We start from the raw sequence: 56,944 nt of genomic DNA on the forward strand, positions 1-56,944 counted from the left end.
ACGTGATCGAAGGCCCGCTGATGGACGGCATGAACGTGGTCGGCGACCTGTTCGGCTCTGGCAAGATGTTCCTGCCGCAGGTGGTGAAGTCGGCTCGCGTGATGAAGCAGGCTGTGGCCTATCTGATGCCGTTCATGGAGGAGGAGAAGGCCGCCAACGACAAGGGCCAGAGCAATTCCGCCGGCAAGGTGCTGCTCGCCACCGTCAAGGGCGACGTGCACGATATCGGCAAGAACATCGTCGGCGTCGTGCTCCAGTGCAACAACTACGAAGTGATCGACCTTGGCGTCATGGTGCCGGCCGCGAAGATTCTCGAAACCGCGCGGCGGGAACAGGTCGATATCATCGGCCTGTCCGGGCTGATCACGCCGTCGCTCGACGAAATGTGCCATGTGGCGGCGGAGATGGAACGGCAGAATTTCGACCTGCCGCTTTTGATCGGCGGCGCCACCACCAGCCGCGTCCATACCGCGGTGAAGATCCATCCGAATTACCGCAAGGGCCAGACTGTCTATGTCACCGACGCCAGCCGCGCGGTCGGCGTTGCGCAGGCACTGATGTCGAAGGACGGGCGTGCTGCCTATGTCGAGAATACGCGCACGGAATATGCGCAGATCGCTGCCGCCCATGCGCGCGGGCAGGACGACAAGAAGCGGCTGTCGCTCGCGGAAGCGCGCGCCAACGGCCTGGTGCTCGACCCGAAACAGGCGCTTGCACCGCGACCCCAATTTCTCGGCACACGCGTTTTCGAAAACTATCCGCTGTCGAAGCTGGTCGATTACATCGACTGGACGCCGTTCTTCCAGACATGGGAATTGACCGGACGTTACCCGGCGATCCTGCACGACGAGAAATACGGCGAGGCGGCGCGCTCGCTGTTCGCGGATGCGCAGGCGATGCTGAAGCAGATCGTGGACGAAAAGTGGATCCAGGCCTCGGCCGTGATCGGCTTCTGGCCTGCGGCACGCGACGGCGACGATGTCCGTGTTTTCGATGATGCCGGGACCAGTCAGATCGCCACGCTGCATGGGCTGCGCCAGCAGATCGCGCGCCGTGACGGACGGCCGAATGTCTCGATTGCCGATTTCGTTGCGCCGCAGGCGGACGGCGTGACCGATCATGTCGGCGCGTTTGCGGTGACGGCTGGCATCGGCGAAGACGTGATTGCCGAGCGCTTCAAGCGCGCCAACGACGATTATTCGGCCATCATGATGTCGGCGCTCGCGGACCGCCTGGCGGAGGCCTTCGCCGAGCATCTGCATCAGCGCGTGCGCAAGGAATTCTGGGGCTATGCACCGGACGAGACCTTCACGCCGGCCGAACTGATCGCCGAGAGCTACCAAGGCATCCGGCCGGCACCCGGCTATCCGGCGCAACCCGACCATACCGAGAAGGAGACGCTGTTCCGGCTGATCGAGGGCGAGCGCATTGGCATCACGCTCACGGAGAGCTTCGCGATGTGGCCGGGCGCCTCGGTCTGCGGGCTCTATTTCAGCCATCCGCAAAGCCAGTATTTCGGTGTCGGCAAAATCGAGCGCGACCAGGTTTCGGACTATGCGCGCCGCAAGGGTTGGAGCATCGCCGAATGCGAGCGCTGGCTGGCGCCGGTGCTGAACTACAATCCGGCGACCGTGGAGAAGGCGCAGGCGGCTTAGTCTGCCCTTTCTGTCAGCGAAGCTGGAAACGTAACACCGGACAGCAAAACACCGGAGGGCTCATCGCCGCTCCGGTGTTTCGAAACTCAAAGCCGCCCCATACGCCGCGGCGATTGTTGGTCTTACAGCCAAAGTCCGAGAATCTCAGAACGCTCCGAGCAGAACCGCGCTCACGAAAGCGAACACGGCAAAGACAGCGAGGACGTTGAGTTTCAGGGAAAGTTCCATAAGGCCTCCCTTCGCTGACATGAAGTAATGTTAACAGATCGGGCAACCCGCTCGAAGGCCTCAATGCCGCACTTCGCAAAAAGTGCCCGCGGAACGGGGAAAAAGGTGTCCAGTTCGCGACCAAGTCACTGACAATTCAGTACAATTTAATTTTTCAGGGTGCGGTGCGGCGGCCATAAGCCATTGATTTCATTGGGCTGGCTTTGCGCGTTCTGGGGCGATCGGGGCAAGATTCTACCGAATTATCCCTGCAAGCCGACCATCCGCTCCGCGATCCGGCGCGCGCTGGGCAGCACGAAGAAGGCCGTAATCGCCGCGATCGGCCAGGCCACCACAAAGGCTTTCGACCATTGCTTGACGAATGTCGGGTCAAATCCGACGGCCAGCCAGGTCGCGACAAAGGTCACGATCACACAGATCACAAGGGTCATCAGCGCGCCAGTCAGCGCGCGCACCCGCCAGTCCATTCCGTATCCTCCCCGGCATTCCTGGTCGTGCCCGCGTCTTGCCTGTTTTTCGGCTGCGGGAACCGAAGGCCTTATACCCAGCACCGGCCCCGGTCACCATCCGGTAACGATAACGAATACCGCCGCGCTCAGGTGAATGACCCGTTAACATTGTCCTTCGCATTGTCCGCATCATGCTGCGGACCTTGTGTCACCACTGGCGCAGATGCGTCACCGGATTGAGCCTCGTGCTGCTGGCCGGTTGCGCCGGGCATTATCTCGTCCAGCGCGAGCCGTGGCGGAAGGATGCCGAACTCGCCTGCCTGCAATCCGGCGCGGTGAGGGAGAGCGGCACCATCGTGCGCGTCGAGCCGATCAACGGCCCCGGCATGTGCGGTGCGGATTTTCCGCTGAAGGTCGCGGCTCTGGGCGATCAGCCACTGCTTGGTTATTCGGACATTCGTCCGCCGGGCGAGGTGCCGAATGCCGGTCCGCAACGCTGGCCGGTGACGACGGTGCCGACCGCGCGCGCCGCTGCGCCAGTGCGCTCCGATCCCGAACCGGTGCGCTCCTATCCCGACGACGAGCCCCGCTTTGCCAATCCGGCTCGGCCGTCCGCCGTGCAGCGTCAGCCTCTGACGCCGGCGGCGTCGAGACAGAATGCCGGCGCGCCGCTGCAGATCGTGCCCCAAACATCCGGTGTCGGCTCCGGTGACCGCGGCATCGCGCGGCCGTCATCCGAGCCATCGATCGATGACGCAGATATCGCTGCGCCGCGCAGCGAGTCGCGATCGCCCTATCCGATGCCGCCGAAACCGCAGACCTATCAGCCGCCGATGCGGACCGCGGCGCAGTCGCGCTCTGCTCCGTCGCAATCCACCGTACCCTTGGGAAGCAGCGCGATTTCGGCATTGGGCCCGGTTGAAATAAAGCCCGCAGCCACGCTCGCCTGTCCGATGGTGTCGGCGCTCGATCGCTGGATCATCGATTCGGTGCAGCCGGCGGCCCGGCGCTGGTTCCGCCAGCCGGTGGTCGAGATCAGACAGATCTCGGCCTATTCCTGCCGGGGAATGAACGGCCAGCGCGGGGCGCGCATTTCCGAACATGCTTTCGGCAATGCGCTCGACATATCGTCGTTCACGCTTGCCGACGGGCGGCGCATTACCGTGAAGGATGGCTGGCGGGGGGCTCCGGAGGAGCAGGGCTTTCTTCGCGACGTGCAGGGGGCGGCCTGCGAGCAATTCAACACGGTGCTGGCGCCGGGCTCGAACCGCTTCCACTACGACCATTTCCATTTTGACCTGATGCGGCGCCGCAGCGCCAATCGCATCTGCAATCCAGATCAGGTTTCGGGTGATGCGATTGCGGCGAAAGTCGCGCGCGAGCGTGGCCAGGCGTGGCGACCCGTGCCGGCCGCCACCGGTTCGTTCGGCAGAGCCGGTGAAAATTCTCGCAGTGCGCTCAACGGTCGGCCGAAGACCGCGGCCAAGGCGAGGTCAAAGCGTAACATTCTCGACGACGACGACTGGATCGAGGACGACGGGCCACGGCCGTTGGAATGATGTGTCTTGAGTCCGCGCGAGCCAGAAACTCCGTTCATCACCGCACAAGCGGGAAGCCGGGTTTGTGAATCTGGGGCCCGCTTTCGTGGGGACGAGCGGACAACCAGATAGAGCTGCGATGCAGGACGATTCCCACGATCGCGCCGGCCATGCGCATGCTGGCCATTCGCACGCCCACGCACCGAAGGATTTCGGCCGCGCCTTCGCGATTGGCGTGGCGCTCAATCTCGGCTTCGTCGCGGTCGAGGCGATTTTCGGAATTCTCGCCAATTCCACCGCGCTCCTGGCTGATGCCGGGCATAACCTCGGCGACGTGATCGGCCTCTTGATCGCTTGGGGCGCGGCCAGCCTGGCGAAGCGTCCGCCGAGCGAGCGCTTCACTTACGGCCTGCGCGCCTCGTCGATTCTTGCGGCACTCGGCAACGCGCTGCTGCTGATCTTCGCCTGCGGCGCGATCGCCTGGGAGGCGGTGTGGCGCTTCACCGATCCGCAGCCGGTTGCAAGCGTGACTGTCATGATCGTGGCCGGGATCGGCATCCTTATCAACGGCTTCACGGCCTGGCTGTTCATGAGCGGGCGCGAGGGTGATCTCAATATCCGCGGCGCCTATCTGCATATGGTGGCAGATGCCGGTGTGTCGTTCGGCGTCGTGCTCGCGGGCGCCGCGATCATGCTGACCGGCTGGCTCTGGCTCGATCCGGTGACCAGTCTGGCGATCGTTGCAATCATTCTCTGGAGCACATGGGGGCTGCTGCGCGACTCGATCACGCTCGCGCTGGCCGCGGTACCGCGGCACATCGAGCTTGCGAAAGTCAAAGCCTGTCTCGAAGAACTGCCCGGCGTCGCGCGGGCGCATCACGTGCATGTCTGGGGCATGAGCACCAGCGAAGTTGCGCTCACCGCGCATCTCGTCATGCCGGGCGGACATCCGGGCGACGATTTCCTGACGGCGGCCGCGCATGAACTGCGTGAGCGGTTCGGTATCGCGCATCCGACATTGCAGATCGAGACCGGCGACCAAGCCGCAGACGTCGCGGATTAGACTGCATCGTTCTGCCGCAGGCGCATTTAGCCCGCATTCATCAATGCCAAGGCAAATGCGCCTCGCATGGGGGCAAACGAAAGCAAGGAACGAGGAACCGAAACGAACATGAAAAAGACCCTGCTTGCCATGGCTGCGCTGACGGCGTTCGCCGCAGCGGCGCCGGTTGGATTTAACGGCGTTGCCGAAGCGCGCGACGGTTGCGGCCGCGGCTTCTATTTCAACGGTTTCCGCTGCGTGCCGATGCGCGCCGGGCCTCCCGTGGTTGTGGTTCCACCGCCGGTTTATGTCCCGCCACCGCCGCCGCGCTATGTGGCACCGCGCGGCTTCGTGTTTGCCGGTGCCGATCGCTGGGGCAAGCCGCAATATTATCCCGGCCCGCGCGGACAATGCCCGCGTGGTTTCACTCTGCAAGCGGGACTCTGCAAGCCGTATCGCGGCTTCTGATCGCCGTGCGCGACGCGACGCGATCGGGACAACCCGATCGCGTCCAGTCACGCGGGCGGTTTGCCATAGCCGCCAGCGGTGGGCACCTGGATGATGATCGCTTCATCCGCGTCGATCATGGTGGCGTCGCAGCCTTGCAGATTTTCGATCGTGCCGTCCCTGCGCCGCACTGCGTTCTGGCCGGTCTGACCGGCCTCACCGCCCGCCAGTCCGAACGGGCGCACACGGCGATGGCCGGTGAGCAGCGTGCATTCCATCTTCTCCAGAAAGCGGATGGTGCGGCGGATGCCGTCGCCCGCATGCCATTTCCCCTGGCCGCCCGAGCCCTTGCGGATGTGGAAATCCTCCAGCACCACCGGATAGCGGAATTCCAGTATTTCCGGGTCGGTGAGACGGGTGTTGGTCATATGGGTATGCACGGCATCGGTGCCGTTGAAACCGGGACCGGCCGGTGAGCCCGAGCAGATCGTTTCGTAATATTGATAGCGCGTGTTGCCGAAATTGAGATTGTTCATCGTGCCCTGCGCGGCGGCGAGCGCGCCGAGCGCGCCGAACAGGCAATTGGTCACCGCCTGCGAGACTTCGACATTGCCGGCGACGACGGCGGTCGGAAATTCCGGCGTCAGCATTGTCTGTTTCGGAATGACAATATTGATTGGGCGCAAGCAACCGGCATTCATCGGAATGTCGTCGTCCACCATCACGCGAAACACATAGAGCACGGCGGCGCGGGTTACCGGCTCGGGCGCATTGAAGTTGCTCGGCTGCTGCGGCGAGGTGCCGGTGAAATCGACGGTCGCTTCGCGCTTCGTCTTGTCGACCGTGATCCTCACCTTGATGACGGTGCCCTGATCCATCTCGTATGAAAATTCGGAATTGTGCAGGCGGTCGATCACGCGCCGCACGCTTTCGGCGGCGTTGTCCTGCACATGCTTCATGTAGGCCTGCACCACCGGCAACGAGAATTGCGTGACCATTTTGCGCAATTCCTGCACGCCCTTTTCGTTGGCGGCGATCTGCGCCTTCAGGTCGTTGACGTTCTGGACCGGATTGCGTGCGGGATATTTCGCGCCGGTGAGCGCAGCGTAGATCTCTCGCTCGCGGAAGCGGCCGCGATCCACCAGCTTGAAATTATCGAGATAGACGCCTTCCTCCTCGATATTGGTTGCGTTCGGCGACATCGAACCCGGCGAAATGCCGCCGACATCGGCATGGTGGCCGCGCGACGCCACCCAGAACAGGATCTTGCGCTCGGCGCCGTCGAACACCGGCGTGCAGACCGTGATGTCCGGCAGATGGGTGCCGCCGTTATAGGGTGCGTTGATCGCATAGACATCGCCCGGCCGGATGCGGCCCTTGTTCTCGCGGATGATGGTTTCGACCGCGCGATCCATCGATCCGAGATGCACCGGCATGTGAGGGGCGTTGGCCACAAGCGCGCCGTCGCCCGAAAACACCGCGCAGGAGAAGTCCAGACGTTCCTTGATATTCACGGAATAGGCGGTGTTCTGCAGAGCAACACCCATCTGCTCGGCGATCGACATGAACAGATTGTTGAACACCTCCAGCATCACCGGGTCGGCCCTGGTGCCAACCGCCGCGACGCGCTTGAGTTTCTTAAAGCGCGTCAACACCAGATGGTTTTTCGCCGTCAGCGCCGCCTGCCAGCCGGGCTCGACAACGATGGTCTGGTGCGGCTCGATAATAATCGCCGGGCCCTTCACCTTTTGCCCGGGTTTGAGCTGTTCGCGCGTGTAGACCGCGGCCCTGTGCCACGCGCCTTGGGAGAAAAACCGGGTGCGGCGGGCAGGCGAGGGCAGCTTGCCCCGCGTCGTCTTCAGTTTGCGTTCGCGGAATTTTGCGCCGCCGCCGATCGCCTCGACCGAAACCGCTTCCAGCACCAGCTCCTTGTCGCGATCGATGAAGCCGAACTGCGCCTTATGCGCCTTCTCGAAGGCGCGAGTCATCGCGGCAAGGCTGCCGGCCGTCACCACCAGCGCCGTGTCGGTGCCCGCGTAACGGATATGCGCGCGTGCGATGACCTTGATCGCCTTTGCCGGCACGCCCTGGCTCGCGACTTCATCCTTCACAGCCTTGCCCAGCGCCTTGCTGAGCCGGCTCAGCGTCTTCAGCGCCTTGCCGCCGAGCGGTTCCTCGATCGCCTGCTGGCGTGTCGCGCGGATGTCGGCCAAACCCATCCCGTAGGCGGACAAGAGCGACGAGAACGGATGGATCAGCACGCTGGTCATTCCGAGCGCATCCGCGACCAGACAGGCATGCTGGCCGCCGGCGCCGCCGAAGCAGTTGAGCGCATAGCGGGTCACGTCGTAGCCGCGTTGCACGGAAATCTTCTTGATCGCGTTCGCCATGTTCTCGACCGCGATCCGGATGAAGCCGTCGGCAATGTCCTCGGGCTTGCGCCCGCCGCCGACGTCTGCGGCAAGAGCCGCGAACGCGTCGCGCACGGCACCGTCGTCGAGCGGCTGGTCCTGTGCGGGGCCGAAAATTTTCGGGAAGAAATCCGGGATCAGCTTTCCGGCCATCACATTGGCGTCGGTCACGGCGAGGGGGCCGCCGCGCCGGTAGCATGCCGGCCCCGGATTTGCGCCCGCGGAATCCGGGCCGACCCTAAAGCGCGCGCCGTCGAAATGCAGGATCGAGCCGCCGCCCGCAGCGACGGTGTGGATGCGCATCATCGGCGCGCGCATGCGCACGCCCGCGACCTCGGTCTCGAAGGCACGTTCGTATTCGCCGTCATAATGCGACACGTCTGTCGAGGTGCCGCCCATGTCGAAGCCGATGACGCGGGCGAAGCCGGCTTCGCGCGCGGTTTCCGCCATCGACACCACGCCGCCCGCCGGGCCGGACAGGATCGCATCCTTGCCCTGGAATAGGTCGGCCGCGGTGAGCCCGCCGGACGACATCATGAACATGAGCTTGGCGCTGGAGCGCCGTGCGTCGAGCTCCGTCGCCACCCGCTCCACATAGCGCCGCAGGATTGGCGACAGATACGCATCGACAACAGTGGTATCGCCGCGGCCGACAAACTTGATCAGCGGCGAGACCTCGTGGCTGACCGAGACCTGCGGAAAGATGCGGCGCGCAAGCTCGGCGACCTGCTTCTCGTGCTCCGGATAGCGGTAGGCATGCATGAACACGATCGCGGCGGCGCGGATGCCGTCGTCATGGGCGCGCCGCAACTCGGGCTCGATCGCCGCGAGGTCGGGCGTCTGCTCGACTGCGCCATCCGCCCGCACGCGCTCGTCGATCTCGATGACCCGCTCGAACAGCATGTCCGGCTTGATGATTTCCTTCGCGAAAATCTTGGGCCGCGCCTGGTAGCCGATGCGCAAAGCGTCGCGAAAACCGCGCGTGGTGATCAGCAGCGTGCGGTCGCCCTTGCGCTCCAGCAGCGCATTGGTCGCGACCGTGGTACCCATTTTCACCGCGCCGATGCGCCCCGGGAGGATCGCTTCGCCCCGCTTCAGACCCAGCAACTCGCGGATGCCCTGCACCGCTGCGTCGGGATAGGCCTCGGGATTCTCGGACAGAAGCTTGTGTGCGACCAGATGACCGTCCGGCTTGCGTCCGACGACGTCAGTGAAGGTGCCGCCGCGATCGATCCAGAAATCCCAGGATGCGGAGGGGAGACGGGTGGTTTTGCGGGTCATGAGCAGGGTGTCGCCGGGAGGGAAGGGGTCGCGGCATCATGGTCTTATGATTGCGTCATCGCCGCAACCCGATCCGGCCGGACTCGCTCATGCGGGGTTTGACGCCTGCCGCAAACTGGCGCAATGCATGTTTTGCGCAGGGAGACGACCACATTGGCGCTGACGCGACGCATCGGAGAATGGATCGACATGCGGCTGGGCCGCAACGGGATCGAGCCTGCGCTGCAGGCCGGCGCCGTTCCCTACACCATTGTCCGTGGAACACCGGTTTTCCTCCTCATCACCTCACGCGGCACCGGCCGCTGGATTTTTCCCAAGGGCGCTCCGATGAAGGGCTACGAGCTCTGGCAGGTGGCGGCGCGCGAGGCGTTCGAGGAGGCCGGGGTTGAGGGCGAAGTGGAGACCACGCCGATCGGGCATTATCGCGGCTTCAAGGGCAGCCTTCGCAGCGCGCCGATCGAGGTCCAGATGTTTCCGCTGCGGGTCGTCCGGCAACTCGAGGACTGGCCGGAGAAGGAAAGCCGGCACCGGCACTGGGTGATCCTGGCCGAAGCCCGGCGGCTCTTGTCGGATCCGCAATTGGTGGACATGGCCTCGCTTGTTCACAAGCGCGCGCTGCAATCTGCTCAGCCGGCGAAGGCTGCCATCACCGCATAGAAGACGGCGGCCAGCAAGGCGGTGGCCGGGACGCTGACAATCCAGGCAGCCGCAATGCCGAGGACATGCTGGCGACGGACCAGCTTGCGCCTCTCCCGCTTCTGGAAATTGGTCAGCGCCTTTTCGGGCGTGTTGTTGAGCTGCGACGGCTCGAGGAACAGCGAGCGCGGCCGCACCGCCGGATTGGGGACGCCCTTGTTGGTCAGGAACTCACGCAGATAGCCGACGCCGAAAATCGCCCCGATCGCGGTATGGGTCGAGGAAATAGGCATGCCGAAGGCGGATGCGACGAGGACGGTTATCGCGGCTGCAAGCGCGACGCAAAAGGCGCGGATGGCGTCCATCTTGGTGATTTTTTCGCCGACGGTACGGATCAGCTTCGGCCCGAACAGGGCCAGTCCAAGCGCGATGCCTGCGGCTCCGATCAAGAGCACCCAGAACGGCAGAAACACCCGGTCCGGCGAGGTCTCTCCGGTTGCTGCGGTGGATACGATGGCGGCCAGCGGACCCACCGCATTGGCCACGTCGTTGGCGCCATGCGCGAACGACAGAAGCGCCGCGGAGCAGATCAGCGGCAGGGTGAACAGCGCGCTCACGTCCTTGCGGCGGTTTTCCATGCGGAGCGCGCGTTGCCGCACCCAGGGGCGCGCGGCGAAATAGCCCAGGGCAAAGGCAGCGATGCCCAGCGCGGCGGTGGCGAAGAGCGGCGGCTCCCAGACCCGGCTCAGGCCCTTGGTGATCAGATACATCGCAAACACGCCGGTCATCAGCGCCACCATCACCGGCACCCAGCGGCGCGCCGCCGCGATCTTGTCGGCGCGGAACAGGACGCTCCATTTGATGAAGCCAAGCAATCCGGCTGCAATCAGGCCGCCCATGATGGGGGAGATGACCCAGCTTGCGGCGATGGCGCCCATCACCGGCCAGACCACCATGTTGATGCCGGCTGCTGCAACGCCTGCGCCCATCACCGCCCCGATCACCGAATGGGTGGTCGAGACCGGCGCGCCCAGGAAGGTGGCCAGGTGAATCCAGGCGGCAGCGGCCAGCAGCGCGGACGACATCACCAGCACGAAATTGATAGCCGGAAGATTGGCGTCCGGCTGCAGCAGGTCGCGGGAGATCGTGCGCACCACGTCGCCGCCGGCAATCAGCGCTCCGGCAGCCTCGCAAACCGCCGCGATCAGGAGCGCGCTGCCCATGGTCAGGGCGCGGCTGCCGACCGCCGGCCCCATATTGTTGGCTACGTCGTTGGCGCCGATGCTGAGCGCCATATAGGCCGCGATCAGCGCCGCGATCACGACCAGATAGCTGAGCGGGCCCTCGGCGACCGACAGGCTCGCCAGCGCCACCGAGCCCATCAGAAACAGGATCAGCAGACCCGGCTTGGTCAGCGAGCGGGTAAGATCCTGCGTCGCGTGTTCGATCCGGACGACCTTTTTCAGGTCCTTGTCGAGTACGCTTTTGGCCAAAGGAATCCGCAATCCTTCCGGACGATGAGGGCACGCCGTTAGCATGTCCGGGGCGGAAAGACATGCCGCACTGCACTGAACCTGTTGAAATGTCCCGGGGCTCTCGGCGCGGGGCAGCCTCCAGGGCGCGCCCGCTTTGTCACGAGTCTTGCATTGTCGCCGTGTTGCCCATCATCATCGACGGGCGCGGGGGGTGAGTATGGTCAGATTGTTCCTGGACCGTCTTTATCTGCTGTCCGGTTACCTGGCCGGGCTTTTCCTCATCGCCATTTTCGTCCTGATGATGCTGCTATCCGCCGGGCGGCCGCTCGGGCTTAACATCCCGGCGGGGGACGATTTTGTGTCCTGGTGCATGGCGGCGACCGCGTTTCTTGGGCTCGCTCATACGTTTCGCCACGGCGAGATGATCCGCGTCGGTCTGCTGATCGACCGGTTGGAGGGGCGGATCAAGCAGGTCGTAGAAATTGGGGTGCTGCTGATCGGCAGCGGCTTCACCGGTTTCTTTGCCTGGCACGCCGCCGTGATGACGTGGCAGTCATACCTGTTCAATGACATGTCGCAGGGCGTCATTGCCGTGCCGCTATGGATTCCGCAACTCGGCTATAGTGGCGGACTTGCGATCCTGCTGATCGCTCTCGTGGACGAGTTGATCCACGTGATGCGCGGCTATCCGCCGCGCTACGAGAAGCCGAAGCCTAAAACGGCGGAGGAGATCGTGGAACAGGCCGTCCAGAGCGCGGTCTGACATGGAGCTTCTCACCGCAGCGGCGATCCTGTTCGGCTTTCTGATTTTTCTGCTCACTTTCGGCGTCTGGATCGGAATTGCGCTCCTCGCGACCGGCTGGGCCGGGATGCAATTCGCGGGCGGTGCCATCCCAGCAGGCTCCGTGCTCGCGACGACGGTCTGGGGGAACTCTGCATCCTGGTCTCTCGCTGCGTTGCCGCTGTTCATCTGGATGGGCGAGATCCTGTATCGCACACGGCTGTCGGAAGAAATGTTCCGCGGCTTCGCGCCTTGGCTGAACTGGCTGCCGGGACGCCTGATGCATGTGAATGTGCTGGCTTGCGGCGTCTTCGGATCGGTGTCCGGTTCATCGGCCGCAACTTGCGCCACCGTTGCCAAGATCGCATTGCCGGAACTGAACAAGCGCGGCTACGACGAAAAGCTCGCCCTCGGGTCGCTCGCCGGTGCTGGAACGCTGGGCATCCTGATTCCGCCGTCGATCACGATGGTGGTCTATGCGGTGCAGGCCAATGTCTCGATCATCCAGGTCTTCCTTGCGGGCTTCCTGCCGGGTTTGCTTGTGATGGCATTGTATTCCGGCTACATCGCCGGCTGGTCGATCCTCAATCAGCATCGCACGCCGCCGGCCGATCCGCCGATGGCGTTTCGCGAGAAGTTGCGCGAGTCGGCAAATCTCATTCCGGTGCTGCTGCTCATCACATTCGTGTTCCTGTCGCTCCTGATGGGCTGGGCGACCGCAACCGAGTGCGCGGCCTGGGGCGTACTCGGTTCGCTGGCCATTGCCTGGTGGCAAGGCTCGCTGTCGCGGGAGTCGTTCTGGGCCAGCGTGATGGGCGCCACGCGCGTCAACTGCATGATCCTGCTGATCCTGGCGGGCGCCTCCTATATGGGCACGTCGATGGCCTATACCGGCATTCCGCAGGCACTGGCAGCGTGGGTCGATAGCCTGCAACTTTCGGCCTATTCGCTGATCGCCGCGCTGACGGTGATGTATGTTTTGCTCGGAACCGCGCTCGACGGCATCTCGATGATCGTGCTGACCACGGCGATCGTGATCCCGATGATCAAGCAGGCCGGGCTCGATCCCATCTGGTTCGGCATATTTCTTGTATTGGTGGTGGAGATGGCCGAGGTCTCGCCGCCGGTCGGCTTCAATCTCTTCGTATTGCAAACCATGAGCGGCAAGGACTCGAACTTTGTCGCACTCGCCGCGCTCCCGTTCTTCTTTCTGCTGGTCCTTGCGGTTGCACTGATCACGGTGTTTCCTGATATCGTGATGGTGCTGCCAAGGATGGCTTTTCCCGGTTAGCTCAAAAAGGGGTTCCCATGTATTCGTACCGTGCAACTTCGTTCGTCGCGGCGGCTGCGTTTGCGGTGGCGCTGGCGGCGCCCGCTGCGGCTCAGACCAAATGGAATCTGCCTGCCGCGTATCCGACCGACAATCCGCACACCGTCAATCTCTTGGCTTTCGCCAAGGATGTGAACGACTCGACCGGCGGCAAGCTGCAGATCACGGTGCATCCCGGCGCGTCGCTTTTCAAAGCGCCCGAAATCAAGCGCGCGGTGATGACCGGGCAGGCGCAGGCCGGCGAGGTTCTGATCTCGCTGCACGAGAATGAGGATCCTATCTTCGGCATCGACGTCATCCCGTTCCTGGCCACCAGCTATCCGCAATCCTACAAGCTGTGGCAGGCATCGAAGGCCGCGATCGAGAAGAAGCTCGCCTCGCAGGGACTGATGCTGCTGTTTGCTGTGCCATGGGGACCGCAGGGGATCTATGCCAAGAAAGACATCAACACGCTCGAGGACATGAAGGGTCTGAAGTGGCGTGCGTATAACGTCGGGACCGCGCGCATCGCCGATCTCGTCGGCGCGCAGCCCGTGACCATTCAGGCCGCGGAATTGCCGCAGGCACTCGCGACCGGCGTGGTGAATGCTTTCATGACCTCGGGTTCGACCGGCTACGACAGCAAGGCCTGGGAAACGATGTCACACTTCTACGATACACAGGCCTGGATTCCGAAGAACATCACCTTCATGAACAAGGCCGCGTTCGATGCGCTCGACAAGCCCACGCAGGACGCCGTACTGAAGGCAGCCGCCGCTGCCGAGCCGCGCGGCTGGAAGCTGGCTGAGGAAAAGGCGGGCTGGTATCTCGAACAGCTCAAGGCCAACAAGATGAAGGTGCTGCCGCCGAGCGATGCCCTGAAGACGGGAATGCAGAAGATTGGCGAGCAACTGACGTCGGACTGGGTCAAGAAGGCCGGTCCCGATGGCGCGTCGGTAGTCGAAGCCTACAAGAAGATGTGAGGCGCGCTGCCGGAGTGTCAAAGCCCCCGCATGGTCGGGGGCTTTTTCTTTGAGCGTGACGGCTGTTTGAGGTCGCCGCCCGGACCTGTTTCGTTCGCACTTCAAAGTATGGCGGTTTGGGTGTAGCCACGGTGGAAAGCTTCAAGTCTGGCGTCAGGGAGAGGCCGCTTTGCATTTCCGCGTGGAACTGGTCTGGCAGGACGAGATGCAGGAGGATGCTCCCTCGATCTACCTGACGTCGGACGGCCGCGTCTTGTTGCAGGGCCGGTCTGTCTCGGACGACGAGCGTGCGCATTTCGGCGTTCCACCCGGGAGCGACCTGATCAGCGTGGATCTCCGCCTGATCAAGGCGATCAAGGACATGCTTTAGGCGCGCAACAAGACGCGCCGCAGGAGAGGAGACCCCATCGATGTTCCTGAAAAATCATTGGTACGTTGCGGCCTGGGATAACGAGCTTGGTGAAAAGCCGCTTGGCCGCACCATCCTGAACGAGCCGATCGTGCTGTATCGCGATGCGCAGGGCAACGCGATCGCACTCGAAGACAAGTGCCCGCATCGCCGCGTGCCGCTGTCCATGGGCAAGGTGGTCGATGGCAATCTCCTGCAATGCCATTATCACGGGCTGCGCTTCGATCGCTCCGGAACCTGCGTGCGCATTCCGGGGCAGGAATCGATTCCGGACACCGCGCGGGTGAAAACCTATCCGGTGGTCGAGCGCTATCGCTGGATCTGGCTGTGGATGGGTGATCCGGCGCAAGCCGATCCTGCCACCATCCCCGACTATCAGTGGCTCGATTCACCGGACTGGGGCGCCAAGGGCACTTACATCCACGTGAAAGCGAACTGGCAGCTGATCGTCGACAACCTGCTCGATCTCACTCATCTCGCCTTCGTACATGAATCGACCATCGGCAACGCGGCGGTGGCGGAAAATGCCGAGGTTCGCGTCAAGCGCACGCCGGGCGGTGTGCTGGTCACGCGCTGGATGATCGACAAGCCGGCGCCGCCGACCTACGTCAAGGCCGGTGGCTTCACTGGTAACGTCGATCGCTGGCAGTTCATCGATTTCCTGCCGCCCGCCTATCTGCGCCTTTCGGTCGGGGCGACGCCGACCGGCACCGGCGCGCCGGAAGGCAAATTCGTCAACGGCATCCATATGCGCAACCTGAATGCGATCACGCCGGAGACCGAGACCACCTCGCATTATTTCTGGGCGCAGGCGCATGATTTCGACGTCAGAAACGAGAAGCTCACCGATATGATCTTCGAGCAGGTGAAGATCGCCTTCCTTGAGGACAAGGAGGTGTTCGAAGCGCAGCAGCGCACCATCGACAACGACAAGTCCGAGTCGCAGGTCGATATCCACGCCGATGCCGGCGGCATCCAGGCGCGACGCATTCTCGCGCGTCTCTATGAGGAAGAGCAGGCGACACGCCAGGCGGCGGAGTAGCGATTACGATCCGCCGGGCGTCCTCCCCACGCGCATGCGCGTGCCGATCGCAACCGTCACCACCACGGCGACCGCGAATGCCACGGTGAGCGGATCGATCGGCTCGCGCGCGAACAAGGCCGCGATCAGCACGACCATGAACGGCTGCAGCAGCCCGATCTGTCCGATGCGCGCAATTCCCGCCATTCCCATGGCTGCATTCCAGGGAAAAAATCCGAAATATTGTGCCATCAGCCCGGCATAGAGAATGGCGGTCCATCCCCTTGGCGTTATCGCCGCGGAATCCAACGGCCAGGTCAGCCACACCGCGAGCAGCGACAACGGCAGGCACAGCACGACCGCCCAGGAGATCACTTCCCATCCCGGCATCAGGCCGGTGAGCCGACCGGAATAAGTGTAGCCGACGCCTCCGCAGACAACGGCCGCCAGCAGCAGGATGTCGCCAGTCGACAGCGCATAGCCGCCGCTGCGGTAGATCGCAAAGGTCATCACCAGGGCCGATCCGACGACGGCCGCGACCCAGAAGCCGGGAGACGGGCGTTCGCCCTCGATGATGGCCGCCGCCGCTGCCGTCATCAGCGGCATGATCCCGAGGATCACGCCGCCATGCGACGACGGCACCGTCACCATTGCGACCGCCGTGAGGAGAGGGAAGCCGAGTACGATCGTGATCCCGCAGGCGATCAGCGGCCACCATGCAGCGCGTGGCGGCAGAGTCCGCCGGGTGATCAGAAGCACCACAGCGCCGGCGAGGCCGGCAAGCGCCGCACGCATCGCGGTGAGAAAATACGGGTCGACCTCGGACACGGCGATGCGGGAGGCGGGGAGACTGCCAGCGAAGATGACAGCACCGAGTACGCCAAGCAGGAGGCCAAGATTCTGGCGTTTCGCGAACATGCGGGACGGGACAGTTGACTAAGGAGTGAGAGCCGGTGAGAGGCCAGCACGCTATGGCCGTGCGCGATTGGTCAAGAGGAAATCAGCCAAAGCCAGTCAGCCGGCGCAGCAATCCATCTACGTCAGCCGGAACCTCATTGCCGCGCCAGGCGACATGCTGGTCGGGCCGGATCAGGACGAGATCGCGGCCATACAGCCCGCGGATCTCTCCGTCAGAGATATCGAGCTGCGTGAACGGCATCTTCAGCCGCCGGGCAGCCGCCGCGAACGTGGTCGCATCGGGCGCATTGCCGCCGAGCCGCAGCAGGGTGAAGCCGACGCCAAGCCGATCGAACAGCGAATCCCCAAGACCGCGGCCGGCACCGAGCCAGGCATGCGGTGCGCGGCCGCCCGGCACTGCACTCGGTGTGTAGACAGCGAAATCGTCCGGCGGCGGTGCTTCATCGCCAGCGACGATCGGCGAACCGTCATAGCGGGCGCCGAGTTGCACACCGATGGACGCGAACTCCTCGCCGAAGGTGGCGAGATAGGCGCCGATCTCCTGACGCGCCGCGGCGCCCGCCGGGCTGTCTTCCTCGAGTTCGGCCGGCACGCGGATGTCGCCGATGCTCTTTGCCAGCAGCCGCGCGGCGCCGGTATTGCGGATCGCGATCGGCAGCCGTTCCGCTTCATAGCTGGCGAGCAGATGCGGGCCGCCCCAGCCCTGCAGCGTGGCCGCGAGTTTCCATGCGAGGTTGGCGGTGTCGTCGATGCCGGTATTCATGCCGAAGCCGCCGGTCGGCGTGAACAGATGCACCGCATCGCCCGCGAGCAGCACACGGCGGTCGGCGAAGCGCTCCGCCACCAGCGCCACGCCGGCGGTCCATGGCGCATGTGCGATCGGTTCGACAGGGACATCCATCCCGCAACAGGCCGCCACCGCGCGCCTTACCACGTCGTCCTCGGGTTCGGCCTGCGGGTCCTTCGACTTCATCCAGAACAGGAATTCGTCCTTGCCGTTCAGCGCGATGATGGTAGTGCGGATATCCGGGTTGATCGCCCAATGCTGGAAACAGGCGCGATCCTTGAGGACATCGCGATAGAGCGTCGGCGCGCGCAGATAGCTCGCGAACATGCGGCCGCCGAAATAGGCCTGCTGCAGCGTGTCTTCGCCGGCATAGCGGATGCCGAGCGTGCGCCGCACGAATGAGCGGCCGCCGTCGCAACCGATCATGTAGTCGGCACGCCAGCGTTCGTTGCCGCCGCCGTCAGGCGACTGCGCTGAAAGCGTGACGCCGTCGGCGTCCTGGGTGAAAGCCGTCACCTCCCATCCGAAACGCAGCGTGATCCGCTCGCGCCTTCGCGCCTCCTCGAGCAGGAAGGCCTCGACATACATCTGGTTGGCGCGCAGCACCGGTTCGGGGAACTGATCGAGGGCGTGCGCATCAGCGACCGCGCGCGCCTTCTGCGCAGCCGACGGCATTTTCAGCCGCGCCAGCTCATAGGCATTGAAGCGCGTGAAATAGGCGACGTCGCCGGAATGGTTCGCGGGCAGGCCGAGCTTGCGCAGCTCATGCGCAAAGCCGAGCCGCCGGTAATGCTCCATGGTTCGCGCATTCTGCGTCGAGCCCTTCGGGTGCCAGCGGGTATCGATGTCGCTGTTGGAGACGACGGACGCGACGCCGTGGCGGTCGAGCATCAGCGCCAGCGCGAGCCCGACAGGGCCGCCGCCGACAATGGCGACCGGAATACCGTTTGTGTCTGTCATTTATCGGTCAGGCCGCGCGTTCGGAGCGTCGTGCGAGCTTGGCCGCGAGGTTGAATCCCACACCCGGCCGGCTCCAGGGGCACGCCGAGATGCAGATCGCGCAGCCGAAGGTCTGGTTGAAGAATGGCAGGCAGCGGTCGAAATCGACGTACCATTTCTCGACGCCGCGCACCATTTGCTTGGCCGGTGCGATCGCTTCGGGCGGACACGCATTCTCGCAGATGCGGCAGGATTCGCAGAACGAATCCACCGAGAAGCTGCGTTTCGGCGTCGGCGCGAAAGGGGCGTCGGTCAGCACCGCGGACAAACGAAACGACGAGCCGAATTCCTGGTTGATGATCGAACCGTGCTTGCCGAGTTCGCCGAAGCCGCAGGCGATCGCGGGCGGGATCATCATCACCTTCGCGGTCATCGGCCCGGTCAGCGGCTCGGCATCCCAGCCCTGCAGATGCAGCCATCCGGCCACGCGTTTCGCCGCCTGCATGGCGCGGCCATACTGGTACACGACTTCGGCACCGGCCTGCGGCTCCGGCGCCGTTGCGATCTCGTTATAGTCATGCGCGAATCCGAGCATGACGATGCGCTTCTGCGTGACGGTGTGTCCCTCATAGACCCAGAGCGGGTCGAGTTCGGCCACGCCCCACATGTCGAAAAGTCCGTCCTTGCCGTAGGCGTCGAGCGCCGCATTCCAGTCCTCCGGCGCGCGCTGCACCGGTTCGCCGGTCACGTCCGGCATCTCCTCCGACGCCATCTTCGCGCGGTTTTCGCGCGCGCGCGTCATGGCCGGGTGATCCGGATTCGCCTTGTAGAACCAGCGCTGCATCTGGCCGTGCGGGATGGTGTCGGGATCGGGCGCCCAATACACCATGCGCGGACGGCGCGGCGTCTCCTCGCCGAGGCCGTTAATGGTGTTGCCCGAGATGTCGGGCTTCAGCGCGAGCTGTGAGGGATCGGGATGGAACGGGCGGTAGCTGTTTGGCTTCGGCATGGCGGTATTATTGCCGAGGCGCGCGGCCTTGACCAGTCATCGCGGCGCGGTTGGACCTGCTGCGGGTGCACGGCTTCGTTGTGCGAGTACGATGGCAATGCCGCCCAGCATCGCGACCGAGGCGATGACCAGTCGCAATGTCACCGGTTCCGACAGCAGGATCACGCCGCCGATGGCGGCGATGGCGGGCACAGAAAGCTGGACAGTCGCGGCGCGGGTTGCCGGCAAGCCCGACAGCGCGACATACCAGATGACATAACCCAGACCCGACGCGATCGCCCCGGAGCCAATCGCAAGCACAAGCCCCTGCGGCGACGCATGCATCTCGCCGGCAAAGGCGAGATTGAGTAACAGGACGGGCGGCAGGCAGCCGAGAAAATTGGTGGCGTTGTTCTCAATCGGATCAACTGAGCCACGCGCAAGCAATGAGAACAGGCCCCAGCAGAGACCGGACAGCGCCATCAGCAACGCGCCGAGCGGATCGGGCGCGCTGGCGCCGGGCAGCAACAGCCAGATCAGTCCGCCGACCGCAACAGCGAGCCCGAACCAGGCCAGCGGCGGGAACGGCTCGCTTTCGCGCAGGGCGATGGCGAACATCGTCAGTTGTACCGCGCCGAACAGGATCAGCGCACCGGTCCCGGCATCGAGCCGCACATAGGCGAACGAGAAGAAAACGAGATAGCCGAAAAGCGCCGCGATCGAGCGCGGCTTCGCCCTCCGCAGCCGCGGCAAATGGCGAGCCTTCAGCCACACCACCACGATCAGCATGGCGCAGGCGGACGCGACCCGCACGCTGGTGAAGCTCGCGGGGTCGATCAGGCCCGGCGCCAGCGCCAGCCGGCACAGCAACGAGTTTGCCGCGAAGCACAGCATGGCAATGCAGGTGAGAAGGAGGTTGCGCGAAGTCATCGCAACCTGTTTAGGGGCGCGCCTGGACGATGCAACCCGCGGCGGCGCGAGGAGGAGGAGGGAGGTCGATCGCTCCCATGGGCCGGGCTTGATCTGGGTCAAGAATCAGCTGCAAACATATGCAAATAATTGAAAGTATTAGGCGCGTCGCCGCGTCGTTCATCGAAGGAGCGCACATATGCTCTCGCTCACCGCCAGATCCTGGTCGCCCTATGTCGCCGGTATCGTGATCGGCCTGTTGCAGATCCCGGCCTTTCTTCTGATCGAGACCGCGCTCGGCGCATCGTCGTCCTATGTCACCGTCGGCGGATTGGTGATGTCTTGGGCCGACCCCGCGATCCTGAAGATCGACTATGTCGCGCGCCACGTCGCAACCACCGGCAAGAACTGGTGGCAGGTGGCGCTTGTCGTCGGCATCGCGCTTGGCGCCTTCGCGTCGATGAAAATGTCCGGCGCGAAGCGGCAGGCGATCTCGCCGATCTGGACGCGCGCACTCGGGTCGGCTTCGCCGTCTCGCCGCTATGCCGTCGCCTTCATAGCCGGCTTCCTGATGCTGTTCGGCGCGCGCCTGGCCGATGGCTGCACCAGCGGTCACGGACTGTCCGGGACCGCGCAACTCGCGATCGGCTCGATGGTCGCGGTCGCGGCGATGTTCGCCGGCGGCATCGCCACCGCCATGCTGGCGCTGCGCCGCATCTGACACGCTTCGAAGGAGACACGTCATGTCACTCGTTACCGCCATCCTGATCGGCCTGCTGATGGGCGCTGTGTTCGGCTTCGCGCTGGAGAAATCCCGCGTGTTCGAGCCGGGCGTCATTGTCGGGCAAATGCAACTGCGCAACTTCATCATGCTCAAAGTGTTTCTCACCGCGGTCGCCACCGGCGCGGTGGTGCTCGCCATGCTCAACGGCTTCGGCTTCGTGAAACTGTCGCCCAAGGCGACACTCTACGGCGCCGATATCGTCGGCGGGCTCATTCTCGGGATGGGCATTGCGCTCGCGGGCGCTTGCCCGGGCACGGTGATGGCCCAGATCGGCGCCGGCTATCGCGATGCGATCGTCACCCTGATCGGCGGCATCGCCGGCGCGGTGGCCTATTCCTATTCGGAACCCGCGCTGTCGAAGACGTTCCTCGGCGTGTCCAGCGGCAAGTTGGTGCTGAACACCATGCTCGGTATCCCATACTGGGCCGGCGCGCTCGGGCTGGCGGCCATCTGCATCGCCATCCTGATGGTGCTGGAGCGAATGTTCCCCTCCGGTCGCGAACTCGGCGCCGATGTCGATGGCGATCTCCCGCCGCAGGAGCGCCGCGAGCCGCCGGTGCGTGCCGTGCCGGTGCGCTAAGGCGACCGCGCACCTTGCAGGCGAAAACCGGGTGCATGTGGTATAGCGTGCGCCCGGTTCATGCAGGTGTCCCCGATATGCGCGTTCTCGCCGTGATGCTGTTTCTCTCCGCGATCCCGCAGGCCGCCTTGGCCCAGTATTGCATGCTGGACGATTCCGGCGGTCGCACTTGCGGCATTGCCACTCTGCAGCAATGCGAGCAGACGCGGTCTGGCGTCGGCGGGTCCTGCGAGGTCGACGATTCCGCGCAACTCGCGCCGCCGGTCAGGGGGATATTCCCTGGGCTGGGGCGGATGGAGCGCCAGATCGAGAGTGCCGAGGATTCACAGGACTACCAGAGGCCGCGCTCCCCCGAGCTCGACGACGTGCCACCGCCGCCGGGGAATTAGAGAGCGCGGCCGCGATCACTTGCGGCTGAAACGGCCCATCCCCTCTGCGTTCAGGTATTCAATGATGAGACTGCGGAAGCGACCCTTCGCGGCCTCACCGAAAGTCGCGAGCGAGATCGAGCCGTCCGCCGCGTTCTCGCTCGACGGCGCGAAAGTGAAGGCGTTGCCGTCCCAATGTGCGAGCGGATATTCGAGGCCCTTGGGTCCGAGCTTCAGCACCAGTGCGTCTCCGCTCAGGATCACCCGCGCCGGGCCGAAATAATCATTTGAATAGGTACCGGCATATGCGGCCAGAGCCGCGGCCGGTACGGGCTTCGCGGGCCGGGTCTTGCCGAGGAGACTGCCGATCGGCGCATTGCCCGGAGCGAGCAATTGGGCGTAAGCCGGCATCCAGTCGCGCTCGATTTTGCCGAATTGCACGAGGTCCATGAATTGCGCTGTCAGTGCTTCGGCGGCGCCGGTCGGCTGAGCATTGGTCAGCACCACGATCGCGAGGCGCTCCGACGGCAGGATCACGAAGTTGGTTCCGGCACCCAGCGCGAAAGCGCCGGAATGGCTGAAGCTCGTGCGGCCCGCGGGTGTCACCCCGACATTGAACCCGTAGCCGTAGAAACCCGGCCGCGCAGTGAAGGTCGCGGGACGCGAGGAGAACGCCTGCGGCGACATCGCCGGCAGCAATGACTTGCTGTCGATGAAAGGGCGGCCTTCGGCCATGCCGCCTTGCGTCAGCATGGCCAGCCAGCGCGCCAGATCGTTGACCGACGAACTGACACCGCCGGCCGGCGCCTGGGCGTCGGGCTTGCGCTGATACCTGGCCTCAAAGCCATTGGCGGTCTTCACGTGGCCGAAGGCACGATTGCTCCGCTTTTCGAAATCGGCAAAGCGTATGCTGGTCGATGTCATGCCCAGCGGTTTGAACAGCGTTTCTTCGCTCAGCGTTGCCCAGTCCTTGCCGGATGCGACGGCGACCGCTTCCGCGCCCGCAGTGAAACCGAAATTCGTATAGGCATAGCTGATGCGGAACGGCTCCAGCGGCAGGAACCGGAGACGCTCCAGCACCTGTCGGCGGTCGAACCCGACATCCTCCAGCAGGTCGCCGGCGTGATCGGGCAACCCCGAGCGATGACTGAGCAGATCGCCGATCGTGATGTGTGAAGTAACCCAAGGCTCCTTCAATCTGAACCACGGCAGATGCTTCGACACCGGCGTGTCCCATGCCACGCGTCCGGCCGCGACTTCACGCGCGACCACTGTCGCCGTCACCGGTTTCGACAGCGACGCGATCTGGAACACGGTGTCGGCGTCCACCGTCTCCGGCGCGCCCACCTTGCGGATGCCGAAGCCCTTCGCATAAACCGTGCGGCCATCGCGCACGACCGCGACCGCCATTCCCGGTATCCCGCTTTTCTGCATGATCGCGGCTGCGAGCGCGTCGAGCTGACCAAGCGCGCGGTCGATCTGGCCGTCCGGGATCGGCACGCCCGCGACTTCCGGCGGCGGCGGCATGTCCTGCGCGCGCGCAAATTCGCTGCCGAGGATCGTGACTGCACCAAAGGCCGCGAGCGCAATCCGAGCCGTTACATTGAACCGGCGCGGAAACGAGCGCAGCGGTAAACGATGATTGGTCATGAGTTTCCCGATGGTTTCGGATATCCAGAACAGATTCGGCGCAACGCGTCCCATTCGGCATCGCTCAGCAACGGTGCGCCACGCTCCTGCTCCAGTGCGATTGCATTGATCCGTGCCACCCGATCGGGAACCGACGGATGTCCGAGGAATATCGATCGTGGCTGGGGGTTGCGGGCAACGCGGTCGAGAAACGTCGCCAGCGCACGCGGATCGGCGTTGAGCTCCTGCAGCGTCCGCACTGCGAAGTCGTCGGCGGCCGCCTCCTGCTGACGCGAATAGGCGGCCTTCAGGAGGGTCTGGGCCGCGACCACGATTGCCGCGCCGCCGACGAAATCGCCGAGGACCATGCCGAAGATCAGCGACAGTCCGCCCGACTGCAGGACGCTGCGAATGCCGTCGCGGTTCGCGACATGGCCGAGTTCATGCGCGATGATGGCTGAGACTTCGTCGACATCCTTCGCGTTGTCGATCAGTCCCTGCAGCACATAGATGTGGCCGCCCGCGAGCGCGAAGGCGTTCGGTTCGGGGCGGCGCACCACCACGGCCTGGATCGGGAGGGTCAGGCCGGCGGCCTTTGCGATCCGCGCGATCAGCATGTCAAAGGCCTGCTTGCCTTCGATTTCACCGGGGCCTTCACCGCACTCGAACGGCCGCTCTTTTGGCCCGTCGTCGAACGCAGTCCGAAACCGCAGATCGCCGACGCGGCCGAGATGCTGCTCGATCTGATGCGGCAGCGCGCGTCCGATCTGGTTGGCGATCTGCGGCATGCCGTAGACCGCGACAAGCAGGAGCGAGGCGATCGCGGCCAGACTCCAGACCACAGCGGCTCGCCGCTCGCTTTTGGCCGTGACGTTGGTCCGGTCGATATCGGGGCAGGCGAGGTCGATCCGGTGGGCGACGTCGCTGCGATTATCGATCTCGAGCCGTTGCAGCCTGTCGCTGTCGCGCAGCCCGAGACGAAAGACATGCGCCGGTGCGTTGAGATGGGCGAGCCGCGCATAGGGCCATTGCGCGATCGGATCGCCGGCGCGATGGCTGATCTCGACGCCCGATCCGGTGGTGGTTACGGTAACGATATGCCGGGCGGAGGTGACGCCGTCGAAATAGACACCCTGGACGGACGGGACCGAAGCATCCGCGACATCGGCCCCAGCTCTGACGGCCTTGGTCACGTCTGGCTCAGCGCTTCTCGGCAAGGCGTTTATATTCCTCGCGGATGATCGACTTGCCGTAGATGCGCTCGAGCCGCCGCACCGTGAAATGACCGCGCGCGATATCCTGGAAATGCTCGAGGAAGGCATAATTGACCGCGGCGCCGCCGAGCGCGCCGATCACCGGAAAAGTCTGGGCCGCGACTTTTTGCGACACCACCACGCCGAAGCGGGACGCCACCTCGGTGAGAAAGCGCACCATAATCGGCGCGCCTTCGGTGACCACGCCGCGCTGCGCGACAAAGCGCGCGGCCTCGGTGACGCTTTTGGCAAGCAGGCCGCGCACCGCGAAATATCCGCTTTCGGCGGCATCGTCGGAGCCGGTGCGTCCGCCCAATGCGAATACCTGCACGCAGGACAGGGCGGCCTCCGGATCCGACAGGTCTTCGCCCTCGCTTTGCGCAATATCGGCGATCGACCGCAGCATGATGATGGTCGAGACCGGAAGCTCGATCGGCAGCGTCGCTAGCCCGAAGGCGCCGCCCGCCGCGCCGGAGGCGCTGGCCAGCGCCCGGTGCAGCAGTTGCGACCCGCCCCGCGGATTGCGCCGCATGGTCATCAGCGCCACCTTCAGGCCTGCCCAGAGCGCCTTCGAGGTCGCGGCCGAGATTGCGCTCGATGCAGACGCCGGAAGCGCGTACCCGATCAGTTCGATCGGTTTTCCGACCATGTTGGTCAGGCGCGCGGCCAGGCTCGGATTTTCGAGCGCATTGACCGCACGCCGCAGCGCCTCCAGATCGTCCGGAGTCATGCGGTCCATGGTGATGTCGTCCGGCTGCAGGTCTGTCACGCAATTTGCCTTGATGCTATCGCCTGGGGGCTATGGCCGGGATCGCTGCCGCCGCTTATATCACGCTCGGTCCCGGGTGCGGCGGATATCGTCCGGCCAGCGCGGTGAAACGATACGGTCTGGAACTGGACGGATATGGAACGCCGGCTTGCCGCAATCTTTGCTGCTGACGTCGCGGGCTATTCGCGGCTGATCGGCGTGGACGAGGAGGGCACGATCGAGCGCTTTCAGGCGCACCGGCGCGAGCTGTTCGATCCCAAGATCGCCGAGCATCAGGGCCGCATCGTCAAGATGACCGGCGACGGCTTCCTGGTGGAGTTTGCCAGTCCGGTCAGGGCGGTGCGCTGCGCCATCGAGGTCCAGCAGGGGATGGCCGATCGCAACGCCGACGTGCCGGAGGACCGGCGGATCGAGTTCCGCATCGGCATCAACCTCGGTGACATCGTGGTCGAGGACGGCGACATCTATGGCGATTGCGTGAATGTCGCCGCCCGTCTCGAAGGAATTGCGGAACCCGGTACGATTTATATTTCGCGCGCGGTCCGCGAATTCATTCAGGATCGGGCCGAAATCGTGCCCGAGGATCTCGGCGAGAAGGTGTTGAAGAATATCGCGGCGCCGGTCCGCGTGTTTCGTGTCGCGCCGCTTGGACTGGCAACCGATCGTGCGCCCGCCGGACCGCCACAGGTCCCGGACAAGCCGTCGATTGCCGTGCTGCCGTTCATGAACATGAGCAGCGACATCGAGCAGGAATTTTTCTCCGATGGCATCACCGAGGATCTGATCACCGATCTGTCCAAGGTATCCGGGCTGTTCGTGATCGCCCGCAATTCCTCGTTCGCCTACAAGGGCCGCTCGGTCAAGGTGCAGGATATTGCCCGCGATCTCGGCGTGCGCTTCGTGCTTGAAGGCAGCATCCGCAAGGCGGGCAACCGCGTGCGTATCACCGCCCAGCTGATCGATGCGGCCAATGGCGGACATCTCTGGGCCGAGCGTTTCGACCGCGATCTGACCGACATTTTCGAAACCCAGGACGAGGTGGTCGAGAAGATCGTTGGCGTGCTCTCCGTGACGCTGACCAAGCGGGAAGAGGAGCGGATCGCGCGGCGCGGCACCTCGAGCCTGAAGGCTTACGAATTGTGGCTGCGCGCGCGCGAAGCCATGTCGCGCACCACCCGCGAATCCGCTGTCGCGGCGCGATCGCTTCACCGACAGGCGATCGAGGAGGATCCACATTTTGCGAGGGCCCATGCGGGGCTGTCGCTGGTCGGCATCTCGGAATATGCCAGCGGCTGGACCGACGATCCGGCGCAGACTCTGAATGAGAGCGAGCGCTGGGCGCGCCGTGCGCTCGAACTCGATCCGCTGGAGCCGGTCAGCCACATGGCGCTCGGCAACGTCCTGCTGTGGCGCCGCCAGCACGATGCCGCGCTCGCCGAATTCCGTCAGATGACCGCGATCGATCCTAATTTCGCGCAAGGACATATGGCGACCGGGGTTGGGCTGACTTATTCCGGGCAGCCTGCCGAGGCGCTGGAATCCTTCGCCTTCGCCATGCGTCTCGATCCGCATTTTCCAGGGATCGCGCTGCATTTCACGGCGCAGGCGCATTTCGCGCTGGGCGATTACGAATCCGCCGGCAAGCTTCTGCGCGAGCGGATCGCCCGAAGCCCAGCGACCGATTCCAGCCGCCTGCTGCTGGCCGCGTGTTACGGCCATCTCGGAAAAATCGACGAGGCGCGCTCGGCCTGGTCCGACATGCTGGCGATCAATCCGGATATCTCGCTGGCGCAGCGCGAGCGGGTTCTCCCCTACAAGGATGCGCGCGAATTCCAGCGCATCGTCGAGGGGCTGAACAAGGCGGGATTGCCGTAGGCGTGGCGAGGCGACGCGTACGATCAGTCCGCGAGGAAGCGCTGGACCTGCTCGACGAAGAAGTCGGGGGCTTCTTCGGCGACGAAGTGGCCGCAATCTTTCGCGATAACCGATCTGAGAGACGGCGCCTCGTCCTTCAGCGCCTCGGCCAGTCTCGTTCCAGCGCTGCGATCGCCGGTGATCGTCATGACCGGCATCGCAAACTTGCGGCCACGCAGCGGCGCAACGATCGGCACATCGTCCCGCAGACTGCGGTAATAGTTGAAGCCGGCGGTCATTCGCCCAGGCTCTGCATATCGTCTGGCGAATTCGCTGATCGACGCTTCATCGATAGCGTCCTTTTGCCAGGACCATTGCTTGATCTGGGCGCGAATATACTCCCGCTCCCGGCCGCGGGTCAGCAGTTCCGGAAAATTTGCTGCCATGTGAAATCCGTAATGCCATGCGCCGCCACGCAAGGCGTCCATGTTCTCGGTCGTCGGGACAAGGCAATCGACCAGCACAAGCCGTTCCACGACTTGCGGATACAGGTGGGCGAGGACGTAGGAGGCCTTGCCGCCCATGTCGTGGCCGACGACATTGGCTTTGCCGTCGCCGATTTGCTCGATCAGCGAACGCAGGTCCTCGGCAATTGTTTTTTTGTCGTATCCGCTGGCGGTCAGTTCGCTGAGGCCCGTCCCCCGCAGATCCGGTGCAACGACTGTGAAGTTATCGGCAAACCTCGCCATGACCTTGTGCCAGGCGAACCAGGTTTGCGGCCAGCCGTGTAGCAGCAGCAGCGTCGGCCCTCGGCCCATCGTTACATAATGCAGCTTGATCCCGTTCGCCGAGACGTAGCGGCTGGAAGCACCGGGCGGAAGCAAATCCGCCGAGGGGGTCTGTGCCTGAACCTCGTCTTGATGAAACGCGGATGCGGCGACGCCCGCAAGAATTGCCGCGCCAGCGCTGCCAAGAAGCGTGCGCCGGTCCGGCTGCATTGCGAGACCCGGCTTTGAAGTGTTCTCACTGCTCAATTGCACTTCCTGTCGTTGGGGGGTGACCTCGTCAGACGCGCGCCCGCCTTCATCCCGCGCATCCATATTTTTGTATTAATCGATACAAAAATAAGCCGCGTTGCGACGCGGTGTCAATGGATTTATATATCGATCGATGCAGAAAAAGATCGCGACGCAGACTGCCGTGGATGTTGCCGCCCGGGGCCGCGGCCGACCGCGCGCGTTCGATCGGGACGCGGCCTTAAGGCAGGCCACGCGCCTGTTCTGGTCCAAGGGCTACGGAGCGACGTCGATCGCCGATCTGACCGAGGCGCTCGGCATCGGATCACCCAGCTTGTATGCGGCCTTCGGCTCGAAGGAGGCGCTTTACGCAGCGGCGCTGGATCATTACCGCGACAATTACGAGCCGCTGTTCTGGGCAGGCTTTATGGCCGCGCCAACTGCGCATGACGCTGTCAGGGCGCTCCTGATGGATTCGGCGGCGACGCTGGGCGGCTGTGTTTCGGATATTCCTCACGGTTGCATGGTGGCGCTGTCCGCGGTCGGCAGCGAGGGTCATGCAGAGCTAGGAGAGACTGTGCGAGCCGCCCGCGCCGTGGGTCTCGAGCGCTTGAAGTCACGGCTGAAGCAGGCGAAGTCGGACGGCGACATTCCGCGCAGTGCCGACATCCATGCGCTGGCCCGCTTCGTGCAGACGGTTCAGCTCGGAATGTCGATTCTCGCCCGCGACGGGGCGAGCCGGGCCGAACTCGAATCCGTGGCCCATGTCGCAATGTCGGGTTGGGACGCTCAGCTGGCCCGCTGCTGAGGGCTGAGCTCCACGCTGATCTTATGTTCCGGCAGTGACACCAATTGCGCGAGAGCGCAGCTAGCGCTGATCGCCATAGCGTTCGGTGACCGCTGTCGCGATGAAGCGCTTTCGGCCTTCGCTGCCGGGCGTTGTGGCATGCGCGGCGCACCAGTCCGGAAACGTCGCCGGATCGATGATGACGCGCATTACCGGGTGCCCGTAGGCCTTCAGCCCGCTCTCCATTTCCGTGGCCATCCTGAGCCAGTCGGCGAAGTCGGGCGGCATCTTGTGGCCGTCCGAGAACATCGCGCGCACCGCCGGATAATCCGGCTCGCGGATCCAGTACACGCCTTTGGCCGGCAGCGGTTTGTCGTCGCTCATGACGGGGCATCTCCGATGTTGTCAGCGCGTGTAACATGAAATCGCCAGCCAAATCGGCCAATGCGATGGTGGCCGCTGCCGGTTGGCGGAGCAGTTGTTACTATGCTCTCATCGACGTCCACAAAAGCCGGGTCCCGCCATCCGCCCATGACTGACAGCCCAGCATCGTCGTCCGCCGAACATCGATCGCCGCGCCCGCGGCGGGTGCTGCTGCTGGGTGCGACCGGAACCATCGGCCGCGCCACCTTGCGCGCGCTGCTGCAACGCGGTCACGACGTGGTGTGCCTGGTGCGGCAGCACAATGACGGGGCGTCCGAGGAAAGTGAAAGTGCCGAGCGGACCGCCGGCGTCACATGGCGCGTCTGCGATGTCACCGACCCGCAATCGGTCGCGCGCGACGGCTTTCGCGGCGAGCGCTTCGATGCGGTTCTGTCCTGCATGGCATCCCGGACTGGCGCGCCGAAGGATGCGTGGGCGATCGACCATCAGGCACACATGAACGTCCTTAAGGCCGCGCAGGCCGCCGGCGTATCGCAATTCGTGCTGCTGTCGGCGATCTGCGTGCAGAAGCCGAAGCTTGCCTTTCAGCATGCCAAGCTCGCGTTCGAGCGCGCGCTGACCGAATCCGGCCTCACGTATTCGATCGTCAGACCCACCGCGTATTTCAAGTCGCTGTCGGGGCAGGTGGCGCGGGTGCGCCAAGGCAAGCCGTATCTCGTATTCGGTGACGGCAGGCTGACCGCCTGCAAGCCGATCAGTGATCACGATCTCGGCGAATATCTCGCCGGCTGCATCGACGACGAAAGCCGCCACAACCGCGTGCTGCCGATCGGCGGTCCCGGTCCCGCGATCACGCCGCGGCAGCAGGGCGAACATCTGTTCGCGCTGCTCGGACGCGAGCCGCGCTTCCGGCAAGTGCCGGTGGCGCTGCTCGATGTGATCGTGCTGATGCTTGCTACGCTCGGCCGCATCAGCCCGGCGCTCGCCGACAAGGCGGAGTTGGCGCGCATCGGCCGCTATTACGCGACCGAGTCGATGCTGGTGCTGGACCCGGCGACCGGTCGCTATGACGCGGCCGCGACCCCCTCGACCGGAACCGAGACGTTGTTCGACTATTACGCGCAGCTGATCAAGGGCGAGGCCACGGCCGAACGCGGCGACCACGCGGTGTTTTGAACGCAGAACAAAAGCCGCAGGATCAAGCGAGATCGCGCGCGCTCAGCCATTGCCGCGTGATCGAAAGCGCCTCGGCAAGCTTGTCGGCCTGGCCAGCATAATAATGCGTCGCGCCCTTGATCACATGCATCGTCTTGTCGGCGCTGCCGGCCGCGTTGAAGATCGCAGCGGTGTGCGGTTGCGGCACCGCATCGTCGGCCGAATTCTCGATCGCCAGCAGCGGCACCGAGATCTGCGCGGCGCATTTGACGCCATCGGCGTTGCTGTCGTCGATCGACCATTGCGACAGCCAGGAGCGCAGCGTGGAAAACCGCGCCAGCCCGACCGGTCCGGTATTCGCGGTTTCCGGATTGCCGAGATAGCACCAGTTCGGTTTGCGGTCGTTCGGATCGAGCGTCGAGTCAAGAAAGCGCGGCTCGGCGAGCGTGCGATGGGTGACGAAGCCGCGCTCCATCTCGGCGGTGTTGCGCGCTTTCAGCATCGCCAGCGTGTCCTTCACCCAGGCTGTGATCCTGCGCATGCGCGCCAGCTGCGCCGCGCGATAATCCGCGATGAAGGCGGGGGAATAGGGCGGATGGTTGGGATTGGCCTTGTCGTAGATGTCGAGCTCGCGGTCGCGGTTGTCCGGATCGCGCTCGTCGGTCACCGACGGGTCGATCATGTCGCGCAGCATGGTCGCGCGCGAGATATGCGCGGCCTGGACGACGATAGCATCGGCCGGGATCAATCCCGCGTTTGCGATCCCGACAGGATCGCCGGCCGGCGTCTGGGTGATGGTCGGGCGCTCGGCCTGCGACTGATAATAAAGCGCCAGCGATCCGCCGCCACTCCAGCCAACGATCACGACCCGCGTGTAGCCCCATTGCTCTTTCGCGTGGCGGATATAGGCACCGAGATCGAGCAGCACTTTCTCGAGAATAAGCGCGGTGTCGTTCTTGGCATAGCGACTAGCCGCGCACAGCACATGCCATCCGGCTTTCACCGCAGCCTGCGGCACCGGCAGAAGCTGCAACGTCGATGCGGGATGCATGAAGATCAGGAGCGTGGAGGAGGGCACGCCCTTTGGAATCATCAGCAGGCCCTCGAGGTTAACCGCGCCCTGATTGCCGGAAAAGCCGTAGGTTTCGACGAAGCCTGCGTCTTCCTTGTACTGGATATGCACCCAGCGGTGTTCGATGTCGTGATCTGTCATGCACGACGTTATGCATTGCGTCTGTTGCGTCTGACAAGACGCGTGCCGCCAACGATACCGCAGCGCAACAACGCGGTCGCGCCTGCACGCCCAATCTTGTACGTCCTGCTGCCCCGGATATGATCTTCGCAAAACATAACCGGGAGGGACATCATGAGACGGCGCGATTTTCTGGGCGTGGTGGGTGGTGCGGCGTTAACTTGGCCATGTCAGGCGCGCGCGCAGCCTGCGGCTCAATGGCCCGACAGGCCGGTCCGACTCTTGGTTACCGTCGGCGCGGGCGGAGCGGCCGACACGTTGTCCCGAAATATCTCGAACGGATTTTCGCAATTCGCTAACGGCCAGCCGCTGGTCGTGGAGAACAGACCCGGCGCCGGCGGCACCATCGCCGCTGCCGCGGTCGCGCGCGAAAAGCCCGACGGCTATAACCTGCTGCTCGCCGAGGTTGGGCCGAATGCCGTGTCGCACATGCTCGGCGCCAAGGCGCCCTACGATCCGCATACCGCGTTCACGCCGATCGTTCATCTTGCCAATCTTCCGGCAGTGGTGCTGATCCGCCCCGATCTTCCCTACAAGACGCTCGCCGAATTCATTGCGGCTGCGAAGGAGAAGCCGGGCAAGTTCAATTATGCGTCCGCCGGCCCGGGCAACTGGACGCATCTGTTCATGGCCTATCTCAACAGCCAGGCCGGGATCGAACAGGTCAACGTTGTGTACCGGTCCGGATCGGAAATGCTGACGGCGTTGTTGCGCGGCGAAGCCGATACCGCGGTAATCACCGTCTCCACCGCGCTTGGCCAGATCAAGGAGGGCAAGATCCGCGCCCTTGCGGGCCTTGCGAAGCAGCCCATGCGGCAATTGCCGGATGTGCCGCCGGTCGCCAGCACCATTCCCGGTTTCGACGTCGCGGTGTGGCACGGCATTGCCGGTCCCGCCGGCATGGACCCGGCGCTGGTCCAGCGTATGAACGGTATCTTCAACCAGGTCATGCAGGTTCCATCGGTGCGCGCCGCGATCACTGAGGCGCAGGCGGCCGACATCATCGGCGGGATCCCGCAGCAATTCGATTCGTTCATCAAGAGTGAGTTGAAGCGCTGGCCCGATGTGGTGAAGGCCGCGGGAATCAAGACGGACTAGCGGAAGGAATGCGCGCGGTTCCGCGGGAACCGCTGCGGGTGGAACCTAAAATTTTGCAGAACTTTTGCCGCCCTCCGGGTTTGATTCAAAACGGAGGCGACAATGGCAACAGCACTGGTTGTGGAAGACGACCCGCTTCAGCGCGAGGCGGTTTGCATGATACTGGAAGCGGCGATCGACGAGCCGCGAATGGTCGAATGCGCCACGGCGGAGGCCGCGGTTGCGGTGCTGGACCGCATCGGTCCGGACATCGACCTGCTCATAACCGACATTCAGCTCGCGGGCGACATGAGCGGTGTGGAACTGGCCAGGATCGCGCGGCGCCGCTTTGCTGATCCGCAAATCATTGTGACGTCCGGGCGCGTCAGACCCGACATACTTCCTTCGGATGCCGCCTTTCTTCCCAAGCCGTGGCGACCACTCGAACTGATTCAGCATCTGCAGCGATAAGGTTTTCCAACCCATTTCCCCCGCACGGGTTGGAAAAACGAGGCCGCCGGTCACCCCTCCCGGCGGCCTCTCCTTTTTGAGCGGCAAAAAGAGCAACTGCGATGCGTTGGACGCGACGCCTGAGATAGCAAGCTGCAGGATGCCGTTCGCTACAGGATAAAGTCACCGGCCGAGAGCGTGATGGCATGACCGGGATCGGAAACTTCGATCGCGAAATCCGCCTTTCCGTCACCATTCACGTCGGCCTGCACGATCTGGGAATCGGCCGTCCACACCGACCTCAACTGGCCGGCGACCTTGGTGAAATTCACATTGGTGCCGATGAAGTCGAAGGCCTGGTCGCCCGGAGTCTTCTTGTCGGCATCGATCAAGGATAGGTCGATAACGTCCCCCGTCTCGAAATCACCGATGACGTCGCGCTTCGATGCGTTCACACCGGATTCGGACACCGAAAGAAATTGAAATCGGTCGGCATCCGCGCCGCCGAACAGCCGGTCGGCACCGGCCCCGCCATTGATCCAGTCATTGCCGGCCCCGCCATTGATCTCGTCATTGCCGGCAAACCCGAACAGGTAATCGGCGCCGCCTCCGCCGCTCAATTCGTTTGCGGACCCGCTGCCGTAAATGCTGTCGGACGCAGAACCGCCGATGACGTTTTCGAATCCGCTGATCGCATCCTTGGAATCCATGCCGGCCACGTCGACGCCAATTGCTGTCTTCGCAGCGACGAACGGAGAGGCGGGAGCGTTGAACTGCGCTGTCGTGTGCGAGACCGAGTCCAGATTGACATAAACACCATTGGTGGCAGCACCCGCGTCATAGACGTCGTCGCCCCCGCCACCGGCTTCGATAATGTCATCGTCATCCAGGCCGGGCGCAGCGCCTGTCGCGCGATAGACGTCGTTGCCTTTGCCGAGTTTGATCGTATCGCCGCCGTTGCTGTCGGATATGACATCCTCGCGCCCGCTGCCGGTATAGGAATCGTTGCCATCGCCCAGATCGACCGAGCCGATGGACCCGGTATTGACCACGACATCGTCGCCGCCCGCGGTGATGAGCGTGGCAATGGTGCCCGAATTCCTGACCTTGTCCGCTCCCGACCCGGTCGAAAACTGGCCCAGGACACCGGCATTCTCGAGCACGTCAGCGCCGCCGGCCAGATTGACGTTGCCGGTGATGCGGCCCTTGCCGCCGACGATCAGCGTGTTGCTCATGTCGCCAAGGGTGATGGCGCCGTCGATCAGCCCCGAATTCGTGATCTTGGTTTCGGCGATAACAGCCTGCTCGCGAATGTCGCCGATGATGGAGCCGGAGTTGTTGATGGAGAAGACCTGGGCGCCGGACACATTAATGGCAAAGGCACTGCCGGAAATCGTGCCGGCATTGGTCAGGATCGCGTCGCTGCGGATATCGAGCCCGGTCACGCCACTGACGTTCGCATCGTCCCTGAAGTTGAACGTGGCCGTGGCGTTTCCGGCGCCGCCCTGTTCCAGCAGGATGCCGGCCGCGTCGGCCGACAGGATCGTGCCGTCGACATCGACCCTCCATTTGCCGAAATTGCTGCCGAGGCGAACGGCGCCCGCTCCAGTGCCGGTCGAGATCAGAAATCCGTCTTCCGTCACGTTCAGCGTTTCGTTCGCGCTGCCGTCGTTGGAAAATGCGAACTGGCCGGCGCCAGTCACGAAGCGGCCATTGGTCCCATTGATCGTGGTCGTCGCCATTTCAACACACTCCGCTTCGCAGCCTCACTGGCATTCTGCTTACACACCTGACGTCCAAATGTCTGTGGGCTTTTCGCTGTGCCAAATGACAGTTTGGCAATCTGGCCATGACGGCGATACCGGTCCGTCTCATCATGGTCGCGGTGTGGGCGCGGAGCGTGAAAGCCGAGAAGAACGCCGCAGACCTTAGCCGCGCCGCGCCTTCTCGATCGCGGCAACGTCGATCTTCGTCATCGCCATCATCGCCTCGAACGCGCGCCTGGCTTCATCGCCGCCCGCCGCCATTGCGTCGGTCAGCACGCGCGGCGTAATCTGCCACGACAGGCCCCACTTGTCCTTGCACCAGCCGCACGCGCTTTCCTGTCCGCCATTGCCGACGATCGCGTTCCAGTAGCGATCGGTTTCGGCCTGATCGTCGGTCGCGACCTGGAACGAGAATGCCTCGCTCTGCCTGAACACCGGCCCGCCATTGAGCCCGATGCAGGGAATACCAAGCACGGTGAACTCCACCGTCAGCACGTCGCCTTTCTTGCCGCCGGGAAAGTCGGACGGCGCCTTGCGCACTGCGGTTACCTTGCTGTCAGGAAACGTCGCGGCATAGAAGCGCGCCGCTTCTTCGGCGTCCTTGTCGTACCACAGGCAGATGGTGTTCTTGGGTGCCACGGTCATTTTACTTTCTTTCATCATTGCAGGCTGCAGAGCGCAGTTAACGTAACCGCATTTGCGGCCCAAGTGCGTCAGGCACGCAAAGACCCTTTATGGACAGCCGATGGCGCGTGACGCGACGAAAGCGCACAAGCGCTCGAATTCGCGAAACATAGCAAGCCGCCGATCATTGGGGATAGGTCACCGCGCGCACGCAGCGCGCGGAACCACCCCCACTTTTGGACCTGAAAGGGAGAATAATGCTCAAAACGACAACAGCGGCAATTCTATTGAGCTCGGCCTTCGCGCTGGGAACCGCGAATGCGCAAACGGCGGCTCAACCCGGCGCGCCGGCAGGCACGCAGTCACCTGCGGGCGCGGCGACGCAAGCCCCGGCGGCAGGAGCCGGAGGCATGCAATACATCACCCAGAACCGGCAAGACTTGTGGCGCGCATCGCAGCTGGATGGCGTGAATGTCTACAACGAACAGAACGAACGGATCGGCGATATCACCGAGGTTCTGCTGAACAAGCAAGGCCAGGTTGAAGCGGTGGTGATCGGTGTCGGCGGCTTCCTCGGCATCGGACAGCGCGATGTGGCTGTCCCGTTCGACAGGCTGCAATGGCAGATGGTCGGCGCCGCTAACGTTGCGACGGCACCTGGAGCCGCTGCGCCAGGACAGACGACCGCACAGCCGCGCGCAACGCAGCCTGCGCCGGGTACGACCGGCACCGGCACGATGACCGGCCAGACCGCCACGACCGCTCAGTTGAACGATCGGCCCGAGCGGGCGGTGCTGCGCGGTGCGACGAGGGACCAGCTGGAGAACGCACCGCAATTCCAGTTCGGTCGATAACTGGATGAGGCCGCGCGCGAACGCCCGCGTGGTCGTCGGACCGATCCGGTTCTGTCCGTAATCATGTGTTTCCGATGAATCGTGCAGCGGGCCGTCTCTCGACCCGCTGCATTCTTTTTGTCTGCGGCGCATCTCGATGTCTGTGCCGAACCGCAGCAGATGGTTTCCCTGGGTATGACGTCGGCCTCTTCTATTGTGGGAGGTTGTTGCGTCGCGGTGTCGTACAACGGTTGACGACGCGTTCAAACGCCCGCATGGGAAACCGTTGCGCCGTCAAGTTTGCGCCTGCCACAAACGTTCCGCATTCACGCCTGTCGATTAGGCTTTCCCGGGAAAAGCGCCGTATGTCTTTCAATAGCGGGGCGCCTGAAAACAGGCGCATCGGCATCGCCTTGGTGCTGACATCGGCGGTGGCCTTTGCCGTCGGGCCGACAGCGGCGAAGGTTGCGCTCGATAACGGCGCCAATGTGCTGACTGTCGTCGCCGCGCGCGGGCTGATCGGGGCTGCCTTGCTGGCGCTTCTGATCATCCTGTTCCGGCAGGACTTTCGGATCGGCCGTACCGCCTTGCGATGGTGTCTCGCCTGCGCTGCGTTCTCCGCGGTGATGGTCTATGGGCTGATCGGGGCGGTAGCCTATATCCCGGTCAGCGTCGCCATCCTGATTTTCTTCGTGCATCCGATCGTCATCGCCGTGATCGTGCACTGGCGCGGCGGCGACCGGCTGACCGGCGGCAAGCTGTTGCTGGCGCTGGCGGCGCTCGCCGGTCTGGCGCTGGCGCTCGCGCCGACATTCGACACGCTCGACATGACCGGGATCGCGCTTGCGGCGCTTGCGGCGATCACCATCTGCGGCGCCATCCTGTGCGGCGCGCGGGCGCAGCAGCACGCGACCTCGACGCAGGTCAACCTGTATGTGACGGCGCTGGGCGGCGCGGCCTTCGCGGTGATCGCGTCGGCGCTCGGCGCGTGGTCATGGCCGGTGAATGCGGCCGGATGGCTCGGCATCGTCGCCGCCGGCGTCGGCATCGCGGTAGGGCTGTTGTGTTTCTTTGCGTCGTTTCGCTATCTCAGTCCGGTCCGCGCCACCATGCTGAGCAATGCCGAGCCGCTGCTCAGTATCGTGCTGGCCGCGGTGATCCTCGGCCAGTGGCTGTCACCGGTGCAGTGGCTCGGCGCGGCGATCATGATCGGCGCGATCGTGCTGTTCGAGGCGGCGGGCCGGCATGACGGCGCGGACAACGCGACATGAGGGGTCCACAAGACCTGGGGCAACAAAGGCATTGGCATCCTTTGTCGAAGATCGCCAATAGCCATGGTGGCATCACGGATCGTCGCGCGTTCAATGTCCGGATGTGGATGGCCCATTCGGAACCGGGATCTTGACATTATCGTAGATCTTGCGGGCAATTCTCTCTTTTTCGAGATAGGCCTGTTTCAGCTTGAAGTCTTCGGCCTGTGCTGCCACCGTGCCGAGATAGGTGACTTCCGCTTCCCGCGCAGCCGAGATCGCTGAATTGAGAGCGCCAACGTCGCTCGGTGTGACGAATTTACCGGTGACGTAAACTGCCTGGCTGAGCCCGAGAATTCCAAGCAACGTATCCGGGATGGAAAAGGACGCAAGCTCACGCACACCCGCCACCAAAAGCGCGCCGCCGACAACAAGACTGAATATGAAGCTCTGATAGCGATAGACGTCGAAATTGTTGTCGGTCGTGAACAGATCGCGCCAGCTCGCTTTATTTGGCTGAGGCGGTGACGTGTTCCAGCCCTTTAAGTCCAGCCATGCGGCGTTCTCGGGTGTGATAGCGTTTTGCTGACTCTCGGTCACTTTGGCCGCCGCCGATCCCACGCCGGCAATCCCCAGCAGCATCAGGACAGAGCTGGACATGTCGGAAAGCAACCCGGACCGGGCAACGATATATGTCAGCAGTCCGAACACGATGAGGGAAAAGAAAAGGATCTGCAGATTCGAAAGGCTGCCCTTGCCGTCTCTGCCGGCCGTAAGAAAGACCGGATTCAGGCGACGCCACCAAGCAGCCCCATTGTTCGTATCGGCGAGTGCAGCGGCACCGACCACGTAAGCCAGAATAACGACGGCAATGGCGATGACTGCGCTTGCATGTGAATTCGTGACCCTTGCCGTAAGTCGCGAGATATAGTCCGGGCTGCCCTTGCAGGTATAGACAAGCACATCGACAGGGCTCCAGTTTCCACTTGTGGAATCCGGAATCCGCAACGTGATGAGTGTCTGTCCGGGCTTCGCGATGCCGCGTGTGACAAGACCATTGCGGTCGCTCAAAGGAGCCGAGCTCACGCGGCCCAGCAAGGTATACGACGTCTGAGTCCCCGTACGATGGCGCAGTGCTCCGAAGTAGAAATCGTTTTCGCTGTAATCGCGCGTGAGAACCAGCTCGATCGGGCTGCCCGTCGGTAGAAAATAGTTTGCGCTGAATAGATTGGGCTGACTTGGAAGTCTGTTCTCGCTCAGCTCTGTAGCGGCGTCGCTGGTTCTGACGCAGTTCGCGCGGGGATTGAACGTCTTGTCCGGCTTGTCAGTGACGGCCTGGGCGAAGGCGGGAAGGGCGAATGCGAGGCCGAGCATAATGCTGGCCGCCAATCGGATACGCATGGGAGCTCCGACAGCAAATCGAACTTTTCAAAGGTTAGAAGGTTCGCGCTATGATTGCAATCGTATAAAATACAATCAGAATTAAAAGTTGTGGGTCGCGTCCTTTCGAGGGCTGCGACCCCTGCAGCACTGTCCCCGGATTGACGAGGGAGGATCGGTCAGAGCGAGTTTTCTGGTGCTTCCGGACGTTTTACGGCGAAAGCGACACCGCTTTGGCGGCGCGGCCTTCGCGATGATCGCGTCGGCGCTCGGCGCGTGGTCATGGCCGGTGAATGCGGCTGGATGAAACGGCATCGCCGCCGCCGGTGTCGGCATCGCGAGGGGCGATTATGTTTCTTTGCGTCGTTTCGTTATCTCAGTCCGGTCCGCGCCACCATGCTGGGCAATGCCGAACCGCTGCTGAGTGTAGTGATGGCCGCGGTGGCTGGGTCCGGTGCAGTGGATCGGCGCCACCATGATCGGCGCCATCGTGCTGTTCGAAACGGCGGGTCGGCATGACGGTGCGGACAATGCGACATGAAGGGTGGCCGTAAATCTTCGCAAAGGCGCCGCCGCGGACAACCTACCAACCGATATTCGTCCATTGTGCACCGCACGTCGGAGCGAGATAGATTCTGTTATGGACAATTTCTCTGAGCGATGAGCCTTAACTCGTTTCGAGGCTCGATCATTCAGGCCAGTTTCACTATTCTCCCGAGTTGAAGGAGAGCCCAATGGTCCAGGACTTCCGCGCTCTGATTTTCTCAGCAACGCTGCTTTGTCCGCTGGCGGCGGCTGCGCAATCGGTCAGCCTGCAAGACGTTATGAACAACGCGGCGCCGTTGCCTCAGGCGACGATTTTTGTGGCGAAGCAGTTCATCACAATGGACCCGAAAATGCCACGTGCGGAAGCGGTGGCCGTGATCGCAGGCAAGATCGTCGCGGTGGGGAGCCGCGCCGAGCTCGAAAAGCTTGCCGGAACTCAAGCCTATCGGATCGATGAGACCTTCAAGGACAAGGTCGTAACCCCGGGCTTCATTGATCAGCACGTCCATCCGTTTCTGGCGGCGTTGACGATGATTACAACGTCAGTCATCTCGATAGAGGAATGGGATACCGTAACAGGATTTTCGCAAGCTGTTCGCGATCCGGAAAACTACCAGAAGCGTCTCAAGGAAGCGCTCGCTGCGTTCGACAAATCCAGGGGGGAGACGTTCACGTCGTGGGGCTATCACCACTACATGCACGGCGACCTCTCGCAACAAAGTCTCGACAAATTGGCTCCCGACTTTCCGGTCGTCATTTGGCACCGTTCAGGTCACGAGGTGTTCCTGAACTCCGCTGCTATGACGAAGTATGAGGTCGACAAGGCGTGGTTCGACACGTGGACGGCGTCTCAAAAAGCACAGAGCAATTTCGCCAAGGGACATTTTTTCGAGCAGGGCTGCATCAAGGTGCTTGAACGGGTGGCGCCCGCACTGGCCTCGGCCGAGAAATTTCGCGCCGGCCTCGAATACTCGAAGACCTATTATCATCGCAACGGGATCACGACAGCGGCGGAGCCCGGCGGATTCGTGCTCAAATCCATGTAGGACGCCATCAACGCCGCCTATGGCGATGATGCAACGCCGTTCAATCATTACTTCATCCCGGACGGAAAGACCTTCGCGGCAAAACATCTGAAGGATGGTCCGGACACGATGATCGCTGAAACGCGAAAGGTACTGAATTGGGGACAGGGACGCTCGCGCTGGCTGCCGCAACAGATCAAATTCCTGACCGATGGCGCCATTTTCAGCCAGCTCATGATGATGAAGGATGGCTATACCGATGGGCATCACGGCGCATGGATTATGGACCCGGATGTCTTCTCAGGCGCATTCCAAGCCTACTGGGACGCAGGGTACCAAATTCATGTCCACAATAACGGCGATGCCGGAATGGACGTTCTTGTCGCCAATCTCGAACGTGCAATGCGACGCAATCCTCGCTTCGACCATCGGACAACAATCGTACATTTCGGATTCGCGACACCGGAGCAGGTCAACAAGCTGAGCGCGCTTGGAGCAATCATCAGCGCGAATCCTTACTATGTCACTGCTCTGGCCGGCTTCTACGCCAAAGTCGGTATCGGCCCGCAACGTGCGCCCAATATGGTCCCGACGGGCGATGTCATGCGCAATGGCGGGATGTCGCTTTCATTGCACTCCGACATGCCGATGGCCCCGGCCAAGCCGCTGCAACTGATGTGGTCGGCAGTGAATCGGATCACGGCCGAGGGACCAGTTGCCGGTCCACAGCATAGGATAGATGTTGAGACCGCCCTGAAGGGCATAACAATCAACGCTGCTTATTCAATCCGGCTTGAGAACGAGATTGGCTCGATCGAATCTGGCAAACTGGCGAACTTTACCGTTCTGGACAGGAGTCCGTTCGAAACAGACCCTGCAGGACTGAAAGACATCAAGGTGTGGGGCACTGTGCTGGAGGGGCGGGTCCAGCCTGCGCCCGCTGAGAAAGCGCCTGCGCGCAAGGCCGGCGCCGATCATATGCCGGTTCCTGGTCGTTTGGTCGAGGCAACACGGCAGGCATCGCATAGCGCGCTGCCGGCATTTGCTTCTCAATCGTACATTCTGAGGGCCTCACGGCTCGCGCACGATTCTGGACGATGCAGCGACCACGGCGTTATCGCTCAGGCCTTGCTCTCGAAGCTTTAGACGGTCCGGTGTTATTCTGCCGGCCTACAAAACCTTCCCCGGATTGAGAATCCCGTTCGGGTCGAGCGTTGCCTTCAGCGTGCGCATCAACTCAATCGCCACGCGGTCCTTCACCAGCGGCAGCCGCGCGCGCTTGGCGATACCGATGCCGTGTTCGGCCGAGATCGAGCCGCCGTATTTTGCAACCACGCCGAACACCGCGTCCTGGATGTCGTCCTCGCGCGCCATGAAGGCGGCCTTGTCCATGCCGGCCGGCTGCGTGATGTTGTAATGGATGTTGCCGTCGCCGACATGACCGAACGGCATCGGCCGCGCGCCCGGCACCACCGCGATCGCCGCTGCATTGGCCTCAGCGATGAAGGCGGGGATCGCCGCGACCGGGATCGAGATGTCGTGCTTGATCGACGCGCCCTCGCGCTTCTGCACCTCGCCGGCTTCCTCGCGGATGCGCCACATCGCCTTCGCCTGCTCCAGCGTCTGCGCGATCGCGCCGTCGTCGATCAGCGCCCGTTCGACGCCCGCTTCGAAGATCGCCTCGACCAGGTCGCGCAAGCCGCTTTCGGCCTGCGATGACAATTCCATCAACACATAATAGGGGTGCGGCGCGTCGAGCGGATCGCGCGTGCCGTCGATGAAACGTACCGCGAGTTCGACATTCATCCGCGTCATCAGTTCGAAGCTCGTGACCTGCGAACCGGCGCGCGCATAGGCCAAGCCTAAGAGATCGACCCCTGCCTGCACCGACGGTACGCCGAACACCGCAAGCTCGACCGACCGCGGCCGCGGCACGAGGCGCAACACCGCTGCGGTGATGATGCCGAGCGTGCCTTCGGCGCCGATGAACAGGTTCTTCAGGTCGTAGCCGGTATTGTCCTTCTTCAGCTTGTTGAGATTGTTCAGCACGCGGCCGTCGGCCAGCACCACTTCGAGGCCGAGCGCATGCGCGCGCGCGACGCCATGCGCGATCGCCGCGGTGCCGCCGGCATTGGTCGAGAGATTGCCGCCGATGGTGCAGGTGCCCTCCGAGGGAAGAAGTTGCGGATAGAGCCGGTCGACGTCGGCTGCCGCTTCGCGCGCCCGCTGCAAGGTGACGCCGGCTTCCGCCGTCAGCGTGTTGGTAACCGGATCGACCTCGCGGATTCTGGTCATGCGGTTGAGCGAGAGAATGATCTCGCCGTTGAGCGCAACTTGCCCGCCGACCAATCCGGTATTGCCGCCCTGCGGCACGATCGCCGTGCGTGTGTCGTTCGCGAGCTTCAGGATCGCCGCGACCTGTTCGGTGGTCTCGGGCCGCAGGATCAGCGGCGAGTGGCCCGGCCAGCGGTCGCGCTGCTCGTGCAGATAGGCGGCCTGCACGTCCGGATCGGTGATGGCGAATTTCTCGCCGACGATCTCGGTGAACTTCGTGATCAGGTCTTTATCCGGCGTGAGCATGCGCACTTCTACGAGGATGACGGGGGGATATCTTTCGGGGCGGCCGCGCGGCGCAGCCGGTCGTTGATCGCTTCGCCCAAACCGGCAGAAGGAATCCGCATAACGCAGATGGTCGGCGCGAACATGGCGTCCAAACTGCGGAGATGGCCAAACAAATTGGCGGCGGCTTCCGCCAGATCGCCACTTTCGGAGAGATTGAGGGTCGCCGCGGCGCCGGGCAGCGGCGCGCCGAAGGCGAGCAGCGCCTCGCCGGGGTCGACACGGGTCGCGTCCAGGCGGAGCCGCGTCCGCGGTGCGTAATGGCTCTCCAGCATGCCTGGCGCGAGCGGGGTTTCGTCCGTTGTTTCAACGGGTTGGGCGAGGTCGCGGCCAAGCGCGGCGGCGATGCGTTCGCGCGACAGCCCGCCCGGGCGCAGGATCATGGGCTGATCGAGGCAGGCCACGATGGTGGATTCGATGCCGACCGGCGCGGGTCCGCCGTCCACGATCAGGTCGACCTTTTCGTCAAGGTCTTCAAGCACATGCGCGGCCGTCGTGGGCGAGACATGTCCGGATACATTGGCGGACGGCGCCACGATTGGTCTGCCGAAGGCGCGCAGGATCTCGCGCGCAAGCGCATGATCCGGCACGCGAATCGCGATTGTATCGAGGCCCGCGGTAGCGAGTTCGGACACAGGGCAATCGGGCTGGCGTGGCAGCACCAGCGTCAGCGGTCCCGGCCAGAATGCGGCCGCCAGACGCTCCGCATCGGCGTTGAAAACCGCGAGTTTGCGTGCGGATTGAAGGTCCGGCACATGCGCGATCAGCGGATTGAAGGATGGTCTGCCCTTGGCCTCGTAAAGGCGCGCGACGGCCTGTCCGTTGGTGGCGTCGGCGCCCAGGCCGTAGACCGTCTCGGTCGGGAACGCCACCAGTCCGCCGCGCGACAGGCACTCCGCCGCGGCCTGCGCCGATCCCGGCACGGCCTCGATCAGACGCGTTTTCAAGCGGACATGCATGCGGGGGTTCTTAGCCGCTTTTTGCCGGATTTGCGCGTCCCGGCGGCGGAAACATTTACGAAAAATAGCCGGCCGCATTGCCTTGCGGCGCGGGCATGGCGTCGTTATAAGACCGGCCTTCAAGTCGGAGTGTAGCGCAGCCTGGTAGCGCACCTCGTTCGGGACGAGGGGGTCGCAGGTTCGAATCCTGCCACTCCGACCATAAAACATGGGGTTTCCCGCACCCCGTCCGCTCACCGGGACAGTTATCGGGACAGTTACGGCACGGCTATTGTCATTCAACACGGCGATGGCAGTTTCCAGATCGGTTTGGCCGAGTGCGTCTTGCGTGGTCCGACCCCTGCGGTTGCAATGCAATCCAACGCGGCCAGCGAGCCCCCTGTTGCAACAACTTCATGCGGCTATGATGCAGGGCGCGGGGCGTGATCTCGGCCGCGTTAATAGCGCGAAACTTGTCTGGAGGCCGCGTTCGGTCCGGTGTCCATGTGGTCGCTCGCGACCCACGAGCGAAGACGCGGAGCGACCGCTCTCTAAGCGTTTGGGTCGACGGCGATACAATCCGAGTGCACTCGCATCGCGGCTGGGATTGGCGAGAAGCGAAATCGTATGTCTACCAACAGCTGGGACTACCGGCATGGAAGCCGAAAGGCCGCGCCGCGCTGAAGTGGAAGGCTCCCTTCGAGGCGCGCTGTCAATTTCTGGTTGAGGGTCTGCGCATTGTCCGCCATCGGCGCCGCATTAGCGGCCGCCAGTTCGGACTGATCGTCAACGACTTACGCAACGTGTGCCAAGACTCCGAGCTCGAGCGCCGAGCGCTGGCATATGCCCGCGAGTTTTGCATTGCATCAGACGATCTGCGGGCCGCGCTTCAGGCGTCGTGGCGCGCCTATACTGCTGACGAAAGGGCAGCGATTTGGAAAACCACTTACGTGGAATATCGCGTCCTCGGGCTGCGCCGTTCCGGCTGCGCTGAACTGGGCGTGCTCGAGCGACGGCGGCTGACGAAAGAGCGCGGCAACGCCAAGAAGCGCGCGGATCGGGTTGCAAAGCGCCGTCTCGCGGGCGAATGCGACCTGGCGCGGGAGAACGGAGAGATTTTCGGCCCCAATTGTCGCGAACGTTCTGGACTGGAGCGGTCGCCTGAGGACCCGGCGGTCGTGGTCATAGGCCCCATCCGCCGGGACACTCACGAGGCCCACCTAATTCAGGACCCGGTAAGTGAACCTCGGACCGCCCGCACGGCAGCTCCTGTTAGCCGAATGAAGGGCGGAGACAGTAAGAAGCCAAGTTTGAAGAAGGTGGAGATAACACTCCTAAGAAATATAGACTCAAACAAACAACCTCCTGTCTTAGGAGGAGCAGTCAGTGGTTCCGGTGGAGGATACCCAACGCTGCTGAAGTTCAGGGACTTCACGCTCGCGGATTGGAGCCACCCGAGAGACATCGAGCGCTACGTGGTCGTCGCCGAGGCGATAAGTGCGAGCTCGTTGTCGTTTTGCAGTAGTAGCGCGCCGAGTATTGCCATGCCGGACAAGCAAGACCCCAACCGCAATCCGTACAGGTTAGCAAATAAAGGGACAGCAATGATTGAGAAAGCCAGCAGAACAAAAGATTTTTTCATCTCGATAAAAGTTCCAGACTTATCGTTGAATGACCCGTTCTTTGAGATCTGGCTGCGAGCAGCGAAGAATATGCAGACGCTGTGGCTGAATCTATGCGACGACAAAGGTTTTGCTCATCAAGTCGACAGACTTCGTAGCTATCAGGAGCCAGATTTTAGCCTGGCCGCCATGGATTTAATCTCAAAACTTGAGACAATATCCGGCTGTAGGCAAAAGCACGTGAAGATATGTCTCGCAGACTCGTTCGCTGAGGAGCTCACGATAATGAATTTAGTGGGATTTCTCGAACAAAAGCGCGGACTTTATGAGTTCACCGTACCGGGTGCGATTACATCCCAAGCGGTAAAAACAGCCTGTTTAGTTCTTGCTGCGACCCAAGACGACGAATTCGACCTGCATCCTGAATATATCATATTTGGGACCGCGGTAGCAGCGAAGGGCAAGTACAGAAACTAGGGTCGCGACTCATCCACCATACGAGTGCGGCGGCGAGGCATACAGAAGCGAGGTAATTTCGCGCCAGCCTGTCGTAGCGGGTTGCGATCCGCCTGAAGTCCTTCAACCTGTTGAACGCACTTTCGATGCGCCAGCGTAGTTTGTATAGACGCTTGCTGAATCTGAATGGTTTTTTCCTGTTGCAGCGATTTGGAATGACCGGCTTGGTCCGCGCCTATCCAAGCCGTCACGCAATTCGGCACTGTCGTAAGCCTTGTCGCCGAGCATCCGCTTTGCCGGCGTTACACGTCGGATCAGGCGCTCTGCGACCGGGCAATCGTGTGCTTCGCCTCCAGTCAAGAGGATGGCGAGCGTCCCTTAGCATCTGCAAGTGCATGGATCTGCGTGTTGCGTCCGCCTCGCGAGCGACCAATAGCCTGTTTCTGCTGCCCCCTTTTTCGCCCGACGCCGAGCGATGCGCTTTAACATGCGTCGAGTCGATCATCTTCGTGTCGCTGCAGCGCGCGCATCGCCGGGCCATATTCCGGCGGGCAATCGCACCAGCGGCAGCCACTTTTCAGGACATGCACGATCCCGCTGATGACGCGGCGATCGTTGTATCCTCGGGATGGAAGCTTTGGTTCGCTGGAACCACCCGTGCAGCATGAAGGGTCGGCATCGCGGCCGAGCTCGGCGACGATGCGATCGAAGATGTACATTGGGCAGATCCTGAAACGCTTAGCCTCCTTGCGGCGATCACACGCACCACAACGACGAGCAGGACGGTCCTGGTCATGACCACTCGCATCGACGGCGATCCGCTTGATGCGCACTGGCGCAACGCCGCCGGCGGAACGCTGATCACAGTTGACCTCTCTCCCCTGTCACCCGCCGACGCGCGATCAATCGCGCGTCGCATCATCGACATGGGCACATTCGCCGACCAGTGCGTCGAGCGCGTCGTTGGCAACCCGCTGTTCCTCGAGCAATTGCTGAGAGGCGGCCGCGATCTAACCGACGGGCGGCTCCCAGCATCCGTTCAGAGCGTCGTTTTGGCCCGTACGGACCTTCTTTCCGCCCAAGACCGCCGTGCCATCCAAGCGGCTTCAGTGCTCGGCCAGCGCTTCAGCCTCGCGCATCTCAGGGCTCTACTCCGGGCGCCGCAGTACGATTGCGACACTTTAGTGCGGAATGTCCTTTTACGCCCCACGCGAGACGGTCTGCAGTTCGCCCACGCGCTGATCCGGACGGCGTATACGGCTCGCTTACAAATGCTCGAAAGCGAGAGTTGTGCATGGTGCTGCTTCGGCAATCTTTGTCGCTGATCCCGTCCTGCGATCCGAACATCTTGACCGTGCCGGCGATCCCGAAGCGGCAGCTGCCTATCTTGCAGCGGCCAAGGCACAGGCGAACCTGTTCCGCCAGGATCAGGCCATAGCCTCTGCTGCACGCGGCCTGCTGCTCGCGACCAAGGCAACCGACACATTCAAACTTGCTACGTCGGGCGAAGCACTGCTCGAACGGGGGGCCGTCGGCCATAACCACTTCTGGTTCCGGCGTTATGCCATCGAGCGAGCGCTACTTTTCGAGGACTGGAAAGAGGTCACAAGGCAAGCTGACGCACTGCTTGCTCGCGCATCCGAGGAGCCACCAGCTTATGCTACCATTGTCGCTGAGCGTGGCCGCTGTCTAGCCCGTCGCGGACGAGGTGAAGCCACGGACATAGACGAAGAAAAGCTTAGGCTTCTCGCCGCGACCGCCGACGAAGCCGGCTTGCGCATCGAAGCGCTGAGTCGCGCGTTGCGGAGGATCTAGCGATTTCACCGGAAGGCAAGATCAATGTTCGGTTTGGGCATGTCGACGCCATAATCCCAACGATATCAATCCCGCAATTTGCTCCGAGTTGCCCCCGCTAACCCGCGATGTTTCTGCGAAGTGCGGAGGCCGCCGCTCCAAAAAACGATTCACAATCAGTGACTTAAGAGAACCGTACTAAATCCGCAAAGTCGGACGGTTCGGAGAGAAACGGGCGAAGAGAGAGAATTTCGGGCTCCGTCGTACGTCCTGCAGTGCGGAGGTTTGTGTCCGAAGCCCGCGGTTATTGGCCAGCGCGCCAAAAACTGGCGGAGAATGTTGGTCGCGGACGACCTGGCGGAGGGAGAGGAACTGGGATCCAACACTCTCTGAATTTGCACTTTTAAACTCTGCACGAGCGAGGGAACCCGAATTCCAACCGAGCCCTTGCTCTTGAAAAGTTGCAGCGACAATACGAACTCGTAGCAGAACGGCTAGGGAGGCTGGGCGGCGAATTAGAAGACGCAAAAAAGCAGACTAAGCGAGATAGCTGCAATTCGACGCGCACTTTCCAGCCCCGACCAACGGCTGGAGGAGTATCACAGACGCGCAATTGACTTCTGAAAAGTGCGTTAGACGATACGCTGAAATGTACGATCTCATGCTGCAGTCTAGGACGGACGCAATTAAAACCATGGGACGGATTTAATTTTTGTGGCGTAAACGCATCCCCAGTTTCGTATCAAGCATCTTCCAAGTCGGAATTTACAAAGGGCGTTTCAAATAACGCAATCAGGCCAAGAGCCCAAAGAGAAACAAGCAATCCAATAGTCATGGACCCGTCTCCCAACAAAAGCGTCTGGTTGCTAAATAGAAGCGCGCCTTGCTATTCCGTTCCATCAAGAAATGCGTCGGGCTGACACTGCTCTGGCACGTGTTATCAGTTAAATAAAGCTCGATAGCCGCCGCAGCTCGAAAGAATTCTCTGGCGCTTACTTGGGCCTTGATCGAGGCTTTAGAGAAACACTTATCGTGCCGTCGCTTTCAAGAACAACCATTGAAGCGTCTGCAACGGTTAGGCCGCCGCTTGAGCGAATTGCGCTTAGTGCCTCCGATTCAGTTATCCTTTCGCGTCGCATTGTTATCGTGCAGCAAACGCCATCTTTAATTAATAGGGAGGGTTCAGATCGTACAATGCCTGCGAACGTTGGCGACCTGACTGAGATAAACGTCACGACGTACTGCATTGCGATTAGGACAGCCATTGCAAGGGCTCCTTCAAACAACGCAATCGACTGCTGCAGGAGCGTGGCCGATAATGTAGATCCAAGCGCGACCGTCACTACCAGGTCAAAGGCGTTCTGCTTTGCAAGCGTTCGCTTTCCAGAAATTCGTAAGAAGCAGACAAGGGCGATGTACGCAATGTCGCCTACAAAGAGGGTTCGCACGATGCCTCGTAAGTCTTAAAATAACATGCTGTTCAAATCAACCATCGCGGCGGCCTCATTCGGATTTCAAAAGGTTTTCTTGTGCCTCAGGCCCCGTTGTGGACTGTCCAGTGACTGCGGCGACGTCACTAGATAAATTACCTTCCGCTTGATTAGCGTGCGCCTTGTCCTCGGGATCTGGCTGGACTTCGTGTCGGCGCGAGGTTGGCTTTATTTCCACTGAACCGGAGTATCCTGGCTTGCCTTGGACGAAATCTATGGGAACGCCGCTCGGAAACACTACTTCGCGCGCGGGATCTGGAAGGCTGATGCCTGCTGTGACAAGCGCGGTCTTCGTCTGCCTCAGAAGCGCTGAGTTGATGCGGTTTGGGGCATAAATAGAACTATCGAACCAATAATTCGCGCGCAGGTTTTGAGTAGTTGGCCCCAACTCCTCAAGTAACACCAGCGGTTCGGGGGAAGTCTTTACTGCGGATGATACTCGGACCCTCACGGTTCGTGTGCCGATTGCGATCCGCAGGCGCGGCGGTCGGAAACTCGTCCTCGCGCCCGACGGTGCCGAGGTGACTGCCGTCCCCATGACTCGGCATGTCGACAACGCCATCGTCAAGGCTATCGCCCGGGCGTTCCGCTGGCGCGACATGCTGGAGAGCGGTGAGTACGTTGCCGTTCGCGAGATTGCTAATGCCGAGAAGATCAACGAGTCCTACGTGGGTCGGGTCCTGCGACTGACGCTGCTGGCGCCGGATATTATCGAGGCGATACTGGGTGGACGACAACCGGCAGGACTGCAATTGGATGGGCAAAAACGTGGACGAAAGTCCGAATCCTCGACGGTTAAATGTCACGCGTTCCAGTAGCCCGTCGCAGCTTTATGAGGGTGCCGCTTTGAATGGTTCGGTTCGAGCCATTGGCCTCGACTCCACGTCAAAGCTTGCACAGATGCATGAACAAATCTGCAGTATTCTTCAGCGCGAGTCAGCGCAACGTTGCGCATCGTCGTGCGTTCCAGCCGTCAGGGACGACAAGAATGCACGGAGTGATGCAATGCGAAACTTACTTCTTTCCGCGGTGTTCGCTGCGGCTGCGAGCCTCGCGACGCCCGCCAACGCATTCACGTTGCCGGGCGGTGGCGGGCTAAACGGTATGATTGAAGACGTTGGACACGTCGATAACGTTCAGGTCTTCGTTTATCTCGGACGACCGTACTGTTTCTACTTGGATGGCTGGCAAGGCCCGGGATGGTACCGCTGCGGTTTTGCCTGGCGCAGTGGATACGGATGGGGCGGCTTCTATGGTTGGAATAACTGGTATCATCCGCGTTACCATGCACGTTTCCATCGCCGCCATCTCCGTCATGACCGACGCGACGTGCGCCGCGACTTCCGTCAGGAGCGGAGACAGGATCGTCGCGATGTGCGGCGTGAATTCCGAGATGACCGTCGCGACGTGGGACGTGAGTTCCGGCAAGACCGTCAAGGGGTCCGGACAGATCGGCAAGGGCGTCAAGAACGGCAGTTGAACCGGATGGGTGGGGAGTCACGCGGCACTGTCGGTGCCGGGCCTCGTGGCGGCGACTTCCGCGGAAGTGGTGAGATGCGCGGAGGCGGCGGCGGTAATCCCGCGGCGGTCGGCGGCGGCCGTGGTGGTGGCGGCGGTGGCCAAGGCGGTGGTGGCCGCGGCGGCGGAGGTGGCCAAGGCGGCGGCGATGGTGGCGGTAGAGGCGGCAATCGCTAGCTAACTTGGAGATGCGCGGCATATCGTGCTGCGCATCTTCTTTCACATTGGCAGCATCACCCGCGGCTCCGGAATTTTGGCCCCGACCGGCTAGCGGTCGCCTTTATCGCCGTAGCCCGACTTCACTTTCTTCTTAGCTTTCTTACGACGATCCTGCCTTTAGGGAAGTCCCGAGGTTATCGGAATCTTGGAAGCGGCCCTTCTTCCCACGACGAAAAAAGCGCGCGTCACTTTGGTGTCGAATGAGTGCGCGCTTAGCGGCGCGCTTCTTTGCCTTCTTGGCCTTCTTTGCCATCGCGCTAACCGATTCTCAGCGGGCTATGTTAAAAGCCGAGCACTCGCTCTGTTTCAGCCGTTTGGGGTTCGTCAGCTTGACGTCCAGAACCTTGGCCCGGGCGACCACTGAACTGTTCCGGCGCTTCAGCCTGACCGCGAGACGCTGGACACTGACGGTCGGTCCGAACTCTCTGATGACCTGGTCTTCGTCTTCACTCCAGCTGCGCTTTATCACAGCTTCCCACCTGCTATGCGTTTCTCGGCATCGTCCTGTATCGCGGAGTCGCTGATTTCAGTGCCACGCACGCGGACCTCAGTGTTTCCACACCTGCATTCAAAGGTCTGGATTTCACCTGAGCTTGTCCCCTGCCTGCGTATGCAATGCGCATTTGAACCGCAAACAGTGCAAACAACAGGTGCGATAGAAGGCGCGTCGGGAAAGAAAAATGATCTTGATGACGGCATGCGCTCCTCCTTGTTTTGGGTGGGAGCACAACTGGTCTCTCTGCCGCCGATAGTTGCCCGGGGCTGTTCGGCGATGTTGGACTAACGCACCACGCAAGCGCGGTGTCCGTGTGAAAAGACATGAAGGCTTGTTTATTTTCGGCAGGCAGCAACTCGCTCAATTTTTGTCTTTCGAAAGCTTCCCGTACGCGCGCAATCGACGGATTGGGGTTTTTGGTTTTCACCCAGATCTTGGAGATGCCTTTTTCATAAGGTGAATCCAGGCGCTTGGAGACGATACCCTCCAGTCCCATCGTACAGGCGTGCTTGAATATCTTAGGTCCATCGCCAGCCATATGGTCCACGAACTCGATTTTCCCATGCAATACGTTTCGGAGCTTCGCCTTCCTCTTGAGTAAGGCTCCTTACGTAAATCGATCCCGTTCAGCTCCAGCATATCGAAGGCGCAAAGAACGGCATCACGCGAGCCATCCCACAGTTTCTCGAAATCTTCTCGTCCGTTGGTGAAGCACATCGCCGCCCCGTCGAGAGTGATGGATCTGACCTTTAGCGAGCCGACGGCCGAGACGATCCTTGGGAAGCGCCCGGTGTAATCATTGCCCTGTTTTGTGAATACGGAGATGCCGCCATCCCTGCGGACGAGCACGCGGAAACCGTCGAGCTTAATCTCGTGCACCCATTTCTCACCGGTGGGGGTTACTTCACGCGGGTCGGAATACACGACATCGTCGCCATATAGCGGCGGCCAAAAAGCCTTTCAATATTGCTTTTTTCGCATTTTGTTCGCGTTGGAATCCCGGCCCTTGCGCCCCACTTATCAGAGAGTGGAGTTGAGTATGCCGAGTATTGTTCCTGACCAGGAAAGCCCGCTTTATTTCGTGCTGTGCGACTACGGCCCGTACATCGGACGGGCTTATTACGAGGCCGACCCTGACAAATCCGACCGCGCGACGGTTATCGGTTGGCTTGTGCACGGCCAATACGAAAACCCCCAAAGAGTCATTGAGGTCGATATCAGCGCGGGAACTTCGCGCGACGTAACCCTTGAGATTTTCGAGGAAGTCGAGGAACAGCGGACCTTGGCTGAAAGTTATTAGCCGAGGCTCAAAGACCTCCTCCGGAGGCAAGGGAGACCCCTGGAGCCTGAAGCCCGGTCGAAAGGCCGGGCTTTAATTTAGCGGGAAAACAGGCGAAAGCTCATCATCCACAAACCGGTATGCGCTCACGGCCTTACTTTTGCACCGGGAACAGATGAGCCTCTTGGTCACCTTTACCAGGCTCTCGTCGGGCCGGAATCCGATCTCGACCAAGTCGTCTTCCGACATGGTGGTGTGGTGATTGCAGCTGAGACACGACACCGCGACGCGACGCATACAAACAACCCGAAAAGAAAAGGCCGGGCGTACATCCGGCCCGGCCTTCAGCGCGGTCACCGGACAAGGGCATTAGCGACCGCGCGCATTTACAAGCTTCAATTCGCTTGCTCGTTCCTTCTTCGCTGCCCTTTTCGCGCCCTTGTCCGAACGCGCCGAGAACTCCCGCACGTAAACGGTTCCATCCTTGTCCTTTCGAGTGAGCAGGTACTTCGGCATACCCGCGCAACACCGGAAAAGCGGGCAGGTTCCCTTTTAGAACGTGTTGATGTCAGCCCGGACGGGGCTGATATTCGTCTGCGCCCGACGGGCTGACACGTCCGGTCGCCGACCTGTGTGCTGTCAGACCGGAAGCGGAGGGCGGCGCAACGCGCGAGCATTTCTCCAATGGCGACGGTCGGAGCATGAGTGTGAGGGTGCCGATTGTAGGAGGCGCGGCGGTCGGAAATTGGTGTTCGCTCCGGACGGCGCCGAAGTCACTGCAGCGCCCGTTACACGGCATGTCGATAACGCTTTGGTGCGGGCGGCTTGCTTTTCAATCAGGTTCTCTGGTGAGGCGCAAAGCAGATTCGCGCTTCTGGATATGCTCGCGATATGAGCTTATGGAGCGGTTGGCGAGGCGCTGGACGTCCTTTTCGCCTTCACGATTCAACCGCAGAATTTCCCTTGCGAGAAACGCTGTGGCGTCGCCCGTCGAAATGTCGGAACGATGGTGCATAAGCTGCGCAAGCTGCATCTCCGCCAAGTCCTGCGCGTGCTTTAAGTGTTCCCTGTCTCTACGAAAGAACCGATACATGGCTGCACCCATGCGTAACGTGCACTAAGCGCGCCCGAGGGGTGGCGCTAAACGACTATAATCTTTGTTCGCTTTCCACGGCCTTTCCCCTTTGAGCGATAGACCTGCTCAAGTGGCTGAGGTCGAGCAATGCTGGCACTAAATAGGGCGCAGGAAGGCGTTGGAGAGGTGTTCGCGCGGGGTGGCAGGTTCTCGATGTACGCCCTTATTGATGCTCGCATCTCTTCCATTGCGTCTGGAGAAATATACGGGCGGAAAGTGCTGGTTTGCTGCGGGGCCAGACCTGGCATCGGCTGTCTCCACTGATATAAACAGAATAGGAGAGGCGGCCCCTCAACCTGACCGGCCAAGGGGCCGGGAAAGCGTCGTTGCGGCTTTCCGTCGCCGCAGTCAAGACGCGCAAGTCAGTACAACGTTCCGGTGCCGGTGCAACTTATCTTTCAGGCAAGTTATTTCGTGCCGTCACTCTAAGATGCTTGATTTCTCACAAGCCTTTGCAGCTCTTTATCCCAAGTGAATCTGAGACCGCACGGCCTGCACCAAAATCCTCTGATCGACGCCCCCGACCTATCGGCTTGCGGCAGGAGTCCGAGCTGAGCTCCGCATTGAGGGCAAGGCGGCGGCCAGTCGGGCGTTGGCTCAAAATGTTGCGTCATGCGAAAGGCTCGGCCTAAGGAGATCCGCTCCTATAAAAGCCCGCCCCGCAGTGCCACGGGTGCCGGGGGGGCGACGCATGACATTCGGAGCGAGCAGCGACGGTGGGCGTCGCCGTTGAATTGACGTCGAGATGGTGACAACGTTCCGCCACAAAATTTGAGCCGCTCCGTCTCAGAGCGAGGGGGAGAGAGCCCGCCCTGCCACTCCGGCAAGGAGTTGTGAAGTCCGGGCAGGACGGGCAGCGACGGATGAGAAACGCCGCCAGCCTAGCGAACACCGACTGCGATTGGATGTTCCCGCGCCAGTTTCAGCGCTTGCGCGGCCGACATGCCGGGTCTCTCTCCGCAGGTCCAAGCCGCGCAACCGGGGCAGTTGCCAAACCAAGACGCTTCAGCCGGTTTAAAACCGAAGCTCTGGACCGCTTGAACCGCACGGTAAGACGCTGAAGGCTGATGCCTCTATCTATCGCGCGTTTAAGCGTCTCGTCCTCTTCGGGGTCCACGACTTATTCAATGCAAAACCTCGAAAGACTCTGCACCAGAATATCGCACAGCATAGGGCCGCCGCCGAGCATTTGATTCTTGCTAGACTTACTTGGCGTAAAACGTAACTTAGCAGCGACGGACTTCGATCGTCATGCTTGCACTGCAAACTACTCGCTCGCCGTCGCGGACGTCGATGGACACATGACTATGCCCAGACATAATGGTTTCCGCCGAGACTGACGCAAGGGTTTTCCTGGCTTCGCGCACGGCGGCGGCAAAACCGTCGAGTTCGATTCCTTCATCGTCAATAGCCATCGTGCCGTTGCGGATATCGAAATAGAATTTCATTGACGCAGCTTAGGTGGCCCGACGCCTCAGCGCATTTAACTTTCACACATTTGAGCGTCGAAGGCGCTGGTCGAGACTTAGGCGCGAAAAGTCGCCACGCGCACGATATGCGATCAAGGAGCAGGGTGACGAACCCGGATTTCCGATGAACTTATTAAACGGCAATATGAAGCCCGCCCCAGCGAAGAACGGAGAGCACCGAGCCGGGACGGGCAGCGACAACGCAGCCAGCACTCTCGCCAAGCGAAGCTTAGCAACAGACTGAGCAACGGAGAGCACCGCTTTTCGACGATAGAGTTCGCCGACCCGCGGAAGAGCAGCTCGAGACAGAGAGTACTTTCGTAAATCGCCTAAATCGCCTAGATCGCCAAGTCGAAGCGGTTCTGCATTCCCAATTTAGTTGCTAAGACAGCTCTCTTACACGACGGGTCTATGACGGTACCGCTGTTACTGAACTCCGCATCCCAGTTGGCTGGCCCACCAGCGCATTCAAATACTTTGGTAGCTTCGACGCCGGCGCACTCTTTGCGACGGCGCATTGCTTCGTTGAGTGCGAGTTTCAGTTCTGCGGCTGGCAGTGCGGTCTTCATGCTCCACCCGTTGCGTTTCAGCCGAATTCAAAGCTTGAGATGTTTCAAGGTTCCGCCTCTCGCGGGAGTGCTCGCGAGCATCGCCGAAATAAGAGCGGGCGCTTCAGTGCGCCAAGCTCATCAGTCGATGCAAAAAGCCTTAAAATACCAACGTCGCAGTTCGCTTTCAGATTCTCCCGCTTCCCCGAAATAATCATTCAAAGTCTTGAGGTTGTTACCTCCAAAAAATCATAAAAATCAATAACTTACGAGAACCGTACTAAACACGCGGAGTCGGAAGGTTTGGAGAGAAACGGGCGAATAGAGAGGATCTTGAGCTCCGACACGGTCAGCGCAGTGCGGAGGTTAGATC

At 62.1% G+C, this 56,944-nt stretch carries 52 protein-coding genes, 1 tRNA gene and 1 pseudogene; 30 read left to right on the plus strand and 24 right to left on the minus strand.

All coding sequences use genetic code 11. The features are described from left to right. The coding region (locus AC5I5I_RS11155; RefSeq protein WP_495972911.1) for a vitamin B12 dependent-methionine synthase activation domain-containing protein at positions 1–1,655 on the plus strand (1,655 nt) is incomplete at its 5' end. 470 nt (positions 1,656–2,125) lie between these two features. Here AC5I5I_RS11155 and AC5I5I_RS11160 read toward each other — a convergent pair. After that, positions 2,126–2,350 (minus strand): DUF2798 domain-containing protein, encoded by a 225-nt coding sequence (locus tag AC5I5I_RS11160; RefSeq protein ID WP_495972913.1) that lies wholly within the window; start codon positions 2,348–2,350, stop codon positions 2,126–2,128. A gap of 173 nt (positions 2,351–2,523) precedes the next feature. Here AC5I5I_RS11160 and AC5I5I_RS11165 point away from each other — a divergent pair, with 173 nt between their 5' ends. The 3 genes from AC5I5I_RS11165 to AC5I5I_RS11175 all read left to right on the plus strand — a co-directional run bounded on the left by AC5I5I_RS11165 (position 2,524) and on the right by AC5I5I_RS11175 (position 5,380). Then, positions 2,524–3,891, plus strand: coding sequence for an extensin-like domain-containing protein (locus tag AC5I5I_RS11165; protein ID WP_495972915.1), 1,368 nt, complete (start codon positions 2,524–2,526; stop codon positions 3,889–3,891). A 118-nt stretch (positions 3,892–4,009) separates the two neighbouring features. Continuing rightward, positions 4,010–4,933, plus strand: coding sequence for a cation diffusion facilitator family transporter (locus tag AC5I5I_RS11170; RefSeq protein ID WP_495972917.1), 924 nt, complete (start codon positions 4,010–4,012; stop codon positions 4,931–4,933). 108 nt (positions 4,934–5,041) lie between these two features. Further along, a complete protein-coding gene (locus AC5I5I_RS11175) occupies positions 5,042–5,380 on the plus strand; it encodes a hypothetical protein (RefSeq protein ID WP_495972919.1) in 339 nt (112 codons plus the stop codon). Between the two features lie 47 nt (positions 5,381–5,427). Here the strand turns inward: AC5I5I_RS11175 and AC5I5I_RS11180 are convergent, their stop codons facing one another. Continuing rightward, the gene (locus tag AC5I5I_RS11180) at positions 5,428–9,051 is read right to left on the minus strand and encodes a hydantoinase B/oxoprolinase family protein (protein WP_495972921.1); all 3,624 of its coding nucleotides are present in this window, start codon (positions 9,049–9,051) and stop codon (positions 5,428–5,430) included. 153 nt (positions 9,052–9,204) lie between these two features. On the opposite strand from AC5I5I_RS11180, the gene AC5I5I_RS11185 reads away from it, so the two are divergent. Next, complete coding sequence (locus tag AC5I5I_RS11185) at positions 9,205–9,708, plus strand: NUDIX hydrolase (RefSeq protein ID WP_495972923.1); 504 nt, start codon at positions 9,205–9,207, stop codon at positions 9,706–9,708. On the opposite strand, the gene AC5I5I_RS11190 is transcribed toward AC5I5I_RS11185, so the two are convergent. Further along, positions 9,678–11,180 (minus strand): inorganic phosphate transporter, encoded by a 1,503-nt coding sequence (locus tag AC5I5I_RS11190; RefSeq protein WP_495972925.1) that lies wholly within the window; start codon positions 11,178–11,180, stop codon positions 9,678–9,680. The two genes, AC5I5I_RS11185 and AC5I5I_RS11190, sit on opposite strands and share 31 nt — an antisense overlap. Before the next feature lie 199 nt (positions 11,181–11,379). Here AC5I5I_RS11190 and AC5I5I_RS11195 point away from each other — a divergent pair, with 199 nt between their 5' ends. From AC5I5I_RS11195 to AC5I5I_RS11215, 5 genes are all read left to right on the plus strand, one after another. Then, on the plus strand, positions 11,380–11,925 hold the full coding sequence (locus AC5I5I_RS11195) for a TRAP transporter small permease (RefSeq protein WP_495972927.1): 546 nt from the start codon (positions 11,380–11,382) through the stop codon (positions 11,923–11,925). Between the two features lies 1 nt (position 11,926). Further along, a complete protein-coding gene (locus AC5I5I_RS11200) occupies positions 11,927–13,234 on the plus strand; it encodes a TRAP transporter large permease (protein WP_495972929.1) in 1,308 nt (435 codons plus the stop codon). A 17-nt stretch (positions 13,235–13,251) separates the two neighbouring features. Continuing rightward, positions 13,252–14,235 carry a TRAP transporter substrate-binding protein gene (locus AC5I5I_RS11205; protein ID WP_495972931.1) on the plus strand — a complete coding sequence of 328 codons (984 nt, stop codon included), beginning with the start codon at positions 13,252–13,254 and terminating at the stop codon, positions 14,233–14,235. Positions 14,236–14,404: 169 nt separating this feature from the next. Beyond that, positions 14,405–14,605 carry a hypothetical protein gene (locus tag AC5I5I_RS11210; RefSeq protein ID WP_495972933.1) on the plus strand — a complete coding sequence of 67 codons (201 nt, stop codon included), beginning with the start codon at positions 14,405–14,407 and terminating at the stop codon, positions 14,603–14,605. A 40-nt stretch (positions 14,606–14,645) separates the two neighbouring features. Then, a complete protein-coding gene (locus tag AC5I5I_RS11215) occupies positions 14,646–15,686 on the plus strand; it encodes an aromatic ring-hydroxylating dioxygenase subunit alpha (protein WP_495972935.1) in 1,041 nt (346 codons plus the stop codon). Between the two features lie 3 nt (positions 15,687–15,689). On the opposite strand, the gene AC5I5I_RS11220 is transcribed toward AC5I5I_RS11215, so the two are convergent. The 4 genes from AC5I5I_RS11220 to AC5I5I_RS11235 all read right to left on the minus strand — a co-directional run bounded on the left by AC5I5I_RS11220 (position 15,690) and on the right by AC5I5I_RS11235 (position 20,227). After that, entirely contained in the window at positions 15,690–16,583 is an 894-nt protein-coding gene (locus AC5I5I_RS11220; RefSeq protein ID WP_495758561.1) for a DMT family transporter, read from the minus strand. 82 nt (positions 16,584–16,665) lie between these two features. Next, positions 16,666–18,330, minus strand: a complete 1,665-nt coding sequence (locus AC5I5I_RS11225; RefSeq protein ID WP_495972937.1) for an FAD-dependent monooxygenase — start codon at positions 18,328–18,330, stop codon at positions 16,666–16,668. 7 nt (positions 18,331–18,337) lie between these two features. Next, complete coding sequence (locus AC5I5I_RS11230; RefSeq protein WP_495972939.1) at positions 18,338–19,318, minus strand: 4Fe-4S dicluster domain-containing protein; 981 nt, start codon at positions 19,316–19,318, stop codon at positions 18,338–18,340. A 36-nt stretch (positions 19,319–19,354) separates the two neighbouring features. Further along, positions 19,355–20,227: a DMT family transporter gene (locus AC5I5I_RS11235; RefSeq protein ID WP_495972941.1), complete on the minus strand. Its 873-nt coding sequence runs from the start codon at positions 20,225–20,227 to the stop codon at positions 19,355–19,357. Between the two features lie 178 nt (positions 20,228–20,405). Here AC5I5I_RS11235 and AC5I5I_RS11240 point away from each other — a divergent pair, with 178 nt between their 5' ends. The 3 genes from AC5I5I_RS11240 to AC5I5I_RS11250 all read left to right on the plus strand — a co-directional run bounded on the left by AC5I5I_RS11240 (position 20,406) and on the right by AC5I5I_RS11250 (position 21,959). Further along, the gene (locus AC5I5I_RS11240; protein WP_495972943.1) at positions 20,406–20,927 is read left to right on the plus strand and encodes a YeeE/YedE thiosulfate transporter family protein; all 522 of its coding nucleotides are present in this window, start codon (positions 20,406–20,408) and stop codon (positions 20,925–20,927) included. 22 nt (positions 20,928–20,949) lie between these two features. Then, positions 20,950–21,570 (plus strand): YeeE/YedE thiosulfate transporter family protein, encoded by a 621-nt coding sequence (locus AC5I5I_RS11245; protein ID WP_495972945.1) that lies wholly within the window; start codon positions 20,950–20,952, stop codon positions 21,568–21,570. A 77-nt stretch (positions 21,571–21,647) separates the two neighbouring features. Continuing rightward, the gene (locus tag AC5I5I_RS11250) at positions 21,648–21,959 is read left to right on the plus strand and encodes a DUF3551 domain-containing protein (protein ID WP_495972947.1); all 312 of its coding nucleotides are present in this window, start codon (positions 21,648–21,650) and stop codon (positions 21,957–21,959) included. Between the two features lie 15 nt (positions 21,960–21,974). Here the strand turns inward: AC5I5I_RS11250 and AC5I5I_RS11255 are convergent, their stop codons facing one another. From AC5I5I_RS11255 to AC5I5I_RS11265, 3 genes are read right to left on the minus strand one after another with little or no spacing between them, the layout of a single operon-like run. After that, positions 21,975–23,588: a serine hydrolase gene (locus AC5I5I_RS11255; RefSeq protein WP_495972949.1), complete on the minus strand. Its 1,614-nt coding sequence runs from the start codon at positions 23,586–23,588 to the stop codon at positions 21,975–21,977. Next, entirely contained in the window at positions 23,585–24,760 is a 1,176-nt protein-coding gene (locus tag AC5I5I_RS11260) for a M48 family metallopeptidase (RefSeq protein WP_495972951.1), read from the minus strand. Before AC5I5I_RS11260 ends, AC5I5I_RS11255 begins: the two co-directional genes overlap by 4 nt. A gap of 7 nt (positions 24,761–24,767) precedes the next feature. Then, complete coding sequence (locus AC5I5I_RS11265) at positions 24,768–25,589, minus strand: EcsC family protein (RefSeq protein ID WP_495972953.1); 822 nt, start codon at positions 25,587–25,589, stop codon at positions 24,768–24,770. Positions 25,590–25,724: 135 nt separating this feature from the next. Here AC5I5I_RS11265 and AC5I5I_RS11270 point away from each other — a divergent pair, with 135 nt between their 5' ends. Continuing rightward, entirely contained in the window at positions 25,725–27,464 is a 1,740-nt protein-coding gene (locus AC5I5I_RS11270) for an adenylate/guanylate cyclase domain-containing protein (protein WP_495972955.1), read from the plus strand. Positions 27,465–27,487: 23 nt separating this feature from the next. Here the strand turns inward: AC5I5I_RS11270 and AC5I5I_RS11275 are convergent, their stop codons facing one another. Further along, positions 27,488–28,477: an alpha/beta fold hydrolase gene (locus AC5I5I_RS11275; protein ID WP_495972957.1), complete on the minus strand. Its 990-nt coding sequence runs from the start codon at positions 28,475–28,477 to the stop codon at positions 27,488–27,490. A 136-nt stretch (positions 28,478–28,613) separates the two neighbouring features. Here AC5I5I_RS11275 and AC5I5I_RS11280 point away from each other — a divergent pair, with 136 nt between their 5' ends. Continuing rightward, the gene (locus AC5I5I_RS11280) at positions 28,614–29,267 is read left to right on the plus strand and encodes a TetR/AcrR family transcriptional regulator (RefSeq protein ID WP_495972959.1); all 654 of its coding nucleotides are present in this window, start codon (positions 28,614–28,616) and stop codon (positions 29,265–29,267) included. Between the two features lie 60 nt (positions 29,268–29,327). On the opposite strand, the gene AC5I5I_RS11285 is transcribed toward AC5I5I_RS11280, so the two are convergent. Then, complete coding sequence (locus AC5I5I_RS11285) at positions 29,328–29,630, minus strand: hypothetical protein (protein ID WP_495972961.1); 303 nt, start codon at positions 29,628–29,630, stop codon at positions 29,328–29,330. Positions 29,631–29,840: 210 nt separating this feature from the next. On the opposite strand from AC5I5I_RS11285, the gene AC5I5I_RS11290 reads away from it, so the two are divergent. Then, the gene (locus tag AC5I5I_RS11290; RefSeq protein ID WP_495973019.1) at positions 29,841–30,806 is read left to right on the plus strand and encodes an NAD(P)H-binding protein; all 966 of its coding nucleotides are present in this window, start codon (positions 29,841–29,843) and stop codon (positions 30,804–30,806) included. Positions 30,807–30,828: 22 nt separating this feature from the next. On the opposite strand, the gene AC5I5I_RS11295 is transcribed toward AC5I5I_RS11290, so the two are convergent. Beyond that, on the minus strand, positions 30,829–31,998 hold the full coding sequence (locus AC5I5I_RS11295) for an alpha/beta hydrolase family protein (RefSeq protein ID WP_495972963.1): 1,170 nt from the start codon (positions 31,996–31,998) through the stop codon (positions 30,829–30,831). Between the two features lie 153 nt (positions 31,999–32,151). On the opposite strand from AC5I5I_RS11295, the gene AC5I5I_RS11300 reads away from it, so the two are divergent. Further along, positions 32,152–33,135, plus strand: coding sequence for a Bug family tripartite tricarboxylate transporter substrate binding protein (locus tag AC5I5I_RS11300; RefSeq protein ID WP_495972965.1), 984 nt, complete (start codon positions 32,152–32,154; stop codon positions 33,133–33,135). A gap of 102 nt (positions 33,136–33,237) precedes the next feature. Further along, positions 33,238–33,585, plus strand: a complete 348-nt coding sequence (locus AC5I5I_RS11305; RefSeq protein WP_495972967.1) for a response regulator — start codon at positions 33,238–33,240, stop codon at positions 33,583–33,585. A 149-nt stretch (positions 33,586–33,734) separates the two neighbouring features. Here AC5I5I_RS11305 and AC5I5I_RS11310 read toward each other — a convergent pair whose 3' ends face one another. Then, the gene (locus AC5I5I_RS11310) at positions 33,735–35,306 is read right to left on the minus strand and encodes a hypothetical protein (RefSeq protein WP_495972969.1); all 1,572 of its coding nucleotides are present in this window, start codon (positions 35,304–35,306) and stop codon (positions 33,735–33,737) included. 186 nt (positions 35,307–35,492) lie between these two features. Next, positions 35,493–35,975: a VOC family protein gene (locus AC5I5I_RS11315; RefSeq protein WP_495972971.1), complete on the minus strand. Its 483-nt coding sequence runs from the start codon at positions 35,973–35,975 to the stop codon at positions 35,493–35,495. A gap of 389 nt (positions 35,976–36,364) precedes the next feature. Here AC5I5I_RS11315 and AC5I5I_RS11320 point away from each other — a divergent pair, with 389 nt between their 5' ends. Then, complete coding sequence (locus tag AC5I5I_RS11320) at positions 36,365–36,808, plus strand: PRC-barrel domain-containing protein (protein WP_495972973.1); 444 nt, start codon at positions 36,365–36,367, stop codon at positions 36,806–36,808. A 344-nt stretch (positions 36,809–37,152) separates the two neighbouring features. Further along, complete coding sequence (locus AC5I5I_RS11325) at positions 37,153–38,058, plus strand: DMT family transporter (RefSeq protein WP_495972975.1); 906 nt, start codon at positions 37,153–37,155, stop codon at positions 38,056–38,058. Positions 38,059–38,148: 90 nt separating this feature from the next. On the opposite strand, the gene AC5I5I_RS11330 is transcribed toward AC5I5I_RS11325, so the two are convergent. Then, on the minus strand, positions 38,149–39,438 hold the full coding sequence (locus AC5I5I_RS11330) for a hypothetical protein (protein WP_495972977.1): 1,290 nt from the start codon (positions 39,436–39,438) through the stop codon (positions 38,149–38,151). A 713-nt stretch (positions 39,439–40,151) separates the two neighbouring features. On the opposite strand from AC5I5I_RS11330, the gene AC5I5I_RS11335 reads away from it, so the two are divergent. Together AC5I5I_RS11335 and AC5I5I_RS11340 are read left to right on the plus strand one after the other, a co-directional pair. Beyond that, positions 40,152–41,009 carry an amidohydrolase family protein gene (locus tag AC5I5I_RS11335; RefSeq protein ID WP_495972979.1) on the plus strand — a complete coding sequence of 286 codons (858 nt, stop codon included), beginning with the start codon at positions 40,152–40,154 and terminating at the stop codon, positions 41,007–41,009. Between the two features lie 108 nt (positions 41,010–41,117). After that, positions 41,118–42,134: an amidohydrolase gene (locus AC5I5I_RS11340; protein ID WP_495972981.1), complete on the plus strand. Its 1,017-nt coding sequence runs from the start codon at positions 41,118–41,120 to the stop codon at positions 42,132–42,134. 24 nt (positions 42,135–42,158) lie between these two features. Here the strand turns inward: AC5I5I_RS11340 and AC5I5I_RS11345 are convergent, their stop codons facing one another. Beyond that, complete coding sequence (locus tag AC5I5I_RS11345; protein WP_495972983.1) at positions 42,159–43,568, minus strand: FAD-binding oxidoreductase; 1,410 nt, start codon at positions 43,566–43,568, stop codon at positions 42,159–42,161. An 8-nt stretch (positions 43,569–43,576) separates the two neighbouring features. After that, entirely contained in the window at positions 43,577–44,566 is a 990-nt protein-coding gene (locus tag AC5I5I_RS11350) for an L-threonylcarbamoyladenylate synthase (RefSeq protein ID WP_495972985.1), read from the minus strand. 125 nt (positions 44,567–44,691) lie between these two features. Between AC5I5I_RS11350 and AC5I5I_RS11355 the strand changes: the two genes are divergently transcribed. Next, positions 44,692–44,768 (plus strand) — tRNA-Pro (locus tag AC5I5I_RS11355). A gap of 361 nt (positions 44,769–45,129) precedes the next feature. Beyond that, on the plus strand, positions 45,130–46,644 hold the full coding sequence (locus tag AC5I5I_RS11360) for a hypothetical protein (RefSeq protein ID WP_495972987.1): 1,515 nt from the start codon (positions 45,130–45,132) through the stop codon (positions 46,642–46,644). Here AC5I5I_RS11360 and AC5I5I_RS11365 read toward each other — a convergent pair. Beyond that, a pseudogene (locus tag AC5I5I_RS11365) lies at positions 46,598–47,324 on the minus strand (IS5 family transposase). The gene AC5I5I_RS11360 and the pseudogene AC5I5I_RS11365 sit on opposite strands and share 47 nt — an antisense overlap. 93 nt (positions 47,325–47,417) lie before the next feature. Between AC5I5I_RS11365 and AC5I5I_RS11370 the strand changes: the two are divergent. Further along, a complete protein-coding gene (locus tag AC5I5I_RS11370; protein ID WP_495972989.1) occupies positions 47,418–47,948 on the plus strand; it encodes a hypothetical protein in 531 nt (176 codons plus the stop codon). After that, entirely contained in the window at positions 47,914–48,438 is a 525-nt protein-coding gene (locus tag AC5I5I_RS11375; RefSeq protein ID WP_495972991.1) for a hypothetical protein, read from the plus strand. Before AC5I5I_RS11370 ends, AC5I5I_RS11375 begins: the two co-directional genes overlap by 35 nt. Before the next feature lie 971 nt (positions 48,439–49,409). Here the strand turns inward: AC5I5I_RS11375 and AC5I5I_RS11380 are convergent. Further along, a complete protein-coding gene (locus tag AC5I5I_RS11380; protein WP_495972993.1) occupies positions 49,410–49,865 on the minus strand; it encodes a DUF421 domain-containing protein in 456 nt (151 codons plus the stop codon). Positions 49,866–50,365: 500 nt separating this feature from the next. Between AC5I5I_RS11380 and AC5I5I_RS11385 the strand changes: the two genes are divergently transcribed. From AC5I5I_RS11385 to AC5I5I_RS11395, 3 genes are all read left to right on the plus strand, one after another. Next, the gene (locus tag AC5I5I_RS11385; protein ID WP_495972995.1) at positions 50,366–50,725 is read left to right on the plus strand and encodes a hypothetical protein; all 360 of its coding nucleotides are present in this window, start codon (positions 50,366–50,368) and stop codon (positions 50,723–50,725) included. 362 nt (positions 50,726–51,087) lie between these two features. Next, positions 51,088–51,387: a hypothetical protein gene (locus AC5I5I_RS11390; protein WP_495972997.1), complete on the plus strand. Its 300-nt coding sequence runs from the start codon at positions 51,088–51,090 to the stop codon at positions 51,385–51,387. Between the two features lie 69 nt (positions 51,388–51,456). Then, entirely contained in the window at positions 51,457–51,606 is a 150-nt protein-coding gene (locus tag AC5I5I_RS11395) for a hypothetical protein (protein ID WP_495972999.1), read from the plus strand. Positions 51,607–52,563: 957 nt separating this feature from the next. On the opposite strand, the gene AC5I5I_RS11400 is transcribed toward AC5I5I_RS11395, so the two are convergent. After that, on the minus strand, positions 52,564–53,064 hold the full coding sequence (locus AC5I5I_RS11400) for an ATP-dependent DNA ligase (RefSeq protein ID WP_495973001.1): 501 nt from the start codon (positions 53,062–53,064) through the stop codon (positions 52,564–52,566). 115 nt (positions 53,065–53,179) lie between these two features. Between AC5I5I_RS11400 and AC5I5I_RS11405 the strand changes: the two genes are divergently transcribed. Beyond that, positions 53,180–53,440, plus strand: coding sequence for a hypothetical protein (locus AC5I5I_RS11405; RefSeq protein WP_495973003.1), 261 nt, complete (start codon positions 53,180–53,182; stop codon positions 53,438–53,440). Positions 53,441–54,251: 811 nt separating this feature from the next. On the opposite strand, the gene AC5I5I_RS11410 is transcribed toward AC5I5I_RS11405, so the two are convergent. The 3 genes from AC5I5I_RS11410 to AC5I5I_RS11420 all read right to left on the minus strand — a co-directional run bounded on the left by AC5I5I_RS11410 (position 54,252) and on the right by AC5I5I_RS11420 (position 56,592). Beyond that, positions 54,252–54,452 carry a hypothetical protein gene (locus tag AC5I5I_RS11410; RefSeq protein WP_495973005.1) on the minus strand — a complete coding sequence of 67 codons (201 nt, stop codon included), beginning with the start codon at positions 54,450–54,452 and terminating at the stop codon, positions 54,252–54,254. Positions 54,453–55,780: 1,328 nt separating this feature from the next. Next, positions 55,781–56,002, minus strand: a complete 222-nt coding sequence (locus AC5I5I_RS11415; RefSeq protein WP_495973007.1) for a DUF6894 family protein — start codon at positions 56,000–56,002, stop codon at positions 55,781–55,783. 359 nt (positions 56,003–56,361) lie between these two features. Beyond that, positions 56,362–56,592, minus strand: coding sequence for a hypothetical protein (locus AC5I5I_RS11420; protein ID WP_495973009.1), 231 nt, complete (start codon positions 56,590–56,592; stop codon positions 56,362–56,364). Positions 56,593–56,944 lie beyond the last annotated feature (352 nt).

It is taken from the genome of Pseudorhodoplanes sp., from assembly GCF_059499825.1.

Excerpts from the sequence above, each read along its gene's own strand:
- AC5I5I_RS11345 (WP_495972983.1), bottom strand. The coding sequence starts at position 43,568 with ATGCTCACGCCGGATAAAGACCTGATCACGAAGTTCACCGAGATCGTC.
- AC5I5I_RS11410 (WP_495973005.1), bottom strand. The coding sequence starts at position 54,452 with ATGCAGCTTGCGCAGCTTATGCACCATCGTTCCGACATTTCGACGGGC.
- AC5I5I_RS11205 (WP_495972931.1), top strand. The coding sequence starts at position 13,252 with ATGTATTCGTACCGTGCAACTTCGTTCGTCGCGGCGGCTGCGTTTGCG.
- AC5I5I_RS11325 (WP_495972975.1), top strand. The coding sequence starts at position 37,153 with ATGTCTTTCAATAGCGGGGCGCCTGAAAACAGGCGCATCGGCATCGCC.
- AC5I5I_RS11225 (WP_495972937.1), bottom strand. The coding sequence starts at position 18,330 with ATGACAGACACAAACGGTATTCCGGTCGCCATTGTCGGCGGCGGCCCT.
- AC5I5I_RS11280 (WP_495972959.1), top strand. The coding sequence starts at position 28,614 with ATGCAGAAAAAGATCGCGACGCAGACTGCCGTGGATGTTGCCGCCCGG.
- AC5I5I_RS11415 (WP_495973007.1), bottom strand. The coding sequence starts at position 56,002 with ATGAAATTCTATTTCGATATCCGCAACGGCACGATGGCTATTGACGAT.
- AC5I5I_RS11230 (WP_495972939.1), bottom strand. The coding sequence starts at position 19,318 with ATGCCGAAGCCAAACAGCTACCGCCCGTTCCATCCCGATCCCTCACAG.
- AC5I5I_RS11170 (WP_495972917.1), top strand. The coding sequence starts at position 4,010 with ATGCAGGACGATTCCCACGATCGCGCCGGCCATGCGCATGCTGGCCAT.
- AC5I5I_RS11370 (WP_495972989.1), top strand. The coding sequence starts at position 47,418 with ATGACCACTCGCATCGACGGCGATCCGCTTGATGCGCACTGGCGCAAC.
- AC5I5I_RS11200 (WP_495972929.1), top strand. The coding sequence starts at position 11,927 with ATGGAGCTTCTCACCGCAGCGGCGATCCTGTTCGGCTTTCTGATTTTT.
- AC5I5I_RS11240 (WP_495972943.1), top strand. The coding sequence starts at position 20,406 with ATGCTCTCGCTCACCGCCAGATCCTGGTCGCCCTATGTCGCCGGTATC.
- AC5I5I_RS11300 (WP_495972965.1), top strand. The coding sequence starts at position 32,152 with ATGAGACGGCGCGATTTTCTGGGCGTGGTGGGTGGTGCGGCGTTAACT.
- AC5I5I_RS11340 (WP_495972981.1), top strand. The coding sequence starts at position 41,118 with ATGATCGCTGAAACGCGAAAGGTACTGAATTGGGGACAGGGACGCTCG.
- AC5I5I_RS11330 (WP_495972977.1), bottom strand. The coding sequence starts at position 39,438 with ATGCGTATCCGATTGGCGGCCAGCATTATGCTCGGCCTCGCATTCGCC.
- AC5I5I_RS11235 (WP_495972941.1), bottom strand. The coding sequence starts at position 20,227 with ATGACTTCGCGCAACCTCCTTCTCACCTGCATTGCCATGCTGTGCTTC.
- AC5I5I_RS11420 (WP_495973009.1), bottom strand. The coding sequence starts at position 56,592 with ATGAAGACCGCACTGCCAGCCGCAGAACTGAAACTCGCACTCAACGAA.
- AC5I5I_RS11175 (WP_495972919.1), top strand. The coding sequence starts at position 5,042 with ATGAAAAAGACCCTGCTTGCCATGGCTGCGCTGACGGCGTTCGCCGCA.
- AC5I5I_RS11180 (WP_495972921.1), bottom strand. The coding sequence starts at position 9,051 with ATGACCCGCAAAACCACCCGTCTCCCCTCCGCATCCTGGGATTTCTGG.
- AC5I5I_RS11245 (WP_495972945.1), top strand. The coding sequence starts at position 20,950 with ATGTCACTCGTTACCGCCATCCTGATCGGCCTGCTGATGGGCGCTGTG.
- AC5I5I_RS11160 (WP_495972913.1), bottom strand. The coding sequence starts at position 2,350 with ATGGACTGGCGGGTGCGCGCGCTGACTGGCGCGCTGATGACCCTTGTG.
- AC5I5I_RS11165 (WP_495972915.1), top strand. The coding sequence starts at position 2,524 with ATGCTGCGGACCTTGTGTCACCACTGGCGCAGATGCGTCACCGGATTG.
- AC5I5I_RS11350 (WP_495972985.1), bottom strand. The coding sequence starts at position 44,566 with ATGCATGTCCGCTTGAAAACGCGTCTGATCGAGGCCGTGCCGGGATCG.
- AC5I5I_RS11255 (WP_495972949.1), bottom strand. The coding sequence starts at position 23,588 with ATGACCAATCATCGTTTACCGCTGCGCTCGTTTCCGCGCCGGTTCAAT.
- AC5I5I_RS11195 (WP_495972927.1), top strand. The coding sequence starts at position 11,380 with ATGGTCAGATTGTTCCTGGACCGTCTTTATCTGCTGTCCGGTTACCTG.
- AC5I5I_RS11390 (WP_495972997.1), top strand. The coding sequence starts at position 51,088 with ATGGCTGGCAAGGCCCGGGATGGTACCGCTGCGGTTTTGCCTGGCGCA.
- AC5I5I_RS11320 (WP_495972973.1), top strand. The coding sequence starts at position 36,365 with ATGCAATACATCACCCAGAACCGGCAAGACTTGTGGCGCGCATCGCAG.
- AC5I5I_RS11405 (WP_495973003.1), top strand. The coding sequence starts at position 53,180 with ATGCCGAGTATTGTTCCTGACCAGGAAAGCCCGCTTTATTTCGTGCTG.
- AC5I5I_RS11315 (WP_495972971.1), bottom strand. The coding sequence starts at position 35,975 with ATGACCGTGGCACCCAAGAACACCATCTGCCTGTGGTACGACAAGGAC.
- AC5I5I_RS11270 (WP_495972955.1), top strand. The coding sequence starts at position 25,725 with ATGGAACGCCGGCTTGCCGCAATCTTTGCTGCTGACGTCGCGGGCTAT.
- AC5I5I_RS11285 (WP_495972961.1), bottom strand. The coding sequence starts at position 29,630 with ATGAGCGACGACAAACCGCTGCCGGCCAAAGGCGTGTACTGGATCCGC.
- AC5I5I_RS11220 (WP_495758561.1), bottom strand. The coding sequence starts at position 16,583 with ATGTTCGCGAAACGCCAGAATCTTGGCCTCCTGCTTGGCGTACTCGGT.
- AC5I5I_RS11215 (WP_495972935.1), top strand. The coding sequence starts at position 14,646 with ATGTTCCTGAAAAATCATTGGTACGTTGCGGCCTGGGATAACGAGCTT.
- AC5I5I_RS11305 (WP_495972967.1), top strand. The coding sequence starts at position 33,238 with ATGGCAACAGCACTGGTTGTGGAAGACGACCCGCTTCAGCGCGAGGCG.
- AC5I5I_RS11295 (WP_495972963.1), bottom strand. The coding sequence starts at position 31,998 with ATGACAGATCACGACATCGAACACCGCTGGGTGCATATCCAGTACAAG.
- AC5I5I_RS11335 (WP_495972979.1), top strand. The coding sequence starts at position 40,152 with ATGGTCCAGGACTTCCGCGCTCTGATTTTCTCAGCAACGCTGCTTTGT.
- AC5I5I_RS11310 (WP_495972969.1), bottom strand. The coding sequence starts at position 35,306 with ATGGCGACGACCACGATCAATGGGACCAATGGCCGCTTCGTGACTGGC.
- AC5I5I_RS11250 (WP_495972947.1), top strand. The coding sequence starts at position 21,648 with ATGCGCGTTCTCGCCGTGATGCTGTTTCTCTCCGCGATCCCGCAGGCC.